Origin of the sequence: Microbacterium sp. Beta, from assembly GCF_005502545.1 — a bacterium.
GTDB classification, from domain to species: Bacteria; Actinomycetota; Actinomycetes; order Actinomycetales; family Microbacteriaceae; genus Microbacterium; species Microbacterium oxydans.
Genome location: NZ_SCOG01000004.1, coordinates 109449 through 165493 on the forward strand (window position 1 = coordinate 109449; position 56045 = coordinate 165493).

Sequence of the window (56045 nt, forward strand, 5' to 3'; positions counted from 1 at the left end):
GGCCGGCGATCGGCGCGACGATGCTCGGTTCGCTCCTGCTCGGACTGCTCGCGATGGCATGCGCGTACGTCGGCGCAGCCACAGGACTCTCCACCGCGATGATCTCGCGCGCCGTGTTCGGCCGGGTGGGCGGAGCGATCCTCGCCCTGGCGATCGCCGTCAGCCTCGTCGGCTGGTACGCCGTGCAGGCGGGCTTCTTCGGTGCCAACGCGCAGATCGCCTTCGCCGAGTTCACCGGCATCGATGTGCCGGTGCAGGTGTTCACGGCGATCGGCGGCGTGCTGATGGCCATCACCGCGTTCTGGGGCTACCGCTCGATCAACCGCCTCAGCACCCTCGCCGTGCCGCTGCTGCTCCTGCTCCTCATCGTCGGCGTCATCGTCGCATTCACCGTGAACGGTGCGGCGGGGCTCGATGCTCCGGTCGAGGCGACGTTCACGTTCGGCGGTGCGGTCTCGCTCGTCATGGGCATCTTCATCCTGGGCGTCGTGCTCGCCCCCGACATGGCGCGCTGGGCCAAGACCCCGAGACAGGCCATGATCGCCGGCTTCGTCGGCTTCTTCTTCGGCAACTCGATCATCCTGGTCGTCGCGATCCTGCTCGCTCGCATCATGGACGGCACCGAGCTGATGGCGATCTTCTTCGCGCTCGGCCTCGGTGGCGTCGCGGTGATCGTGCTGATCCTGGCGCAGTGGACCACGAACACGACCAACCTCTACTCGGCGGGTCTCTCGTTCGCGTCGATCAGCGAGCGGCTGAGCCGACGCACCGTGACCGTCGTGCTCGGCGTGATCGGCATCGTCGTCGGTGTGATCGGGGCCGCCGACTACTTCGTGCAGTTCATCCTCGTCATCGGCACCATCATCGCCCCCTACGGCGGCGTGTACCTGGCATCGTTCTTCACTGGTCGCAAGACGGTGCGCTGGGCCCATGGCGCCACCGTTCCGATGGTCGACGGCTGGTCGATCGCCGCCTGGGTGGTCGGCATCTTCGTGGCGGTCGCGACCACGAACCCGGCGGACGGACCCGGCTTCGGATGGTTCACCCTCACGTCGATCTCGGCCCTCGACGGACTGCTCGTCGGCTTCGTCGCGTACCTCGTGCTGCTTCCGCTTCGCCGCCGCGTCGCTCCCGATGCGCCGGCTCCGGCCACGGACGAGGTGATCGCATGAGCGCTGTCGTCACGACGCCCATGATCACCGAGGCCGACATCGACGAGATCGCGCTCGGTGCCGCCGTGCTCGGCACCGGTGGTGGAGGAGACCCGCACGTGGGATCGCTCATGGCCAAGCGGTTGATCCGCCTGCACGGATCCGTACGACTGCTCGCGCTCGATGAGCTGACCGACGACGACTTCGTCATCCCGATCGGAGGCATCGGCGCGCCATCGGTGAGCGTGGAGCGCATCCAGGCCGAGTCCGAGCTCAGGGCGGCGCTGGACGCCATCGAACGCGCGGTCGGTCGCACGCCCACGGCCGTGATGCCCATCGAGGTCGGCGGAGGCAACTCGATGATCCCGATCGCCGCGGCCGCCCTCGCCGGGCTGCCGGTGGTTGACGGCGACGCCATGGGTCGTGCCTTCCCCGAGGCGCAGATGGTCACCTTCCACCTGGCCGGCTATGGACCAGGAACGACAGTGCTCGTCGACCATCACGGCAACGAAGTGGTCAGCCGTCCTGTCGACGGTGCATGGTCGGAGCGCATCGCGCGGTCCGTCACCGTCGAGATGGGCGGAGGGGCGACCATGATCGACTACGCGTACGGCGGCGACGTGGTGCGCGAGTGCGCGATCCCTGGCACGCTCGGGCTGGCCCAGCGCATCGGTCGTATCCTGCGCGGACGGGATGCGGCCGGCAGGGAGCTGCGCGACGACGAGCGCATCGACGCCCTGTGTGCCGACCTCGACGCCGTGCGGCTGTTCGACGGGAAGGTCGCCGACCTGCAGCGCGCCGTCGACGGCGGCTTCACCCGCGGTGCGGCTGAGCTCGTCGGTGTCGGCGACGACCGGGGGAGCGCGTTCCGGCTCGACTTCCAGAACGAGATGCTGCTCGGACGGAGGGACGGTGTGCTGGCTGCCGTCACTCCCGACCTGATCGCGGTGCTCGACCTGGCCACGGGCATGCCGATCACGACCGAGTCCCTGCGCTACGGCGCTCGGGTCGCGGTCATCGCGATCCCCAGCCACGAGAAGTGGCGCACGCCGATCGGTCTGGAGACAGCGGGACCCGCTCACTTCGGCTACGACGTGCAGTGGATTCCGGTGGAGGACATCGCACAGCGGTCCGCTGCGCGCACGACGGACGGGGAGGTCGCGTGATGGCCGGCAGGTATCGCATCGGCATCGACGTCGGTGGCACGAACACCGACGCCGTGATCCTCGACGAGCGTCTAGAGGTGGTGGCCTCGGTCAAGCGTCCGACCACGGCCGATACGGGCGATGGCGTGGCTGCTGCGATCGACGCCGTGCTGGCGGCCTCGGGTGTCGACGCCGCGCTCATCGGCCATGCGATGCTCGGGACGACGCACTGCACCAACGCGATCGTCGAACGGCGCGGTCTCGGCCGCGTCGGCATCCTCCGCCTCGGGGCACCGGCCACCACGGCTGTCCCTCCCCTGGAGGGGTGGCCGGACGATCTGCGGGCGGCGATCGGCGAGCACGTCCACCTGCTGGCCGGCGGATTCGAGGTCGACGGCCGCGTGCTCTCCCCTGTCGACGAGGAGGCGGTGCGCGCAGCCTGTCGGAAGATGCGCGGCGAGGTCGACGCGGTCGCCGTCGTCGGCGTGTTCTCCCCCATCGATGAGAGCCAAGAGGAACGCGTCGCCACGGTCGTGGTCGAGGAGCTCGGCGTCCCGGTCTCGCGGTCGGCACGGATCGGCTCGCTCGGGTTGCTCGAGCGCGAGAACGCGACCGTGCTGAATGCCGCGCTGATGCAGACGCTCCGGCAGATGGCCGCGGGCTTCGTCGCGGCTCTGCGGGACCGGGGCATCCCTGCCACGCCGTACTTCGGCCAGAACGACGGCACTCTCATGCAGCTCGAGTACGCGCTCGAGTTCCCCGTGCTCACCATCGGCTGCGGGCCCACGAACTCCATCCGCGGAGCCGCGCACCTCTCGGGCGCCACCGACGCCCTCGTGGTGGACATCGGCGGTACGACGACCGACATCGGCGTTCTCGTCGACGGGTTCCCCCGCCAGTCGGCGCACGCGGTCGAGATCGGCGGCATCCGCACGAACTTCCGCATGCCGGATGTGCTCTCGGTCGGCCTCGGCGGCGGCACGATCATCCGTGAGACCCCGGCGGGTGCCACGGTCGGTCCGGACAGCGTCGGCTATCGGCTCCCGCAGGAGGGACTCGCCTTCGGTGGCTCCACGCTCACGGCGACTGACGTCGCCCTGGCGGTCGGCGGGGCTGCGATCGACGGCATCGACGCGCCCGTCGTCCCCGCAACGGTAGGAGCGGCGGCCTGGAGCGCGATGCGGGCGATCCTGGAGGACTCGATCGACCGGATGAAGCCGAATGCCGCCCCCGTCCCGGTGATCCTGGTCGGCGGTGGGGGAATCATCGCCCCGACCGTGCTCGATGGCGTCGCCGAGCTGATCCGTCCCGACCACTTCGGGGCTGCCAACGCGGTCGGCGCCGCCCTCGGCGAGGTCGCCGGACAGATCGAGAAGATCTACCGCGTGGACTCCGCCGACCAGCGCGCCTCTCGGGCGGATGCTGCGGCGGAGGCGACAGAGCGTGCCCGACTCGCCGGTGCCGACCCGGCGACGATCGAGGTCGTCGCGGTGGAGGAGCTGCCCGTCGCGTACTCCGACGGTACGGCCGTGCTGATCCGCGCTCGAGCGGTGGGGCGCCTGGCCGCCTGACGTCCCCGCCGCACGCCTCGGACGGGTGGGGTTCCGCCCGTCCGAGGCGCGTGCTTGCATGGGCGCATGGAGCACGACGCGAAGCTGCGCGGCGAGACGAGGGCGATCTGGGCGACCGCGCTCTGCTTCGTGGTCGGTGCCGTCGCGGGCATGCTCGTGCTGGGCGGTGACGCGCGCCCGCTCACGGGGGAAGGTGCGCTCGCGATGCCGGCGGCGGTGGTCGCCGGGGTCATCGCGGCGGGGGCGTTCCTCACGAGCACCCTGGTGCACCGCCGCGGCGAGACCGCCTCGATGCCGCGGTGGCAGGCGGTGGTGTCCGATGTCTCGACCGGAGCCCTGACCATCGCGTTCGGGGCCGTCACCGTGATGGGGGTGCTGCTCGCCGCAGAGGTGCTGGCGGCCGGCCTCCAGGGCTTGCAGCTCGCGGCGGTCGGTGGCGGGGTCCTGACCGGCGTGGCCGCGGCGGTCGGCGGGCGCTTCGCGTTCGGGGCCGGCATCGACCTGCGCACGTCCGACCTCGCTGCGCTCCTGTTCGGCTTCCTCGTGATCGGCACGCTTTTCGCGATGGTCACCGCCGCCGATCCGCGTTGGTGGGAGCAGAACTTCTCCCAGCTCGGCGTCGGATGGGCGTTCAACGGCACCCTCGTGGTCGCCGGTCTGCTCGTCGCGACCGTCGGCTCGTACATCGGCCGCGACCTGCACCGGATGCTCGGCGACGCCGTGCTCTCCCGCATCGCCCTCGTCGTGGCGCTGTGGGCGGCGTCCGGGATCGCGCTCGCCGCCGTAGGGCTGCTGCCGCTGCACCGCGTGCCGGTTCCGCACGACATCGCGGCTCTCGGCGCGCTCGTGCTGTTCGCCGCGGCGGCCGCCACCACGGTCGCGAGGGTCCCTGGACATCCTCGAGCGCTGTCGATCACCTCGATCGGTGTGGGTCTGCTGGTCGTGATCGCGCTGGTCCTGTGGGTGCCCTTCGGCGTGTACTCCACCACTGCGGTCGAGGCGATCGTCGTCGGACTCGGGTTGCTGTGGATGGCGACACTCGTGCGTGTGCTCGCGATCCTGGTGCCGGCCGGGTCTCGACCATCCGGGCGTCTGCGGCTGATGCGGGCCGGCGCGGGGCCGGGCGAAAGATAGGGCATCTGTCCGATGTACCGGGGGTACCTCAGAGCGGAGTGTAGGGATACAGCGAACCGTCGAGGAGAACCCCATGTTCGAGCACCCCTATCTCCACCAGCAGCTCACCAGGCATGACCAGGAGCAGATGGAGCGCGCCGCTGCGAGGCGCCTCTCCCTGATCGAGCACGCCGACCAGATCGTGCCGCGGCCGGAAGGAGCGATCCGGCGGATGCTCCGCCACGCGTTCGGTCGCTCGGCGGGCGACTCGGCAGCGACGGCGCCGGGGAAGGCGCGGGTCACGGCCGCGTGCGACACGGCAGCGGCGGCGCACGCGCAGTGAGCAGAACCATCGCGCACAGCGCACATCCGACGGACCCGAATGTCGGTCGGGGGTGGGACGATGAGTCCATGCCCCCTTTCGCGTCGAGCGCTGCGATGGTCGGCCGTGAGGCCGAGCTGGCAGAGGTGCGTCGATCGTTCGCGGGGGTGCGCGACGGCATCCCCGCAGCCTTGCTCGTCGAGGGCGAGGCGGGTATCGGCAAGTCACGGCTGCTGCGGGAGTTCGCCACCGAGATCGCACCGACCGCCGACGTGCACGTGGGGTGGTGCCTCGACCTCGGCGCTTCGCGCACGCCGTACGGCCCCCTCACCGGAATCCTCCGCTCGATCGTGCTGCGCATGGGTGTCGACCGGGTGCGAGAGTCGGTGGGTGTGGGTGTCGAGGCTCTCGGCATGCTGCTCCCCGAGCTCGTCGATTCCCCGACCGACCGCGATCGCACCAGCCCCGAGCGTCTGCGCGACGCCATCGCCTCACTCATCGAGGCGGCTGCCGAACGTGCCCCTCAGGTGCTCGTGGTCGAAGACCTGCACTGGGCGGACGAGTCCACTCTCGCCATCCTCTCCTTCCTGCTGCGGGCCCTCAGCCGCGGCCGCATCCTGCTGCTTCTCACCTGCCGCACCGACGACGTGCGTCGTGGCGATGCCGTGAGCCGCTTCATCGGCGAGGCCACCAGAGCCCGGCTGCTCGAGCGCCTCACTCTGGGCCGCCTCGACGAGACCGCCGTGCGGGAGCTGGCCGAGCAGATCACCGGCCGTGCGCTCACCGCGAGTGCGCTCGACCGCATGCAGGAGCGGGCCGAGGGAGTGCCCTTCTTCATCGAGGAGATCGCCGGATGTTCGAACGGCCCGCTCCCCGATGGCCTTCGTGATCTGCTGCTGGCTCGTTTCGATCGCCTCGGCGACGACGCGCGCCACGTCGTGCAGGTCGTCTCCGGTGCGGAACGCCCGCTCTCGCATCCGCTCATCACGAGCCTGGTCGAACTGCCGGAGCAGCGGCTCGACGAAGCGATCCGCGAGGCGACCCGCAGCGGCATCCTCGTTGTCGGCGACGACGACTACCGTTTCCGGCACGCTCTGCTGCGCGAAGCCGTGCACGACGACCTGCTCCCCGGCGAGCGGGCGCGACTGCACCGCGCATACGCCGAGGCGCTCGAAGCGCAGTGCGCCGGGTCCGATTCCAGCGATGCCGCCGCGCTCGCGTACCACTGGCAGCTGGCGCAGGACGATCGGAAGGCCCTGGTCGCCGCCGCCGACGCGATGCGTCACGCGAAGGGACAGTACGCGTTCGCGAGTGCCGCCCGTTTCGGCGAGCTGGCCCTGGAGCTCTGGCCGCTCGTGCCCGACGCCGCAGACGCGGCCCGCATCGAGCGTCTCGACCTGCTGCTGGTGCTCGGCTCCATCCTGCGCAATGCGGGTGATGGTGAACGGGCGCTCGCCGTGGCCAACGTCGCGCTCGCCGAAGTCGACCCGGAGACGGTCGATCCGCGGCTGCACGCTCGCCTCCTCCGCAACAAGGCGCTGTATCTCGTCAACCTCGGGCGCCTCGGAGCCATCCCGCTGCTGCAGCAGGCTCTCGCGATCGCCGACGAGCGGATCGGCGATGAGGTGTTCCGGGCGGAGCTGCTCAACCAGCTGGCGAGCCGCCGGATGATCGCGGGCGATCGTGAGGAGGCGATCCGGCTCGCTGACGAAGCCGAGCGCGGGGCGGCCGGAGCCGAATCCACGGATCAGCTGTCGATCGCCGCGAACGTGCGCGGAGGTTCGCTGGCGCACCTGGGCCGCATCGACGAAGGCGTGCGCGAGTACGAGCGTGCGCGTGAGCTCGCGACGGGTTCCAACGCCGAGATGCGCTATCGGGTGAACTACTCCGACCTGCTCACGCTGTTGGGGCGCTACCGAGAGGCCGTCGAGGTCGCAGAGGAGGGGCTGCGGCGCGCTCGCGAACTCAGGGTCGAACGCACCTCGGGGTCGATCATGGCGCAGAACATGGTCGTCCCCCTGCTCGAGCTCGGCGAGATCGACCGGGTCGAGGAGATGCTGTCGCGGGACTTCGTGCAGGGGACTCTGCGCGTGTTCCGCATGTACATGAGCATGACGCGCGTGCGGGTGCTGGCGTGGCGCGGGCGGTCGGCGGAGGCCGCAGAGCTCCTGCAGGCCTGGCTTCCCGCGTTCGAGGAGACGGGCGTCTCCGAAAGGCAGATCTGGTACGACCGCGTGATGATGATCGTCGCCGTCGCCGAGAGTCGAGGAGACCTTCGCGGGGCGCTCGACACCATCCTCGAGATGCTGGAGAACGATGAGCCGGCGCTGCTGCACCAGCGTCGTCTGCTGCTGGAGGGAGGCGCGATCATCGCCGAGCTGCGGGCGGCAGGAGTCGACGTCTCGGGGGCGTCCACCGCGATCCGTGCCGCGTGGTCCAGCCAACCGGCGCAGCTGCAGCACGACGCATGGGAGACGATCCTCGACGCCCTCCTCGACCCGCACCCTGACGCTCTCGCCGAGGCGCTGCGGTGCGCGGAGGGGGAGGACGTGCCGGTGATCTTCCGCGCCGTCCTCCGTCTGGAGCAGGCGCGCGTGCTGGTTCGCGATGGAGACCGGGTCGCTGCGGGCGCTGTGCTCGCCGAGGCTGAAGCCCTCGCGGAGTCTCTCGGCAACGCTCAGCTCCAGTCCGCCGTCTCCCGGTTCGCCACAGACGCGGGGTTGAGGGGAGACGCGGTGTCAGCGTCGAGCACCGACCCGCTCACCGTGAGGGAGCGGCAGGTGCTCGAGCTCATCGCCGAAGGCCTGAGCAACCGCCAGATCGGTGAGCGCCTGTTCATCAGCGTGAAGACCGTGAGCGTGCATGTGTCCGCCGTGCTGCGCAAGCTCGGCGTGAGCACACGCACCGAAGCAGCTCTCCTGAAGAAGAATGACCAGCCCCGCACTGCGGCGGAGCCTGCCGTGGTAGCGTGACAGTGCGCGCGTCTCGGATGTTCCGGTTCGGCGTAGGCCGTGAAAACGGCTAAGTCAACAGAAAGTAGAAACACATGGCCACTGGCACTGTGAAATGGTTCAACGCGGAAAAGGGCTTCGGCTTCATCGCTCCCGATGACGGCTCGGACGACCTTTTCGCCCACTACTCGGCTATCGCCGGCTCCGGTTTCAAGGAGCTCCGCGAGAACCAGAAGGTCGAATTCGACGCTGAGCGTGGCCCCAAGGGCATGCAGGCGGCGAACATCCGCGCTCTCTGAGCGCGCGCTGACTTCCTGAAACCGGTCGGACCCTCACGGGTCCGGCCGGTTTTTTCGTGCGCTGCCGCCGTTCGAATCGCGCGAATGGTCCCATCCGGCGGCAGTTCACTCCCATTCGCGCGATTCGAACGGGGAATCTCAGGGTGAGGATCACCTAACCTCCGTGTTAGATTAGGCCAGGCTTACCAAAGGCTGGGCGCATCACCCGTGCCGCCCCCTCACCCCGAACCGAAGGAACGCCTGTGCGCACCTCTCGAATCCTCGCCATCGGCGCGGCCGCCGCGCTCGCCATCGGCCTCTCCGCCTGCGCATCCTCCGCGCCGGAGTCGACCTCGAGCGCCGGCGGCAACCCCGCCTCCGACGACGCCTTCCCCGTCACCGTCGAGCACGTCTACGGCGAGACCACGATCACCGAGAAGCCCGAGCGCGTCGCGACCGTGGCCTGGGCGAACCACGAGGTGCCGCTGGCACTGGGCATCGTTCCGGTCGGCATGAGCAAGGCCGCCTGGGGCGACGACGACAACGGTGTGCTGCCCTGGGTCGAGGAGAAGCTCGACGAGCTGGGTGCCGAGACGCCGGTGCTGTTCGACGAGACGGACGGCATCGACTACGAGGCCGTCGCCGACACCGAGCCCGACGTGATCCTCGCCGCCTACTCCGGTCTGACGCAGGAGGAGTACGACACCCTCTCCAAGATCGCCCCGGTCATCGCCTACCCGAAGGTCGCCTGGGGCACCTCGGTCGACGACATGATCGAGATGGACTCCAAGGCCCTCGGCCTCGAGAAGGAGGGCAAGGCCCTGATCGAGCAACTCGACGCCGACGCGCAGAAGGCCCTCGAAGCGAACAGCGTGCTCAAGGACAAGAAGGTCCTGTTCTCCTACATCGATCCGACCGATCTCAGCCAGATCGGCTACTACACCGCGATCGACACGCGTCCCGGCTACCTCCACGACCTCGGCCTGCCGTTCCCCTCGATCGTCGAGGAGAACAAGGACAGCGACCAGTTCTACCTGACCGTCAGCGCGGAAGAGGCGCAGAAGTTCGACGACGTCGACCTGTTCATCACCTATGGCGACGAGTCGATCATCCCGCTGCTGCAGGCCGACCCGCTGCTGTCGAAGATCCCGGCCATCGCCGAGGGACGCATCGCCGTCCTTCCCGACGCCACCCCGATCGCGGCCTCCGCGAACCCGTCGCCGCTGTCGATCCCGTGGGGACTCAGCGACTACCTCGCACTCCTGGCCGCGCCGCTGTCCAAGTAGCCGTTCCATCCGCAGCAGCGGAGTGAATGCTCAGTGACCTCAGCAACCGTCATCGCACCAGCACCGGGCGCCGCAGACCTGCGGCGCCCGGTGCTGGTGCGAACCATCTGGCTCCTCGTCGGGCTGGTGGTGCTCGTCGTCCTCAGCGTCCTGTCGATCTCCTTCGGCGTGCGCGCGGTCTCGTTCGACGACATCGTCGCCGCGCTCACGGGCCACACCGACACGATCGCCGAGGCCGCGATCGTGAAGCGCATACCGCGCACCGTGCTCGCCCTCCTCGTCGGCGCTGCGCTCGCCCTCTCCGGAGCGACCATGCAGGCGGTCACTCGGAACCCGATCGCCGACCCCGGCATCCTCGGCGTCTCGAACGGCGCCTCCCTGGCTGTGGTCTGCGGCATCGCCTTCTTCGGACTCGCCGACCCCTACGGGCAGATGGCCTTCGCGATCGTGGGCGCCGGCGTCGCCGCCGTCTTCGTCTACACGGTCGGCTCGCTCGGGCGCGGGGGAGCGACCCCTCTCAAGCTCGCACTCGCGGGGGCGGCGACATCGGCCGCCTTCGCCTCGCTCATCAGCGCCGTGATGCTGCCCCGCGTCGACCTGCTGCAGACGTTCCAGTCCTGGCAGATCGGCGGCGTCGGCGGAGCGGAGTGGCCGCGCATCGCCCTGACCGCGCCGGTGCTCGCCGTCGGCGCCCTCATCTGCTTCCTGTGCTCGCGGGGCATGAACTCCCTCGCCCTCGGCGACGAGATGGCCAAGGGTCTCGGCGAGAACGTGTTCCGCACCCGCATGATCTCGGCACTCGGCGCCGTGATCCTCGCCGGGGCCGCGACCGCGATCGCCGGACCCATCGGATTCGTCGGGCTGATCATCCCGCACGTGTGCCGCATGCTGGTGGGGACCGACCACCGCTGGCTGCTTCCGTTCTCGGCCATCGCCGGCGCCGCCCTGCTGACGGCGAGCGACATCGTGGGCCGCGTGATCGCGCCGTCGTCCGAGGAGATCCAGGTCGGCATCATCACCGCCATCATCGGAGCGCCGTTCTTCATCTGGATCGTCCGTCGGCAGAAGGTGCGTGAGCTGTGAGCACGACCGAGCACACCGAGCACACCCTCGAACGCGGCGAGGAGTCCGCCGCCGCCCGCATCACGCGGATCGTCGCGGGCCGACGCTCGCGCCACGATCGTCACGCGATCGCCACGATCGTGCTCGGCGTCCTGGTCCTCGCCCTCTTCGCGGTCGCTCTCATGGCGGGGAACACGTTCTACACACCGGACGAGGTGATCCGCGTGATCCTCGGCGAGACCGTGCCGGGGGCGTCGTTCACGGTGGGCGACCTGCGGCTGCCGCGCGCGGTGCTCGCCGTCCTCACCGGCATCGCCTTCGGCATGGCGGGCGTCTGCTTCCAGACGATGCTGCGAAACCCCCTCGCCTCGCCCGACATCATCGGCATCTCCAACGGCGCCGGAGCTGCAGCCGTGTTCGGCATCATCGTGCTCTCCGTCAACGGGCCGGTCGTGTCGCTGCTCGCGCTCGTCGGTGCCGTGGTCACGGCCTTCGTGATCTACCTCCTCTCGATCAAGGGCGGCTTCGCCGGCACGCGGCTCATCCTGATCGGGATCGGCATCGCGGCGATGCTGCAGAGCGTCATCTCCTACCTGCTGTCGCGCGCGGCGAACTGGGACATCCAGACCGCGATGCAGTGGCTCACCGGAAGCCTCAACAACGCATCGTGGGAGCGGGTGCTGCCGATGGCGATCGCCGCGCTGATCATCGTGCCGCTGATGCTGTCGCAGGGCCGCGCACTCGGAGCGCTCCAGCTGGGAGACGATTCGGCGGCGGGGCTCGGCATCCGCGTCAACGCCACACGTCTGCTGCTCATCCTCGGTGCGGTCGCGCTGCTCGCATTCGCGACGGCCGCCACCGGGCCCATCGCCTTCGTCGCGTTCATGGCGGGGCCCATCGCCGCGCGCATCACGGGTCCAGGCGCGAACCTGCTCCTGCCGTCGGCATTCGTCGGGGCTCTGCTCGTGCTCGCCGGCGACCTCATCGGCCAGTTCGCCTTCGGAACCCGCTACCCCGTCGGAGTCATCACCGGCGTCGTCGGTGCGCCGTACCTGATCTATCTCCTCATCCGCACCAACCGCTCCGGGGGTTCGCTTTGACCGTCTCGCACAGCCTGTCCGCCGAGGGCGTCACGCTCGCCTACGGCGACCGCACCATCATCGACGGTCTCGACCTGCAGATCGCCCCCGGCCGCATCACGACCATCGTGGGAGCGAACGGATGCGGCAAGTCGACGCTGCTGCGTTCGCTCGCCCGTCTGCTGTCGCCGAGCGACGGGCAGATCGTGCTCGACGGCAAGTCGGTGCACGCACGCCCGACCAAGGAGGTCGCGCGCATCCTCGGGCTGCTTCCGCAGTCGCCCGTCGCGCCGGAGGGCATCGCGGTCGCCGATCTGGTCGGCCGCGGACGGCACCCGCATCAGAAGATGCTCGCCCGCTGGAGCACGCATGACTACGAGGTGGTGGCAGACGCCCTCGACGCGACCGGCATCTCCGACCTCGCCGACCGCAGCGTCGACGAGCTCTCCGGTGGCCAGCGGCAGCGCGTGTGGATCGCGATGGCCCTCGCGCAGGAGACCGACATCCTGCTGCTGGACGAGCCGACCACCTTCCTCGACGTCGCGCACCAGGTCGAGGTGCTCGACCTGCTCACCGACCTGAGCGTCTCACGCGGCACCACGATCGTCATGGTGCTGCACGACCTGAACCTCGCCGCCCGTTACGCCGACGAGCTGGTCGCGATGAAGGACGGGCGCGTGCATGCGACGGGCGCACCCCAGGACATCGTCACCGCCGAGCTCGTCGAAGAGGTCTTCGGCCTCGCCAATCAGATCACCATCGATCCGGTCTCCGGCAAGCCGATGGTCACACCCATCGGGAGGCACCATGTCCGCTGAGACGACCACGACCGAGCGCCCGACCTACATCCTCACCCGCGCCGAGGTGCGGGCCGTCGCGCGTGTCTCGCCCTCCTTCGTGCGGGTGACCTTCGGTGGAGACGAGTTGAGCGAGTTCGGCACACCGGGTGAGGTGTTCGACAGCCGCATCAAGCTGGTCTTCCCACCCGCGTCCGGAGTGCTGCCCGACCTCGACAGGGCATCGGACAACTGGTGGCAGGCCTTCCTCGCCGTGCCGGAGGAGGAGCGCGGATCCATGCGCACCTACTCCGTGCGCGAGCTGCGGGTCGATCCCGAGACCGGCACCGAGGTGGACGTCGACTTCGTGCTGCACCTCGAGCCGGGTCTGACCGGGCCGGCCTCCCTGTGGGCGAGCCAGGCCGCGGTCGGGCAGGAGCTCTACCTGGTCGGACCCCGCCGCGGGGTGGACGTGGATGCGCACGGAGGGGCCGAATTCGCCCCCGGTACCGCGGCATCGGTCGTGCTCGCGGGCGACGAGACGGCTGCTCCGGCGATCGCCCGCATCCTGGAGGACGCGCCGCGCGACCTGCGCGGTGTCGCCTTCATCGAGGTGCCCTCGCCTGCCGACATCCTGCGCATCGACGTGCCCTCAGGGGTCGAGGTGCACTGGCTTCCCCGTGATGCCGGCGAGCCGCACGGGCTGCGACTGATCCCCGCCGTGCTCGGCTACCTCGGAGACGCCGACGCTGCGGACGAGATCCGGGTGAAGGACATCGACGGCGAGGACCTGCTGTGGGAGACGCCGGAGTACTCCGGTCTCGGCGAGGACATCGCCACGGCCGACGCTCCGGCCGAACGTTACTTCTGGATCGCGGGGGAGAGCGGCGTGGTCACCACGCTGCGTCGCCACCTGGTCAAGGACCTCGGCATCGACCGCAGCCAGGTGGCCTTCATGGGCTACTGGCGCCGCGGTGTCGCCATGCGCGGCTGACCCCCCTCCTCCCTCTTCCTAGCCTTCCTCCTTCCTGCCAAAACGGAGACGACCCGAGCATCCGCCGGCGTGTCTTGTGTGGACGCGCCGCCCGGATGCCGGGTCGTCTCCGTTTCGGCCTGCCTGCCCCGGAGAACGGACGGCTGGCAGGGGAGGGGTTACTTCGCGAGGAAGGTCTTCAGCGCGGCGTTGACCTCGTCGGCGTGGGTCCAGAGCAGGCCGTGCGGGGCGCCCTCGACCTCGACGTAGTCGGCCTCCGGGACCGCCTGGTGGAAGCGGCGCGCGGTGGCATCGATCGGGAGGATGTTGTCCTTCGTGCCGTGCAGGATGAGCGTGGGCTTCGCGGCCGCTGCCACAGCCTCGACGTCGGCGCGGAAGTCCTCGATCCAGGCGGGCACGACGGCGTAGGCAGCCACGGGCGCGCTGCCGATCGCGACGTTCCAGCTGCCGGTCACGGCCTGCTCGCTGATGCGCGAGCCGAGGTTCTCGTCGAGGTTGTAGAAGTTCTTGTAGAAGTCGGTGAACCACGCGAAGCGGTCGCCCTTCGCCGCGGCCTCGATGCCGTCGAACACCTCCTGCGGCACGCCCTCGGGGTTGTCGTCGCGCTGCACGAGGAACGGTTCGAGCGAGGCGAGGAAGGCGAGCTTGGCGACGCGGTCGTGCCCGTAGCGGGCGACGTAGCGGGCGAGCTCGCCGGTACCCATCGAGAAGCCGACGAGCACCACGTCGCGCAGGTCGAGGGTCTCGAGCACGGTGTTCAGGTCGGCGGCGAACGTGTCGTAGTCGTAGCCGGAGTTCACCTTTGAGGACTGGCCGAATCCGCGGCGGTCGTAGGTGATGACGCGGTAGCCCTGGGCGAGGAGTTCGCGGGTCTGGCGCTCCCAGCTGTGCCCGTCGAGCGGGTAGCCGTGGATCAGGACGACGGGCTGACCGGCTCCCTGGTCTTCGTAGTAGAGCTCGATCGCGGTGCTGTTCTCGTTTCCGACGGTGATGTAGCCCATGGTCCTGATCCTTTCGGTTCCGGTGAGAACGGTCGTTCTCGCTCGATGTCCTCAATCTAGAGAACGTTCGTTCTCGTGTCAAGTAGACTTCTGGACATGACCGAAGACGAGGCTCGCGAGCGCATCCTGTCCGCCGCGGAGGAGCTCTACTACCGCAAGGGCTACGCCGCTGTGGGCATGGACGAGCTGCGCTCGGCCGCCGGCGTGTCGCTGCGCCGCCTCTACGCGCTCTTCCCTGCCAAGAGCGACATCGTCGCGGCCGTGCTGGCGCGCAAGCACGCGGAGTGGGAGTCCGGCCTCTCGGGGGCGGTGTCGGATGCGGGGGATGACCCCCGTGCGCGCATCCTGGCCGTCTACGGGTACCTCGAGAACTGGTTCTGCGCCGACGACTTCCGTGGCTGCGCCTTCATCAATGCGTTCGGCGAACTCGGTGGCACCAATGTGGAGGTCGCGGAGATCGTGCGGGCGCACAAGGCGTCATTCCAGGAGTACATGGCCGGCCTCGTCGCCGACACCGGAGCTCCGCCCGCGCTCGCCGCGCAGTTGTCGATCCTCGCCGAAGGAGCGCAGAGCACCGCGGCGATCTCGGCCGATCCAGCCGTCGCCGCACAGGCGCGGGGTGCGGCCGAGGTGCTGATCGACGCGGCTTTCGCCCGCGCCTGAACTCTCGCCCGGCGCATCATCCGTATTTTGGCTAACTTGGTTAGCGAAACGGCGCACCTCTGTCAAGGCCGGTGCGACCGAGGAAGGACAGCCGTAGCCTTCGGGGCATGGAATCACGCACGAAGGGCATCGGTCGTCAGGCGCTGATCATCGCGGCGGCGACATTCATGGTGATCGCGGCCGCTGTCGGGGCCGGAGCATTCGGCGGCGCGTCCGTCGACGATCTGCAGGACGGGGCGCTCTCGGCTCAGGGCTCGTACCTCGCGCCGGCGGGGCCCGCATTCTCGATCTGGTCGCTGATCTACCTCGGGCTGATCGCCTACACGGTGTGGCAGGCGCTCCCCGCTCAGCGGCAGGATCCGCGTCAGCAGGCCGTGGGCGGGTGGATCGCCGCCTCGATGGTGCTGAACGGGCTGTGGCTGGTGACCGCACGGTTCCTGACGCTGTGGCTCACGGTCGTCGTGATCGCGGCGCTCCTGGCCGTGCTCGCGCGGGTGATCGTGCTGCTCGGCCGCTTTCCCTCCCGGAACCTCGCCGACCGCATCCTCACTGACGGCGCGAACGGCCTGCACTTCGGTTGGGTCACCATCGCGACGGTGGCGAACACGGCCGCGTGGTTCACGCAGATCGCTCCGAAGAGCTGGGCGCAGGCAGCGGATGCCTGGGCCATCGCCGTGCTCATCGTGGTCCTGGTGATCGGGGCTGCCGCGGCGTGGGCCACCGGACGCATCGCTCCTGCCCTCGCGACGGCCTGGGGTCTCGCCTGGCTCGCGGTCGGTCGCCTCACGGGAGAGCCCGAGAGCACCGCGACGGCGATCGCCGCGATCATCGTGGCCGTGCTGCTCGTGCTCACCGGGGTCGCGGCGGTCGTGCGCCGGTCGCGCACCCGGAGCGCTGGGGCTCAGAGCACGAGCCGGTAGCCCATGCCCGATTCGGTGAGCAGATGCACCGGAGCACCCGGCTCCTGCTCCAGCTTCTTGCGCAGCTGCGACATGTACAGGCGCAGGTAGCCGGAGTCGGACACCTGCTCACTGCCCCAGATCTCCTTGAGCAGATCCTGGCGGGTGACGAGTGCGCCCGGGTGCCGGGACAGGTGCTCCAGCATGCGCCACTCGGTCGGCGTGAGGTGCACCCTCGTGCCGCCGCGGGTGACGGTCTTGGTCGAGAGGTCGACCACCACATCGCCGAAAGCCACCGTGGACTCGCCGCCCGCCGGAGCAGACCGTCGTGACAGCGCCCGCAGACGTGCCAGCAGCTCGTCCACCTGGAACGGCTTGGTCACGAAGTCGTCGGCCCCGGCGTCGAGTGCCTCGACCTTGTCGGCGGACCCCGTGCGTCCCGACACCACGATGATGGGCACGTTGGTCCATCCGCGAAGCGCCTGGATGACCTCGATGCCGTCGAGGCGGGGCATGCCCAGATCGAGCATGATGAGGTCCGGATGCGTCTGCGCGGCTGCGGCGATCGCGGCCGCGCCGTCGGGGGCGACCACCACGTCATAGCCGTGGGCGGCGAGGGTGATCCGCAGGGCGCGGACCATCTGCGGATCGTCGTCGGCGATGAGGAGCTTCACTCCGTGCCTTCCATGTCGCGGGATCCTGCGGCCAGCGGCAGGGAGATGACCATCGTGAGGCCGCCGCCGGGGGTGTCCTCGGGTGTCAGGGTACCGCCCATGCCCTCGGTGAACCCGCGCGACAGGGCGAGTCCCAGACCGAGTCCCGTGGTGTTGTCGGTGTCGCCGAAGCGTTGGAACGGCTGGAAGATGCGGTCGCGACGCTCGGGCGAGACGCCTTCCCCACGGTCGATGATCCGGATCTCGGCGCGGTCGCCGAGAGCGCTCGTGGAGACGATGATGCGTGAGTCGTCGGGGGCGTGCCGGTGGGCGTTGGCGATCACGTTGACCAGCACGCGAAGCAGCAGCACGGGGTCGGCGTACAGCGGGGGCAGATCGGGGTCGAGGGCCAGCTCGACGTCGGACGGACCGAGACCCAGCTCGTCGACGGCTGCGAGCACGATGCCGGCAGCGTCCATCCGGGACGACGAGACCGCCAGCACTCCGGCCTGCACGCGGCTCACGTCGAGCAGATCCGTGACGAGCGTCGACAGCGTCGCGAGGCTCTCGTCGGCGGTCGCGAGCAACTCGGCGCGGTCGGACTCCGAGAGTCCGTGGGCACCGCGAAGGCCACCGATCGCGGCGACCGCGGAGGCGAGCGGACGCCGCAGATCGTGGCTCACGGCCGACAGCAGAGCGCTGCGCACCTGATCGGTCTCGGCCAGAGCCTCGGCCTCCCTGGCGGTGGCCCGCAGATCGGTGTGCTCGATCGCGGCGGCGAGCTGGGCGACGATCGCATCCAGCAGCCGGCGCTCGGGACCGGCGAGCGGCTCTCCGTTCAGCTCCAGCACCGCACGGGGACCCCCGCCGGTGACCACTCCGACCGGGATGGTCGTGGCGCGTCCGTCGGCCAGGGGCTCGCCGTCGCTCGCCAGCACCTCGCCATCCGGTGCGAGCAGGCGCACGCCGCTCAGGCCGAACGCCTCTCGGGTGCGGCTGACCAGGGCGAGCACCGCGTTGTCACCGCGCAGCACGTTGCCGGCGACGGCGGCGAGCAGCTCGGCTTCGGCGGCCGCACGTTGGGCGGTGCGGGCTCGACGGGCAGCCTGGTCGACGATGATGCTGACCAGGATCGCGATCACGACGTAGAGCGCGAGAGCCAGCACGTGCAGCGGGTGCGCGATCGTGATCGTGAAGAGCGGCGCGACGAAGAGGAAGTCGAGGGTGATGCCCGAGAGCACGGCGGCGAACACCGCGGGACGGATGCCGCCGATGAGGGCGACCACGACCACGAGCAGCTGGTAGGCGAGCACTTCGGCGGTGATCGACTCGGGACTGCGATACGTGTACATGATCCACGACAGGATCGGGCCGAAGACCAGGGCGACGCCGAAGCCGAGCAGTTGCCGCCGCCAGCCCAGCGCTCCCCCCTTGATGCGCGGGAGCACCATCCGCCCGCCCGCCGCGGCATGGGTGACGATGTGCACGTCGATGTCGCCGGAGCGCCGGATGACCTCCGAGCCGATGCCGGGACCGGTGAGAGCGGCGGCCAGTCGGCTGCGTCTGCTGACGCCGATCACGAGCTGAGTGGCGTCGGCGCCCTGTGCGAACTCGACGAGTGTGGCGGGGATGTCGTCGCCGACGACCTGGTGATAGGTGCCGCCGAGCGATTCCACGAGGGTGCGCTGTGCGGCGAGGGCACCGGGCGTCTCGTCGCGCAGACCGTCCTGCGCGGAGATGTGCACGGCGAGCAGTTCCCCACCGGCGGAGCGGGCCGCGATCCTGGCTCCACGGCGGAGGAGGGTCTCGCCCTCTGGCCCTCCGGTCAGGGCGACGACCACGCGCTCCCTGGCCTGCCATGTGCCCTCGATGCCCTGCTCGGCACGGTAGCTGCGCAGCGCGCTGTCGACCTCGTCGGCGAGCCAGAGCAGGGCCAGCTCGCGCAGTGCGGTGAGGTTGCCGAGGCGGAAGTAGTTCGACAGGGCGGCGTCAATCCGCTCGGCGGGATACACGAGTCCTGCCGACAGGCGATCACGCAGGGTCTGCGGGGCCAGATCGACGACCTCGATCTCGTCGGCGGCACGGACCACGGCGTCCGGAATCGTCTCCTGCTGTGCGATGCCGGTGATCTTCTCGACCACGGCGTTGAGCGACTCGATGTGCTGCACGTTGACCGTGGTCACCACGTCGATGCCGGCGTCCAGCAGCTCGTCCACGTCCTGCCAGCGCTTCGCGTTGCGGGAGCCGGGGGCGTTCGTGTGCGCCAGCTCGTCCACGAGGGCGATCTCGGGCGCGCGGTCGAGCACGGCGTCCACGTCGAGCTCGGTCAGCGTGACTCCGCGGTGCAGGTCGACTCGCCGTGGAACCTCGGGGAGCCCTGCAGTCTGCGCCTGTGTCGCGGCGCGCTCGTGCGTCTCCACGATCGCGATCACGACGTCGTGGCCCTCGTCGAGCATCCGCCGTCCCTCGGCGAGCATCTCGTAGGTCTTGCCGACGCCGGGGGCGGCCCCGAGCAGGACTCGGAGCCGCCCCCGGCGCTGGTGGCCCTGGGCTCGACGAAGAGGTGCTGCGGTCATTCGCCCTCCCGGTCATCGAGCGCGAGGTTGAGTTCGGCGACGTTGATGCGCTCCTCGCCGAGGAATCCCAGATCCCGCCCTTGAATCCTAGACTCCACGAGGTCGCGCACCTCCTGCGTGGACAGCCCGCGGGCCTCGGCCACCCGCGGCACCTGCAGCAGCGCATACGCCACGCTGATGTGCGGATCGAGACCCGAGCCCGAGGAGGTGACCGCGTCGGCCGGCACCTCCGACGGGTCGACGCCCTCGCGTTCCGCGATCGCGGCCTTGCGCTCGGCGATCGCGGCGACCAGGTCGGCGTTCTCGGGTCCGAGGTTGCTGCCGCTGGAGCCGGCGCCGTCGTACCCATCACCTGCGGCGGAGGGGCGCGACTGGAAGTACTTCGGCAGCGCCTCCCCGTCGGCATCCGTGAAGGACTGGCCGATCAGCGCGCTTCCTCTGTCGTCGGGGAGGGGCGAGCCGTTCGCCTGCCACGGGAGCAGGAGCTGGCCGATGCCGGTGACCAGGAGTGTGTAACCGACGCCGAGCAGGAGCGTGAGCACGAGCATCGCGCGGACGGCGACACCGGTGGTGCGGAGAGCGGTGCGAGTGGATGACATGTTCTGGATTCCGTTTCAGAGCCGGGGTCAGAAGCCCGGGATGAGGCTGATCACGAGGTCGATGAGCTTGATGCCGATGAACGGGGCGATCACACCGCCGAGACCGTAGATCAGCAGGTTGCGCTGCAGGATCTGCGAGGCGCTCGCCGGGCGGTACTTCACCCCTCGCAGAGCCAGCGGGATCAGGAACACGATCACGATCGCGTTGAAGATGATCGCACTGGTGACAGCGGACGCCGGCGAGTGCAGCTGCATGATGTTCAGGGCCGCGAGTCCGGGGAAGACCCCCATGAACATCGCCGGGATGATCGCGAAGTACTTGGCGATGTCGTTCGCGAGCGAGAACGTGGTGAGCGCTCCGCGCGTGATGAGCAGCTGCTTCCCGATGCGCACGATGTCGATGAGCTTGGTGGGGTCGGAATCGAGGTCGACCATGTTGCCCGCCTCTTTCGCCGCCGAGGTGCCGGTGTTCATCGCGACGCCGACATCGGCCTGCGCGAGGGCGGGGGCGTCGTTCGTGCCGTCACCGGTCATCGCGACCAGGCGTCCTCCTTCCTGCTCCCGCCGGATGAGCTCGAGCTTGTCTTCGGGGGTGGCCTCGGCGAGGAAGTCGTCGACACCGGCCTCCTTCGCGATGGCGGCGGCCGTGAGCGGGTTGTCGCCCGTGATCATGACGGTGCGGATGCCCATCGCCCGCAGCTCGTCGAAGCGCTCGCGCAGGCCGTCCTTCACGATGTCCTTGAGGTGCACGACGCCGAGGATGCGGGCGTCCGCGCCAGGGCCTTTCACCGCGACGACGAGAGGAGTGCCGCCGCTCTCGGCCACGGCGTCGGTGCGACTCGTGAGTTCGAGGTCGTCGCCGTCGAGTCCGAGCCAGGCGCGGACAGCGGAGCCGGCACCCTTGCGGATCTGCGTGCCGTCGGCCAGGTCGAGGCCCGACATACGGGTCTGTGCCGTGAACGGAACGACAACGGCGTCATCGGGGGCGATCACCCGGATGCCCTGCGCGGCCGCGAGTTCGACGATCGAGGCACCCTCTGGGGTGGGGTCCGCAAGAGACGACAGCGCCGCGACGCGCAGCAGCTCGTCTGCATCGACACCCGGAAGAGCCAGCACCTCGTGCGCCCGGCGGTTGCCGTACGTGATGGTGCCCGTCTTGTCGAGCAGCAGGGTGGTGACATCTCCCGCGGCCTCGACCGCACGACCGGACATCGCGAGCACGTTGCGCTGCACGAGCCGGTCCATGCCGGCGATGCCGATGGCCGAGAGCAGCGCCCCGATGGTGGTCGGGATCAGGCAGACGAGCAGGGCGATGAGCACCGGGATGCTGACGGGGGAGGCGGCGTACGACGCGATCGGGTTCAGGGCCAGCACCACGACCACGAAGATGATCGACAGGCTCGCGAGCAGGATGTTCAGCGCGATCTCATTGGGAGTGCGCTGACGGCTGGCACCTTCGACGAGCGCGATCATGCGGTCGACGAAGGTCTCGCCCGGCTTCGAGGTGATGCGCACCACGATCCGGTCCGACAGCACCCGGGTGCCACCGGTCACCGCACTGCGGTCGCCACCGGACTCTCGGATCACCGGAGCGCTCTCGCCCGTGATCGCCGACTCGTCGACGGTGGCGATGCCCGAGACGATGTCGCCGTCGCCGGGGATCAGCTCGCCCGCCGTGACGATCACGATGTCGTCGCGCTGCAGCTCGGCCGACGAGACCTGGGCGGTCGCTGCGTGCTCGGCCGCGGCATCCGCCGTGCCGTCGTAGCCGACCACGCGCCGGGCCATCGTGCTGGTGCGGGTCTTGCGCAGGCTCGCGGCCTGCGCCTTGCCGCGGCCCTCGGCGACAGACTCGGCGACGTTCGCGAACAGCACCGTCAGCCACAGCCAGATGGCGATTCCCCAGGTGAAGGGCGCGGGCACCGGGGTGCCGCCGGAGTCCGCCGGGCCGCCCACGAACGGCTCGGCGATCGCGAGCACCGTCGTGAACGCGGCGCCGACCCAGACCAGGAGCATGACCGGGTTGCGGACCAAGGCCGTCGGGTTGAGCTTGCGCACGGCGCCGGGAAGGGCCTGCACGAGCTGCGACCAGCCGAAGGAGCGCGGTGCGGTGGGGGCGGATGCCGCAGCATCCTGTTGTTCGGAGGAGGATTCCGCGGGGGTGGTGATGAGGGTCATGGTCAGACGAGTCCTTCAGCGAGCGGGCCCAGTGCGAGCACAGGGAAGTAGGTGAGCGCGGTGACGACGACCGTCACGGTGAGGAGCAGACCGACGAACTGGGGTCGGTGCGTCGGCAGGGTGCCGGAGGTGGCGGGGATGCGCTCCTGCGCCGCGAACGAACCGGCGAGGGCCAGCACGAGCACGATTGGCAGGAACCGGCCGAGCAGCATCGCGATGCCGAGGGCGGTGTTGAACCACGGGGTGTTCGCGGTGAGTCCGGCGAAAGCGGAGCCGTTGTTGTTCGACGCCGAGGTGAAGGCGTAGAGCACCTCGCTCATGCCGTGCACCCCGGGGTTCAGGATGCTGGTGGACTCCACGTCCTCCCTGATACCGGGAATCGCGAAGCTCATCGCGGTGCCGACCAGCACCAGGGTCGGCGTCACCAGGATGTACAGGCTCGCGAGCTTGATCTCCCGCGGCCCGATCCGCTTGCCGAGATACTCCGGGGTGCGCCCGACCAGCAGTCCGCCGACGAACACCGCGATGATCGCGAGCACGAGCATGCCGTACAGGCCCGAGCCGACGCCACCGGGAGCGATCTCGCCGAGCATCATGTTCAGCATCGGCATCATGCCGCCGAGCGCCGTGTACGAGTCGTGCATCGAGTTGACGGCGCCCGTCGAGGTGAGGGTGCTCGCGCTGCCGAACAGGGTCGAACCCAGGATGCCGAAGCGCACCTCCTTGCCCTCCATCGCCGCCCCGGCGAGCTCGGGCGCCGTACCGCGGCCCGCGAGCTCGAGCGCCGAGAGGGCGAAGGTCGAGACGAGGAAGATCGTGCCCATGACCGCGGCGATCGCGTAGCCCTGACGATGATCGCCGATCATGCGGCCGAACGTGCGGGGCAGTGCGAACGGGATCACGAGGATCAGCAGCACCTGCAGCAGGTTCGTGAAGCCGGTCGGGTTCTCGAACGGGTGCGCGGAGTTGGCGTTGAAGAAGCCGCCGCCGTTGGTGCCGAGCAGCTTGATGGCCTCCTGCGAGGCGACAGGGCCGCCGGGGATGGTCTGCGTGCCGCCCGACACCGTGGTGACGTCGGTGAAACCGGCGAAGTTCTGGATCACGCCGCCCGCGAGCAGGGCCACGGCGCCGATCAGGGCGATCGGGAGGAGGATGCGGCCGAGACCGCGGATCAGATCGACCCAGAAGTTGCCGATCGTGGTCGAACCCCGGCGGGCGAGGCCGCGGATGAGGGCGATCGCGATGGTGAGACCGACCGCCGCCGAGACGAAGTTCTGCACCGTGAGACCCGCGAGCTGCACGGTGTAGCCCATGGTCTGCTCGGGCGAGTACGACTGCCAGTTGGTGTTGGCCACGAACGAGGCGGCGGTGTTGAAGGAGAGCCCCTCGGGTACGGCCGGGAGCCCGAGCGACTGGGGGAGGAAGGCCTGCAGGCGCTGGAGACCGTAGACGAGGAGAACCCCGACCACGGAGAAGGCGAGCACGCTGCGGGCATACGCGCGCCACGTCTGCTCCGATGAGGAGTCGACCCCGATCAGCCGGTAGACGCCGCGCTCGACCCGCATGTCGCGTGCCGAGGTGTAGACGTGGGCGATGTAGTCGCCGAGGGGGCGGTAGAGGAGCACGAGCACGACCACGACGGCCGCGACCTGCAGGATGCCGAACCAGATCGTCGCGTCCATCAGAACCTCTCCGGGGCGACGAGCGCCACCACGAGGTAGACGACGGCGGCGACCGCGAGGGCGGCCGCGAGGATCTCGAAGACGATCACAGTCGCTCCACCCCCTTGGCCGCCAGGGAGACGAGGGCGAACAGCGCGAGAGTCAGCGCGATGTAGATGATGTCGAGCACGGATCCGATACAACTCCCGCACGGCCCCCATCGCCGCGATCCTCACGCTTCCCCTACGCCCTCCGCCCCGATGCATGCGGGTTGCTCACGGTTGGGCCCTATGCTCACGAGGTGGGAATCAGAAGGATGCGCATCGGGACCGGGACGTGGATCGTCGCCGCCCTCGTGGTCGCGGCGCTCGTGTGCGTGCTCACGGGGTTCGTGCCGCGGGCCGATGCCGGTGCGCTCGGCGAACGGATCGCACCCGTGCTGGGGTTCGTCGTCGCGATCACGATCGTCGCCGAGCTCGCCCGCGACGCGGCGGTGTTCGACGTCGTCTCCCAGCGTCTCGCACGCTGGGGCCGGGGCCGCGTCGCGGTGCTGTGGGCGCTGGTGGTCGTGCTCGCCGTGGTGAGCACCGTGTTCCTCTCGCTCGACACCACTGCCGTGATCGTCACCCCGGTGGTCGTCGTGCTGGCGCAGAGCATCGGCGTCTCCCCGTTGCCGTTCGCCCTGGCCACCGTCTGGCTCGCCAACACGGCATCTCTCGCGCTGCCGGTCTCGAACCTCACGAACCTGCTCGCCGCGCCCGCCATGGGGGAAGGGCCAGGGGCGTTCATCGCGCTTAGCTGGGCGCCCACGCTCGTGGGGATCCTGGTGCCGGTCGCGATCCTCACCGTCCTGCATCGGCGCACGGTCTTCGGTGCGTATGAGACGCCCGTGCCGCGGCGGCCGGCCGATCCGACGCTGTTCTGGAGCGCCACCGGCATCCTCCTCGTGCTGATGCCGCTGCTCGCGCTCACCCACGACGTGTGGATCCCGGCCACGGTCGCGGCTCTCGCGTTGATCGTGCTCTTCGCCGTCCGTCGACGCCGCGCCCTGCGGCTCTCGCTCGTCCCGTGGCAGGCGATCGCGCTCGCCGCGTCGCTGTTCGTGCTGGTCGAGGCCGCGCACGCGCAGGGGCTGCTCGACTTCCTGACCTCGCCCACCGCGAGCGGCGACTCTCCCGGCGACCTGTTCCGGCTGGCCGCGCTCGGGGCCGTGAGCGCCAACGCGATCAACAACCTCCCGGCGTACCTCGTGCTCGAGCCTGCCGCCGGTGATCCCGTCGCCCTGATGGCCCTGCTGATCGGCGTGAACATCGGCCCGCTCATCACCCCGTGGGCATCGCTCGCGACGCTGCTCTGGCACAACCGGATCGTCGCGCTGGGCGTGACGATCCGGTGGAGCCGCTTCATGCTGTGGGGCGTGGTGGCCGCCGTCCCGACCGTGCTCGCCGCGGTGCTCGTGCTGATGCTGGTCGCGGGCTAGCCCGCTCACCTGCCGCGTCAGGCTCAGGGTCGACATCGTGCCACCGGCTGGGGTGACTAGTGTCACGACCCGGTCAGCGGGGAGCCTCGCCGACCCGACGCATCTCGGCTGCGAGGGCCGCGTTGGTCTCGGTGAACTGCGCGGTGATGCGCTCTCGCACCTCAGGTGACTTGTTCTGGCTGAGTTTGGCGCGGGCGTCGAACCGGGCGACGCGCATCCGCAGACCGACCGTCCCCTTCGCCGCTCGTCGTGTGCCCTCCTCGTCTTCCGACAGGTGGCGGCCGTGCGCCCGGTGGTCCTCGAAGTGGTCGGTCAGCCGCGTGAGCATGGCGTAGTTCTCCTCCTCGCTGAGGATCTCGGGGATGCCGTAGAGGTGCGCGGTGACGTGGTTCCAGGTCGGCACCAGGTCGCCGGGCGCGTAGAGGCTCGGCGACACGTAGTCATGCGGTCCCTGGATGATCACGAGTATCTCGTGCCGACCGAGTTCGTGGAGTTGCTCATCCGGCCGTCCGAAGTGGCTCGCTATCACGATGTCGTCCTCGTCCTCGACCAGCAGCGCGGGGTAGTGCGAGGCGATGAGTCCCGTGGTCGTCGGGGAGACGAACGTCGCCCAGGGGTTGCCGCGGATCAGGCGCTTCACCTCGACGGGGTCGGTCATCAGGTAGCGGGGTGTGTGACGCATCAGGACTCCTTCGTGTGGGGCGTGGGTGTGCGGCGGGTGGTTGTCGGGCGGCTGGTTGTCCGGTGGTTGGCCAGGCGGGTGCGCACCGCGAGCGCGGCGCACGCGATCACGGTGAATCCGCCGACCGCGGTGGCCCAGCCGATCGGCTCGTGCAGCAGGAGTGCAGCCCAGGCGATGCTCATCACGGGTTGGACGAGCTGGATCTGGCTCACCTGTGCCATCGGCCCGATCGCGAGACCGCGATACCAGGCGAAGAAGCCGAGGAACATGCTCACCGCAGCGAGGTACGTGAACGCCAGCCACTGCACGGGGGTCGCTGCAGGAGGCTGCTGGACCGCTGCCACCACGGTCAGCACGGCCATCAGCGGAGCAGCGACGATCAACGCCCAGGAGATGGTCTGCCAGGAGCCGAGCTCGCGGGCGAGCAGTCCTCCCTCCGCGTATCCGATCGCCGCGGCGACGACGGCACCGAACAGCAGCAGGTCTGCTCCGGTGAGGGAGCCGAGCCCGCCGTTCTGCAGTGCGGCGAAGGCGACCGCGGCGACGGCGCCGAGGAGCGCGAACACCCAGAAGGACCGGGCGGGGCGTTCCCCGGTGCGGAGCACCACGGCGACCGCGGTCGCGGCGGGAAGCAGACCGATCACGACGGCGCCGTGGCTGGCGGGGGTCGTGGTCATCGCGAAGGAGGTGAGCAGGGGGAACCCGGCCACCACTCCGCCGGCGACGATCGCGAGGCGTGCCCATTGCCGTCCGGTCGGTGTCCGCTGGCGGGTCGCGGCCAGGGCGATCCCGGCGAGGAGGGCGGCGATGACCGCGCGGCCGGATCCGATGAAGAGCGGCGTGAGCCCGCCGATCGCGATGCGCGTGAACGGGAGGGTGAAGGAGAAGGCGAGAACGCCCAGGAGCCCCCACCACAGGCCGGCGCGCGTCGATAGCACTGTCGATCGCGAGGTGATAACGCTACTGTCTACTTTCATGAGTCAGGATAGCAGTGACCGCATCGTCGCCGGCGTGCGCGCGTGGATCGCCTCGGCGTCGCCCGGTGCACGGGTGCCATCGAACCGGGCCCTCATGGCCGAGTACGGGGCGAGCCCGGTGACGGTGCAGAAGGCGATGCAGCAGCTCGTCCGACTCGGCCTGGTCGAGTCGCGACCCGGAGCGGGGACGTTCGTTCGTGCCGTGCCGCGTGCCCGCTCGGTCGACTACGGCTGGCAGACGGCTGCCCTCGGCACGGCGCCCACGGGCCTCATCGGCCTGTCGTCGACGCAGCGCACTGTCGCCCCCGACGCGATCGGTATGCACTCGGGCTATCCCGCGGTCGACCTGTTGCCGGAGCGGCTCGTGCGGCAGGCGCTCGTGCGCGCGGCTCGCTCGGACGCGGCACTGACCCGTTCCCCCGCTGCGGGTCTTCCGGAGCTGCAGGCCTGGTTCGCCGGCGAGCTCGCATCCGCCGCTCCCGTCGGCATCACCCCGGCCTCCGCGCGGGACGCGCTCATCATCTCGGGAAGCCAGAGCGGGCTCAGCTCGATCTTCCGCGCGGTCGTGGGCGTCGGGCAACCGCTGCTGATCGAGTCGCCGACGTACTGGGGCGCGCTGCTCGCCGCGGCGCAGGCCGGTGTGACGCTGGTGCCGATCCCCTCCGGCGCGCACGGCCCCGATCCCGACGACATCGAGCGGGCGTTCGCGCAGACCGGGGCTCGGGCGTTCTACGCGCAGCCGACGTTCGCGAATCCGACCGGGGCGCAGTGGCCGCTTGCCACGCGGGAGGCCGTGCTCGAGACGGTCCGCCGCCACGGAGCCTTCCTGATCGAAGACGACTGGGCGCACGACCTGGGGATCGATGCCGACCCGCGTCCGATCGCCGCGTCCGACGACGACGGCCACGTGGTCTACCTGCGCTCGCTCACCAAGAGCGCCTCGCCCGCCCTGCGCGTCGCCGCCGTGATCGCGCGCGGCCCGGCACGGGATCGCATCCTCGCCGATCGGGCGGCCGAGTCCATGTACGTGAGCGGGTTGCTGCAGGCCGCCGCGCTCGACGTGGTCACCCAGCCCGCGTGGCGCACGCACCTCCGCGGATTCCGGGAGCACCTGCGCGCGCGCCGCGACCTGCTGCTCGCGAGCCTGGCGACGCACGCACCCTCCGCGCACGTCGAGGGCGTTCCGGCGGGCGGCCTCAACCTGTGGGTACGGCTGCCCGACGGGACGGACGTCGTGCAGGTCGTGCGCGAGTGCGAGGTGCGCGGGCTCATCATCGCGCCGGGGTCGGAGTGGTTCCCGGCCGAACCGTCCGGTTCCTACGTGCGACTCAACTACGCCAACGCCGACCCTGCCCGCTTCTCCGAGGCCGCCGTCATCCTGGGTGCCGTGCTCGACGGAGCCTGAGGGCGTTCAGCGCTGTTCGGGCTTCGCGCCGAGGTCGGCCCAGAGCCAGGTGAGATCCACCGAGGTCGTCTTCGGCAGCGAAACGGAGGCGGGGTCGAGGGCCGGGTGGAAGATCGCGTCGTCGAGAGTGCTCATACTCTGTATTGCGCGATCCGCCCCGAAGAGTTCACGCTTCGGGCACGCCGTCCTGGGGCGGACCAGCGGGACGGTGCGCACGCCGACCGCTGACGACCACCGGGCGACCGCCCCGCTCCTGACCGGGCAGCGGACGGGAGCGGCGACCGTAGATGAGCTCCGACGAGTCGAGCAGCCACGGGACCAGCGTGATCGACACCCCGTGCACGAGCATGAGCTGGTTGGCGAGCCGGCGGGCGCGACGGTTGTGCAGGAACGACTCCCACCAGTGGCCCACGATGTACTGCGGCAGGTACACGGTCACGACGGACGAGCCGTGCTTCTCGCGGTACTGCTTGATGAACTGCGTCACCGGCTGCGCGAACGAGCGATACGGCGACTCGACGATCACGAGCGGGATCGGCACCAGATGGTCGGCCCAGTCCTTCTGCAGTTGCGCCGCGTCGTCGGAGGCCACGGCCACGTGCACCGCGAGGGTCTTGCCGTGCTTCGCCGCGATCGCGTAGTCGATGGCCTTCACGACGGGCTTCTGCAGACGGTTGACGAGCACGATCGCCAGGTCGCCGGTCGCGCCGAACTTCGTGGTGTCGTCGATCGCGATCTCGTGTTCGACATCGCGGTAGTACCGCTTCACGCCCAGCATCAGGAAGGCGAGGATCGGGATCGCGAAGAAGACCAGATACGCACCGTGCGTGAACTTGGTGATCGTCACGATGACGAGCACCAGCACGGTCATCACGGCACCGGTGGAGTTGATGATGAGCCCGACCTTCGCCGAGCGGCGGTCCGCGGCCGATGCGCCGTCGATCCCCGGGCCGGCCTTGTCCTCCGTCGGCCCGCGCAGCACGCGTCGCCAGTGCCGCACCATGCCGATCTGGCCGAGCGAGAACGACACGAACACCCCGATGATGTACAGCTGGATCAGCGTGGTCAGCTTCGCCTGGAACACCAGGAGCACCACGATGGCGCCGATGCCGAGCAGGATCATGCCGTTCGAGAACACCAGGCGGTCGCCGCGGGTGTTGAGCGACTTGGGCGCGTAGCCGTCACGCGCGAGCACGGCCCCCAGCAGCGGGAAGCCGTTGAACGCGGTGTTCGCCGCGAGCAGCAGCACGCACGCGGTGGCGGCCTGGATGATGAAGAAGGGGATGCTGCCTCCGCCGAACGTCGCGGCGGCGATCTGCGCCATGAGGCTCGGCTGCGGGTTCGTGCAGTCGAAGCCGACCAGGTCGCACGGGTTCTCGGCGTAGTGCACGCCCGTGATGAGGGCGAGTGCGGTCAGACCCGCGAACAGGCACGCGGCGATGCTGCCCATCAGCACAAGGGTCGACTGGGCGTTGCGGATCTTCGGGGCGCGGAAGGCGGGCACCCCGTTCGAGACGGCCTCGACACCGGTGAGGGCCGAGCATCCGCTCGAGAACGCGCGCAGGATCAGCAGGATCACGGCCGCCTGGCCGAGGCTCTCCGCCTGCACGCTGAAATCGTGGCTCGAGGCCACGGGGGCATCGCCGAGGAAGGTGCGGATGAGTCCGGTGACGATCATGATGCCGACCGACCCGATGAACACGTACGTCGGGATCGCGAAGACCAGAGACGCCTCGCGCACGCCACGCAGGTTCACCACGATGATGAGGATCACGAAGCCGACGGCGAGTTCCACGCGGAACGGGTCGAGACCGGGCACCGCCGAGATGATGTTGTCGACACCGGAGGCGACCGACACGGCCACGGTCAGCACGTAGTCGACCAGGAGGGCCGCAGCAACGATCACGCCGGGGATCTCGCCGAGGTTCTTCGATGCGACCTCGTAGTCACCGCCGCCCGACGGATAGGCCTTGATGAGCTGGCGGTAGCTGAGCACGACCACGACCAGCAGCACCACGACGGCGCCCGCGACGAGCGGCGTGAACGACAGGAACGTGAGCCCGCCGATCAGCAGGATCATCACGAGCTCTTGCGGGGCGTATGCCACAGAGCTGAGGGCGTCGGACGCGAAGATCGGCAGAGCCATCCGCTTCGGGAGCAGCTGGTCGTCGACCTGCTGGCTCGTCAGCGGTTCGCCGATGAGGATGCGTTTGGCGCGCGGCGGTGCTTCCGCGCCCTCCCTGTTTTCGTCTGACACGTCCGGCGACACTACGCCTCCTGATGGCATCCTCACGCCATCCTCACGGAATCCGTACGGTGGGATGGCGCGGTCCTCACGGAATCCTTACGCGCAAAGCTACACTGGCACGCGGTGGAAGGTCAGGTGCTGCTCGGATTCATCGCGATCGCGATAGGGGTGGCTTTCGGCATCCTCCTGTTCGTGCCCTTCGTGGCCATCAGCTACCGCCGCCGCGGACGTCTCGGCCTCGGTCGCACCGTGCTGTGGCTCGCCGCGCTGATCTACTTCTGGGCCATCTGGACCTACACCCTGCTCCCGCTGCCCGACCCCGACACGATCCGCTGCGTCGGGGCGATCACCGATCCGATGTCGGTCGTGCGGGATGTGCAGAAGGCCTTCGCGGCGCCGGGCAACCCCCTGCGTCAACCGGCACTGCTGCAGCTGGTGTTCAACGTGCTGCTGTTCGTCCCGCTCGGGTTCTTCGTCCGGGTGCTCGCCGGCCGTGGGGTGCTTACGGCGCTCGCCGCCGGTTTCGGCCTGTCGCTGCTGGTCGAGACGACGCAGTTGACCGGGGTGTGGGGCGTCTACCCGTGCGCGTATCGCTTCTTCGATGTGGGCGACCTCATGACGAATACCCTGGGTGCGGTCATCGGCTGCATCGTGGCGATCCTCGTCCCGCGGTCGCTGCGCGGTGCGAAGGCGAGCCCGGACGCCGATCTTCCCCGTCCGGTCACCCGCGGGCGTCGCCTGCTCGTGATGCTGTGCGACTTCCTCGCCTACGGGTTCCTGAGCATGGCGGCCGGTGTGACCGTGCAGGTGTGGCTGGAGTTCGTCGTGGACGATCGCGCTGCGGTGCTCGACGGCACCCTCGCATCCGCCGCCGCCACCATCGCCCCTTCGGCTCTGTTCCTGGCGCTGATCCTGATCAGCGGGCGCTCGGTCGGCGACATCGCGGTGCAGCTCCGATACGCGGGATCGCGCCTGCCCGCACCGTTCGCGCGGCTCCTGCGCTGGGCGGGCGGCATCGGCGGAATCAGCGCGCTGCAGCTGCCCGGCGGGTTCTTCGGTTTCGCGGCGGCCGTACTGTTCCTCGCCGCGATCGTGCTGCCGTTCACGACGCGCGACGGTCGCGGGCTTCCCGGCATCGCCTCCGGACAGCACCTCGTCGACGCGCGAGCGGATGCCGCGGGCTCTGCGCCGATCGCGCCCGCCTCCGCTTCCCCGTCGCGCGACGCATGACGCACCGGTGGTTCGGCGTGCGCGCGCTCAACTCTCTGCGTGGGGGCGTGGCATGTACCACTCGGTGAACTCGGTCGCACGCCCGTCGGGTGCGAGCCGGATGATCCAGAGGTTGAGGTAGTCGCGTTCGGCCGGGTATTCCGTGCGCCCCTGGACGACCACGAAGCCGTCGACCTCGTGGAGGACCTCCCACTCGAACGTCCAGGACCCCGGTTCATCGCCGTCTTCGATCCACCCCGACACGATCGCCTCGCGCCCGACGCGCGGCTCCGAATCGGGACTCGTGAGGTATCGGGCGTCATGCGTGAAGAGTGCCCCGATCCGTTCCGGATCGTTCGACTTCCACGCCTCGATGTAGGCCCTGGTCCAGTCCTCGCCTGCTGTCGTCATGTGCTCCGTTCTAGGCCGTGGTCGAGGCCGCGTCAACCCGTTTGAGAACCGTAGGGACATCGGGGATCCACAGCGGTTTCCGATCACGAAGCCGTAACGTCGAGCACATGACGACCGTTCACGTCACCGAGGACACGATCAACCAGGCCCGCGAGCTGCGCGACGAGCTGCAGCGGTTCCTGCGCGAGTACGAGTTCGGGATGCGCGAGGTCGAGACGAAGATCTCGATCCTGCGAGACGAGTTCACGCACGACCACGCGTACAACCCCATCGAGCACGTGAAGAGCCGTCTGAAGTCGCCCGACAGCATCGTCGAGAAGCTTGCAAGGAAGGGCATCGACGAGCCCGACTTCGACCGTATCCGCGCCGACATCACCGACATCGCCGGCGTGCGCGTGACCTGCAGCTTCGTCGCCGACGTGTACCGGCTGTTCGACCTGCTCACCGCGCAGGACGATGTCACCGTGCGCACGGTCAAGGACTACATCGCCCACCCGAAGGCCAACGGCTACAAGAGCCTGCACGCGATCATCGAGGTGCCCGTCTTCCTGTCGACAGGTGCGCTCTCGGTGCCGGTCGAGGTGCAGTTCCGCACGATAGCCATGGACTTCTGGGCGAGCCTCGAGCACAAGATCTATTACAAGTTCTCCAACCAGGTGCCCTCGCACCTGGTGGACAGCCTCTCTGATGCGGCGGAAGCGGCGTCGGAGCTGGACAGCCGCATGGAGCGCCTGCACCGTGAGGCGCACGGGGTGCCGCAGCGCCAGCTCGCGCCCCCGCCGCCTCCGGCTCCGAAGTCCACCCCGGACGCACCCTCCAGCCCCCGCGTCGTCGGAGTCTGACCGGGGCGCGCCCGTGCGTGACGCTGTTGCGCCCACGGGGCGGCCCTGGGAGCATCGGCAGGTGGTGAGAACGCAGGAAGCCTTGTCCGTCAAAGCCGATCGCGCCGTCGACGAGCGACTCGACGTCGACGACCTCCCCGGCATCGATCGTGGGTCGCAGCGATGCGAGTGCGACCACGGCGACGACGACGGCTACCAGCCGTGCGGACGCAAGGCCAAGTGGCGCGTCACCGTGGACTGCGTGTGCGGCGAGGGCCACCCGCGTCGCGTCGAGATCCTGTGCTCGAGGTGCATGCGCACCCTGCGCCAGTTCCAGGGACGCGAGGCCATCACCGTGCGTCGTCTCTGACCGGCGGACACCGACTCCTGATCGGTCACATCCGATCTCGCCGTCGCTCCGAACAAGCGGGGAGCACATCGGAGACGGTGGAACAGGAGACGATCATGGCGCAACGCCGCAGTGGCAAGAGGTTCCTCGTCTGGGCGGCCCTGGCCGGTGTGATCGGCGGCGGGGTGTTCCTCGCCACGGCCGAGCTGTTCGCGCTGCTCTTCGCGCGTGCCGCCAGCCCGATCCTCGCGGTCGGCGGGTTCGTGATCGACATCGTGCCGCAGCCCTTCAAGGAGTTCGCGATCGCCACCTTCGGCGAGTACGACAAGATCGCTCTGCTGGCTGGACTCGGGCTCGCTGTGCTCATCGCCTCGGCGATCGCCGGCATCCTGCAGTTCGTGCGCCCGCCGCTCGGCGTGATCGCACTCGTCGTCGCCGGGGTGCTCTCCACCGCCGCCATCGTGACCAGGGCGGCCGTGTCGCCCCTGGCCTTCCTGCCTCCGGTGCTCGGAACCGTCGCCGGGTCGATCATCCTCGTGCTCCTCAGCCGCCGTCTGCGCGGGTGGAGGGACGCCCGCACTGCCGTCGGGGAAGCCGGCCGAACCGCCGGGGCGGAAGCCGGCAGCACCGCCGGGGCGCGAGCCGCCGGTGCCCATGACTCCGGCGCGGTAATCGCCGAGCCGGAGGACGGCGGTGTCGGGCCGGCGGATGTCGAGCCCGCTCGACCCGGCATCGACCGACGCCGATTCTTCGTCCTCGCCGCGCTCGCCGGAGCATCCGCGCTGGTCGTGGGGATCACGGCACGGACGGTGAGCATGGCCGTGTCGTCGGTCGAGGCGATCCGTAGCGCGCTCAAGCTCCCCACCCCGAAGACCACGGTCACGGTGCCGCAGGGTGCCGAGCTCGACATTCCGGGCCTCAGCAAGCTCTTCACCCCCAACAAGGACTTCTACCGCGTCGACACCGCGCTCACGGTCCCCTCGATCGACCCGGACACCTGGCGACTCGTGATCGACGGTATGGTCGACCAGCGCGTGGAGATGAGCTTCCAGGATCTCCTCGACATGGGCCTCGACGAGTACGCGATCACGCTCACCTGCGTGTCGAACGAGGTCGGCGGCGAGCTCGTCGGCAACGCGAAGTGGCTCGGAGTGCCGTTGCGCGACGTGTTGAAGAAGGCGGGCGTGAAATCAGGGGCCGACATGGTGCTCTCGCGCAGCGTCGACGGCTATACCGCGAGCACGCCGCTCTCGGCGCTCACCGACGACAACCTCGATGCGATCCTGGCGGTCGGCATGAACGGAGAGCCGCTGCCCCTCGAGCACGGCTTCCCGGTGCGGATGGTGGTGCCAGGGCTCTACGGCTACGTGTCGGCGACCAAGTGGCTCACCGAGCTGAAGGTCACGACCTTCGACAAGGACGAGGCGTATTGGACGCCCCGCGGGTACAGCGCAGAGGCCCCGATCAAGTTCGCCTCGCGCGTCGACACTCCCAAGATCGGGGAGGCGGTCGCGGCGGGGAAGATCCCGATCGCCGGTGTCGCCTGGGCCCAGTCGGTCGGGATCGAACGCGTCGAGGTCAGTATCGACAACGGTGACTGGATGCCGGCGACGCTGTCGGCTCCGATCAACGACGACACGTGGGTGCAGTGGTTCATGGAGTGGGATGCCACCCCCGGCACGCACTACGTCGCCGTGCGCGCGGTCAACAAGAACGGCGATCTGCAGATCGAGGAGCGGGCCCCCATCGCCCCGAACGGGTCTTCGGGATGGCAGCGTTCGCTCATCCGGGTCAACTGAGTCCGGTGCACAGCCGACCTCGCGGGCCTAGGGTGGGAGCCATGGGCCCGCTCCCCGCACTCGTGATCACGGTCTCCGACCGATCCTTCTCGGGAGAGCGTGAGGATCGGGGAGGCCCGATCGCGGTGGGGCTGCTGCGTGACGCGGGATGGCACTGCCCCGACGCCGAGATCGTGGCGGACGGGATCGATTCGGTGGCGGACGCCCTGCGCAGAGCCGTCGCCCGTGGCATCCGCCTGGTCGTGACCACCGGCGGTACCGGTGTCGGGCCGCGTGATCTGACGCCGGAGGGCACCCGGCGCGTGATCACCAGGGAGATCCCGGGGATCGCGGAGGAGCTGCGTCGCAGCGGACTCGCCGACACCCCGCTCTCGATCTTGTCGCGCGGTCTCGCCGGCATCGTCGATCCCGCGGGGATGCTCGTGGTGAACCTGCCCGGATCCACGCGAGCCGTGGCCTCCGGCGTACCCGTGGTGCTCGGCGTCGCCGGGCACATCCTGGACCAGGTGGAGGGCGGAGACCACTCATGAACGACGTACGAATCGCTGCGGTGACGGAGGAGCGCCTCGACCTCGACGCGCACCTCGCCGCGGTCGAAGACCCTCGACTCGGCGCGGTGACCACCTTCGTCGGCCGGGTGCGCGACAACGACCCGGATGCCGAGACGCCGGTCGTCGGGCTGGAGTACAGCGCCCATCCCGATGCCGAAGCCGCGCTGCGAAGCATCGCCGCCGAAGCGGGGGCCGGATCCGAAGCCCCTGCCGTGGTGGCGGTGAGTCATCGCATCGGGCGGCTCGATGTGGGCGATGCGGCTGTCGTGATCGCGGTCGCCTCCGAACACCGCGCCGAGGCGTTCGAGGTGTGCCGAGCGGTCATCGAGGCGATCAAGAGCGACCTGCCCGTGTGGAAGCGTCAGCTCGAGGTCGACGGGACCTCGTCGTGGAAGGGCATCGGCGGCTGACTCCGTCGCGTCACTTGCATGAGCTTTTGACGTCTGCCGGAGGAAACGCCGCCCAGCGATCATGCAGGTGTCCCCCGGTCATGCATGTGACCAGCAGACGCGGCAGGTCGCGTGCGGTCAGCCGCCAGCGAAGGGCGGGAGAACGTCGATGAGCTCGGCGTCGTCGAGGGCGAGGTCGTCGTCGCTGCGCACTCCATCGACCATGACGGCGCAGCGCGGAAGGATGTCGGCCAGCGCCGGATGCTCGGCGACCACGGCGGTGCGCAGCGCGACGAGTGTCGTCTCGGCGCGCTCCTCGGAGTCGACACCGGCAGCCTCCGCGGCCGCGGCGAAGTAGCGCACCCGAGTCATCGGGCGTCTCCATCGGCGTGGGTCTCTCCGGGAGATGCTTCGCCGGGACGCACCCAGTCGCCGGAGCGCCCACCCGACTTCGCCACGATGCGCACGTCCTCGATCACCACGGCGCGGTCCATGCCCTTGATCATGTCGACGACCGCCAGAGCGGTGACCGACACGGCGGTGAGCGCCTCCATCTCCACACCGGTGCGATCGGCGGTGCCCACCGTGGCCTCGATGCGCACGCCGTCGTCGACGATCTCGAGGTCGACGCTCGCCCGGTGCACCCCGATCACGTGTGCCAGCGGCAGCAGCGCAGGGGTGGACTTGGCCGCCTGGATACCCGCGATGCGTGCCACGGCGAGCACGTCGCCCTTCGGCATCGTCCCGTCGCGCAGGGCGGCGATCACATCGGTGCTGCAGCGCACGAAGCCGCGGGCGGTGGCGGTGCGGACGGTCGGCTGCTTCGCGGTCACGTCGACCATGTGCGCGCGGCCGGCCGCGTCGAGGTGAGGGAAACTCATCCGACCAGCATGACATCGATCACGTCGCCGACGGCGACCGTCTCGACCTCGGCCGGCACGATCGCGAACGCGTGCGCGCGAGCGAGGCCTCCGGCGAGGTGGGATCCCGATCCGCCCGCGGTCGCCGGACGCACGGTGCGCGCGGCGAGGTCGACGACGGCGGGAAGATACTGGCGGCGGCCAGGGGGAGGCGTCCACGAGGCATCCGCGGTGAACGGCGCATGCGGGCGGTGGATCTCGCTCCGTCCCTGCATCGCGAGCAGCGCGGGTCGCACGAACACCTCGAACGACACGGCGACGCTGACGGGGTTGCCCGGCAGGCCGAACACCAGGCACCCACCCTCGATCACCCCGAAGGCCTGAGGCTTGCCCGGCTGCATCGCGACCGCGCTGAACTCGACCTGTCCGCCGCCGTCGAAGGCCCCGCGCACGGGCTCGTAGGCGCCTGCGCTCACGCCGCCGGTGAAGACGATCACGTCCGCGCCGAGGGTCATGGCTTCGGCGGTGACGGCTCCGACGGCCTCGGGCTCGTCGGGAACGCGCGCGACCAGAACGACCTCGGCGTCGGCGTCGGCGACCAGCTGCTGGAGCAGGGGGCCGTTCGAGTCGGGGATGCGCCCGCGCACCGGTGCGTCTCCCGGTCCGAGCAGTTCGCTTCCGGTCGACACCACGGCCACGCGAGGCGCACGGGTGACCGAGACCGCCTCGACGCCCGCGGCGACCGCTGCGGCGAGCTGGAAGGGCCCGAGGCGTTCACCCGCGTGCACGACCTCATCGCCTGCGTGCAGGTCGGCGCCGCGCCGGCGTACGAACACGCCGGGCCTGGCGGGGGCGCGCAGCACCGTCACCTCTCCGAGGGAGTCGGCGAGGCCACCGGCCGTGTCCTCGAAAGGCACGATCACGTCGGCATCGGTGGGCGTGGGAGAACCGGTCATGATGCGGGCGGCTTCGCCAGGGCCGAGCGCCGGGTCGAGGGCGACGCCGGCAGGGAGGTCGGCGACCACACGCAGCGTCACCGGGTTCTGCTCGGAGGCCGACGCGACGTCCGCACCGCGCACCGCGAACCCGTCCATCGCGGAGTTGTCGAACAGGGGGATGTCGTGGGCGGCCGCGGCGGGTACGGCGAGTGTGCGTCCTGCGGCATCCGCCACCGGGAGCGTGACCTGCTCGACGACGCGAACCGCGTCGAGCACGCGGGAGAGCTGCTCCTCGACCGTGCGGCGGCCGCTCATGCCGACACCCCCGATGCTGTGGATGCCGGGCGGATCGAGATCTCGTGCTGCCGGGAGGTCAGCGCATCGATCATCGCGAGCCGCCCGAGCAGCGGTTCACCGGCGCCGGTGACGAGCTTGATCACCTCGCCGGCCAACATCCCGCCCACCTGCACGCACAGCGCCCCGAGCACCCCGACCTGGGCACAGCTGGGTGGCTCGCCCTCGGTGCCCAGCGGGAAGAGGTCCGCGAGCACCACCGACTCTCCCTCCGGCGGGGTCGACCAGAAGACAGTGACCTGCGCGTGCCACTCCTGCACGGCACCCCACACGAGCGGGAGTCCGAGCTCCTCGGCCGCAGCGGCCACATCCCGGCGGGTCGCGAACGAGTCGCTCGTGTCGACCACGAGATCGGCGCCCGCGAGGAGCCGCTCGGCGTTGGCGCTGTCGAGGCGTTCGAACACCGGGTGCACGACGGTCTGCGGGGCGAGAGACGCGATCGCGCGCGCGGCGGATGCGGTCTTCGCGACACCGATGTCCTCCACCCGATGGGCGAGCTGACGCTGCAGGTTGGTGAGCTCCACCACGTCGTCGTCGATCACGGTGAGCGTGCCGACCCCCGCGGCGGCGAGGGCGAGCAGCACGGGGGAGCCGAGCCCGCCCGCGCCGACGACGGTGACACGAGCCGCGCTCAGGCGGCGCTGGCCTTCCTCGCCGATGCCGGTGAGGACCGCATGCCGCGCAGTGCGGACGAGTTCTTCCGGCGCCAGCGCGGCGGCAGGGGCGACGAGAGGCTGCATGGGTTCAGCGTATGCCCGCTCCGCCGACTGTGTCTTCAGCCCTCGGTCTCCGTCATCGCACCGAGCTCGGAGGAATGCGTCAGCCGCCACCACTCCGTCGGCTGGTCGATGGTGCCCGAGATCGTGACTGCAGCGGTGACGGTGTTCGGGCCGGCGGTCCAGGTGACGGTTCCCACCTCCGTGCCGTCGCGATAGGTCGGCGGGGTCTTGATGTCCATCGTCACGACGACCGGTGTGTCCGACCAGGTGAAGATCGTCGCGTCCTCGTCGATGAGCAGCCGGGCACTGTCTCCCCAGGGTGTCGTGATCGTGCCCACCTCCTGCCCTGCCGACGCGACCGGCATCTGGTGGAACCCGGCGCGGATGCTGTCGAGCACCGCGAGCACACCGGCGTTGACCGACTCGCGCGACGCTCCCCCGAGTACGACCCCGGTCACTGCGAGCGGCTCGGCCGTGCCGACGGCGAGACTCGCGGTGTACAGCAGGCTGTAGGTGCCCTCGCCCAACGTGCCCGTCTTCAATCCCGTGATCCCCGTCGTCCCGAGGAGGCCGTTGGTGTTGTGGAGCAGGCCGGCGCCGGGAAGCGTGATCGACGGAGTCGCCACGATCTGGGCGATGACGGGGTTCGCCGCGGCGAGTTTGCCGATCGCGAGGAGATCGGTGGGTGTGCTGGTGTTGCGGGGACTGATGCCCGTGGGCTCGGTGATCGTCGTGCCGGTCAGTCCGTGGGCGGCGAGCCAGTTTCGCGTGGCGCCGAGGAACGCGTTCTGCGACCCGAAGATCCGGGAGGACAGTGCATCGGCGTAGTTGCTGGCCGAGGGGATGAGCATGGCGGCCAGGGCATCGCGCAGCGACATCGAGGTGCCGGTGGGCATGGGTGCGATCGTCGCCCCGAGGACGTAGTAACGGTCGTAGAGGTCGTGATCGGCCTTGCTGAAAGTGACGGTGGGACCCGGGTCGTCGGCGGAGGCGAGCGGGGAGGCATCGAGGATGACCAGGGCGGTGATGAGCTTGGTGATGCTCGCGATGGGCAGGGGCTCGCCCGTGCCGCTCGACGACCAGACGCCGTTCGCCGTTTCGCCGAGATAGACGTCAGCGCCCGCCACGCTGAGCGCCGAGGCATCCGCCGGGGGCGTGGTGATCGATGCCGGAGCGGCTGCCGGGACCTGCGGCATCTGCGTCGACACCGCCGGCGGACTCACGGGAGCGGTGAGTGCCCACCCGACGTAGCCGCCCGCCGCGGCAAGCAGCAGCACGACGACGATGGCGGTGGCGACGAGGCCGCGGCGCCGTCGCCGTCTGCGTACCTCCGGGGGGATCCGGTCAGGGGTGGAGAACTCCTGTTCGCGGGCCATCAGCTCCGCGAAGTCGGACAGCCCGTCCTGTGGTTGATTCGGCGCCGTCATCGAGAGCCATCATGGCGGAGAACCCGCCCGCGCGGTATCGGCCATTCGGGGGACACGACGGAGTGTCGCAGAATCGGAACTATCGACCTGATCTCTCCGCTCGTGCGGTAGATTCCTGTCATGCAGACCTATCGGATCGCCCGGGCCGCGCAACTGCTCGGCGTCAGCGACGACACCGTCCGTCGCTGGATCGAGCAGGGCTTGCTGCCGGTCACCGATGCGGCGCCGGCGGAGATCCCCGGTGACGCGCTCGCGGCACGGGCCGAGGCGCTCGCCGCGGAGGAGACGGATGCCGGGAGCGTGCTCTCCAGCGCCCGCAATCGCTTCCTCGGCATCGTGACGCGCGTGCAGATCGACGGGCTGATGGCGCAGGTCGACATCCAGTCAGGGCCGCATCGCGTCGTTTCGCTCATGTCCGCCGAGGCGGCCCGCGATCTGCAGCTCGAGGTGGGCTCACTCGCCACCGCATCCGTCAAGGCGACGCAGGTCGTCGTCGAGGTCCCGAAAGACTGACATGAACCGCACGCTCCGCCGCTCCACCGTCCTCGTCCTCGCCGCCGCCGTCCTTGCCCTGGGCGGCTGTGCGAGCACGGCAGGGAGCACGCCGTCGCCATCGGCCACCACCGAGCAGAGCAGCCTGAGTGGAGACCTCACGGTCTACGCCGCCGCATCGCTCAGCGGCGCCTTCGATGCCATCGGTGAGGCGTTCGTCGCCGAGAATCCGGAGGTGCGGTTCAGCCCGGTGTACGACGGCTCATCCACACTGGTCACGCAGATCCTCGAAGGCGCACCGGCCGATGTGTTCGCCTCGGCCGACGAGGCGAACATGGGCAAGGCCGCCGACGTCACCGCGGATCCGACGCTGTTCGCCTCCAACACCCTCGTCATCGCGGTGCCTTCCGGGAACCCGGGCGGCGTCGAGACGCTCGCCGATCTGGCCGACGTGACCACGGTGCTGTGTGCACCGGAGGTGCCGTGCGGTGCCGCTTCCGCGAAGCTGCTCGCCGCCGCGGATGTGACGGTCGATGCGTCCAGCCTCGAGCAGAACGTGACGGCGGTGCTCACGAAGGTCGCCGCGTCCGAGGCCGATGCCGGACTCGTGTACGCCACTGACGTGATCGGGCGTTCCGATGTCGAGGCAGTCGTGCCCGATGGTGCGGACGAAGTCGTCAACCATTACCCGATCGCCGCGCTCTCGGACGCGCCGAACGCCGAGGCGGCTGATGCGTTCGTGGCGTTCGTGCTGTCGGACGCCGGACAGAAGATCCTGGCGGACTTCGGCTTCGGAGCCCCATGAGTGCAGCAGGGGGTCGAGGGTACGCTCCGCGGGCGCTCGCCATCCCCGCTGCGATCGGTCTGGCCTTCCTGATCCTGCCGTTGATCGCTCTCGTCGCGCGTGTGCAGTGGTCGACGTTCCTGGCCGATGTGACGTCGCAGGCAGCCCTCTCTGCTCTCCTCCTCTCGCTCGGCACCGGTCTCGTCGCCACGCTGCTCTGCATCGTCGTCGGCGTTCCGCTCGCGCTGTACATCGCCCGTTCCGGCCCCCGGCTCGCCGCCGTGCTCCGCGCCGTCGTCACGGTGCCGCTGGTGCTGCCGCCGATGGTGGGCGGCGTCGCGCTGCTGTATCTGTTCGGACGTGCGGGGTGGTTCGGCGGGCTCGGCCTCTCCTTCAGCACGCCCGCCGTGGTGCTGGCGCAGACCTTCGTCGCGCTGCCCTTCCTGGTCCTGGCCGTCGAGGGTGCCGTGCGCACGTCGGGCGTGGACCACGAGCGCACGGCCGCGGCCCTCGGAGCCGGACGGTGGACGATCCTGCGCCGCATCACCCTGCCGCTCGCGGCACCGGGGATCGTGGCAGGCGTCGTGCTGTGCTTCGCGCGGGCGATCGGGGAATTCGGTGCGACGGCGCTGTTCGCAGGCAATCGACCGGGAGTCACCCAGACGATGCCGCTCGCGATCTACACCGCGTTCAACGGTGCGGGAGTCTCGCAGGGCGCGGCGGTCGCGCTCGCCCTGCTGCTGCTCGCGACCGCCATCGTCGTGCTGCTTCTCGTGCGCGGCTGGCGACCGGGGGCCGCACGATGACGGGAATGGAGACCCGGGCCGAGGCACCGGGGCTGCGCGCACACATCGTGGTCGATCGCGAGCACTTCGCCGTCGACGTCGCTCTGCAGGTGGGGGTGGGGGAGACCATGGCCATCATGGGGCCCAGCGGCGCGGGCAAATCGACCCTGCTGCAGGCGCTCGCGGGCCTCGAGCCGCTGAGCGCGGGAGAGATCGAGGTCGCCGGCCGGGTCGTCGACCGCGTCGCCCCACCACGGGTGCGGACGCCGCCGATGAACCGCGGCGTGGTGCTGCTCGGCCAGGATGCGCGTCTGTTCCCGCACCTGTCCGTCCGCGAGAACGTCGCCTTCGGCCCTCGGGCGGCAGGCACGGACGCCCGTGCCGCGCGAGACTCTGCCGATGAGTGGCTCGCACGCGTCGGGCTCGCCGGATCCGGGGACCGGATGCCGCGTGAGCTCTCGGGTGGTGAAGGGCAGCGCGTGGCCGTCGCCAGGGCGCTCGCCGCCTCTCCGCGCGCGGTGCTGCTCGACGAACCGCTGGTGGCGCTCGACCCGGTGACGGCGGGCGAGATCCGACAGATGCTGCGCGACCAGCTTGCCGGGGTCACCACGATCGCGGTCACCCACGATGCCGCTGATGCGGTCGCGTTGGCCGAACGCCTCCTGGTCGTCGAGTCGGGGCGGGTCACGCAGAGCGGGCCGGTCCGCGACGTGCTGTCGGCACCCGCGTCGGGCTTCGTCGCCTCGATCGCCGGCGTCAATCGCCTGGTCGGCGTCGCGAGTGGGGGCGCGTGGCGGGGCGGTGAGGTGCGGCTGACCAGCGCGGATCCCGCTTCGCGCGCGCTCGCCGAGGACGATGGAACGCCGCTGATCGCCGTGTTCCGCCCCGAGCACGTGCGGTTGGTCGACGGCTCGGACGGCGGTGGATGGATCGCCGAGGTCGACCGGCTCGAACCCACGGTCACCGGCGTCCGGCTGCAGACCGGGTCGTGCGTCGTCGACCTCTCTGTCGCCGATGCCGCCGGACTGCTCGTTGGCGAGACCGTCCAGCTGCGGATCGAGCCCGAGCATGTGCGGTTCGTTCCCCTGCGCTGAGTCGTCGCCCCGGGCGGTCGTGGGCGGAACACTGACAATGTGCCGGTCGTCGCCGCCGAGCCGCCCCCGCGCGCTGCTCCGGGGGTTAGTCTCGGAACATGACGGGGAGCGGGGGAGTACCGTGACGGCCGTGCCGGTGGTCATCGGCATGCGCGCGCCGCGCACCGAGCCCGCATCTCATGCCGCCGGCCTCACGGGAGGTCTCGTCGACACGCATGGCCGTGTGCATCGCGATCTGCGCATCTCCCTCACCGACCGCTGTTCGCTGCGCTGCACGTACTGCATGCCTGAGCAGGGCAACGAGTGGCTCGCCCGCACGAGCATCCTCTCCACCGACGAGATCGTCGAGGTGGCGGAGGTCGCCGCAGCTCTCGGCATCCGCACCTTCCGTCTCACCGGCGGCGAACCGCTGCTGCGCACCGACATCGTCGACGTCGTGCGGCGCATCGCGCGCATCGAGGGGGAGGAGGGTCCTGTCGAGGTGGCGATGACCACCAACGGCATCAGCCTCGCCCAGAAGCTCCCGGCCCTGATCGATGCCGGGCTCACACGCCTCAACATCAGCATCGACACGGTCGACCGCCAGCGCTTCGCCGACCTCACCCGCCGCGACCGCCTCGACGACGTGTTCGCGGGTATCGAGGCGGCTGCGGCCTCGTCCCTCCGTCCCCTCAAGCTGAACGCGGTCGCCATGCGCGGCGTGAACGACGACGAGCTGGTCGATCTCGTGGAGTTCGCGATGGGCGTGGGCGCTCAGCTCCGATTCATCGAGCAGATGCCGCTGGACGCCGGGCACACCTGGGACCGCGCCTCGATGGTCACGCGCGAGGAGATCCTCGCCTCGCTGGGAGAACGCTGGCACCTCGAGCCGGTCGAGGGCCGCGGTGGCGCTCCCGCCGAGAAGTGGCGGATCGACGGCGGGCCGCACGAGGTCGGCGTGATCGCCTCGGTCACCGCCCCATTCTGCGGCGCCTGCGATCGTCTGCGGCTGACCGCCGACGGGCAACTGCGCAACTGCCTGTTCTCGCTCGCCGAGTACGACCTGACCGGGCTGCTGCGCGGAGAGTCGGCCTCCGCGCCGGGGCAACGCGCGGACGAGATCGCCGCACTGCTGCGTTCGTGCGTGCATGGCAAGCTGCCGGGGCACGCGATCGACGACCCCTCGTTCCTGCAGCCCGCGCGCGGCATGAACGCGATCGGCGGCTGAGCGAAGAAGAGCGAGCTGAAGACGCTCTCTCGATATGTAGGGGTGAACGGATGTGGGAGACGATCCGGCCGGGGACCGACGGGTACCGGTTGACGATCCGGGCGACACGAGTCTCCATGATCCAGCTCGTCGCGATCATCGTCGGCTGCATCATCGTGGGAGGAGGCGGTGCCGCGGCGGCGTTGATCGCCATCTCGCTGGAGACCGACGTCATGTTCGGCCGATCCGGTGTCGTCCTGGTCGCCGGCGGCCTGGGGATCGTCATCGTGCTCGCCCTGCTGTGGATCTTCGCCTGGCGGAGGAAGCGCTACGTCATCGAGTGGGATGACGAGGGGCTACGAATCGTCGGAGCCGGGTCGGAGCGATCGTTCCCCTGGGAGTCGATCTCTCGAGTACTGATCCGCCTCGACACCGACTACGCGCGGATCGAGGTGAGGGACACGGACGACGGGTCCATGACGCTGTTGGCCGGCTTCGGCTCGCAAGACGTCAAGCGGACCAACGCGATGGACCCGATTCCCGTCGGTGTGACAAACCTCCTGCGACGTCATCTCCTTGTCGAGCAGCGGAGCAAGCGAAACGCACTCGGCCTGCACGTCTTCGTGCGGGAGCGGCGAGCAGTCGCGTGAACCAGATCGTTCCGATCCTTAGGCGAGGAACTCCCGGGCCGCGGCCGACAGAGCGGTGACGCCGACCTCGATCGTCGGGTGGATCTCCGGTGCGAAGAACGGCGAGTGATTCGTCGGGATGTCCTCACCCAGGCGTCCCGCAGCGACGGCCTCGGCGAACCGGGCGGGGTCGATACCGCCCCAGAACCAGAACACGAGGGGTGCTCCGGCATCGCGGGCGAACCATGACACGTCCTCGCTGCCGGTGAACATCCCGGGATCGATCACGGCTGCCTCGCCCAGGGCGCGCTGCAGGGCTGCGGAGACGCGCGCGGTGGCTTCTTCGTCGTTGATGGTGGCCGGCAGCGTGTGGTCGGTGCGGATCTCGGGCTCGCGCTCGGCCCCGGAGGCTGTGGCCTCGGCCCGCACGATGCGCTCGACGCTCGCGAGCACCTTGTCGCGCGTCCCCTCGTCTGGGTAGCGCAGGCTGAGCTCGAGCTTCGCCTCGGCCGGGATGATGTTGTTCTTGAGGCCCGCGTGGATCGATCCCACGGTCACGACAGCGACCCCCTGCGGATCGATCTCCCGCGACGCGATGGTCTGCAGGCGCATCACGGTGGCCGCCGCCATCACGACGGGATCGATCGTCGCGTGCGGGCGCGAGCCGTGGCCGCCGCGGCCGTGCAGGGTGACGGTGAGTCCGTCGGAGGCGGCCATCTGCGTACCGCTGCGCACGCCGATCACGCCCGCGGGGAGCGGCGTGACGTGCTGGCCGAGCACGACATCGGGCTTCGGGTAGCGGTCGAGGATCCCGTCGTCGAGCATCGCGCGCGCCCCGGCGCCGTACTCCTCGGCGGGCTGGATCAGCACGACGAGGGTTCCCGACCAGTCGGACCGCTCGGCGACGAGCTTCTCGACCGCGCCGATCATGGCGGTGACGTGCATGTCGTGGCCGCAGGCGTGCATCACGGGAACGGTCGTCCCCGCGGGGTCGACGCCCTTCGCGGTGCTGGCGTACGACAGGCCGGTCTGCTCCTCGACGGGGAGCGCGTCCATGTCGGCGCGCACCCACACCACCGGACCTTCGCCGTTGCGGAGCACGCCGACGACGCCGGTGACGCCGACCCCCTCTTCGACCTCGAGGCCGAGGTCGCGCAGGTGCTGGGCGGCGATGCCGGCGGTGCGCGTCTCCTGGAACGAGAGCTCGGGGTGCTGGTGCAGGTCGATGTAGAGCGCTTCGAGGTCGATCGTCATGGCCCGAGCCTAGCCGGGCAGCCCCGCCTTGCCGAGACCCATGGTCGCCGCCCAGACCCACTGTCACAAGCGTCTGGCTCGATGGGTCTCGGCGCGGCGCATGGGTCTCGGCGCCGCGGGTGGCGGCGGATCAGGCGGGGGATGTGTAGGTCGTGAGCTCAGGGCCGGGGTGCAGCACGGCGTTCACGATCGCCCGGATCGCGAACTCGCTGGTCGCGCCCAGTTCGATCGCCCCGGGGTGCAGGAGCCACTGCAGCTGCAGCCCGTCCATCACGGCGAGGATCGCGGCGGAGGCCGCGGAGATCGAGTCGGGGTCGCGCACGCCCTCCTGGGCGCACAGCTCGTGGAACGCGGCCGTGACCTCGCGGCGAAGTGTCGTGTACCTCTCCTCGAAGAACGGGCGCGAGGGATGCTCGTCGGTGACCGACTCCGCCGAGAGCACCGTGTAGGCCTGCACGATGCCCGGCCGCTTCTCGTTCGTGAAGGCGGTGCCCACGAGGTGCAGGAACAGTTCCGGTCCCCCGGGGATGTGCTTCTGGGCGAGGCCGGCGACATCGTCCCTGTCTCGGTAAGCGAGCACCTCGAGTAGGAGCTTCTGCTTCGAGCCGAAGTGGTGGAGCACGCCGGCGTGCGTGATGCCGACCTGCTCGGCGACGTCCGCCAGGGTCCCGTTGGTCGAGCCCTTGTTGCCGAAGATCTCGATCGCGGCCTTGAGGATCTGCTCGCGTTTCTCGAGCGTCGCCGGGCGCACGCGCACTGTCTGGTCGCTGTCTGCCACCGCGGCCTCCTCTCCATCGTCGGACTGTGCTTGCGGTCAAACTTACTACTCGGTAACCTCACGGAAGCTTACTTTCTCGACAGTAAGCAAATCACGACGGCCGGCGGACCCCCGTTCGCCGGCGACACAGCACAAAGACCCGTGCCTAGGAGAAGCAATGAAGCTCAGAAAGTCTCTGATCGCCGTGACCGCGATCACCGCGCTCGGTGTGTCGGCCCTCGCCGGCTGCTCGGCCGGCGGTGGATCCGGCGACGGCGCCGGATCCGCATCCCTCACCATCGCGAAGCCCGACGGTGCGATCACCACCGAGTCGAACAACCCGTTCGTCGGCGACTCCGCCGCGTCGAAGTACGGCTACGCCAAGGTCGTGTTCGAGACCCTGGCCCTGGTGAACCAGACGGGAGATCGCGGTACCACGCCATGGCTCGCCGAGAGCCTCGAGTGGAACGACGACTACACGCAGCTCACGGTCGTCCCGCGCGCGGACGTCACCTGGAGCGACGGCGAGCCGTTCACGGCCGACGACATCGTTTTCTCGTTCGAGACCGCCTCGATCCCCGCCCTCGACACCGCCGGCCTCAAGTACGAGGGCGCCGAGGTCGACGGCGACAAGGTCGTGCTGAGCTTCGGCGACTCCAAGTACGTCAACCAGGCCCGCGTGCTGCACGTGCCGATCGTCCCGAAGCACATCTGGGAGAACTTCGACGACCCGGCCACCGACCCCGTCAAGGGTGACGACCTCGTCGGCACCGGCCCCTACGCGATGGCGAACTGGTCGACCGAGTCGGTCACGCTCGACGCGCGCGACGACTACTGGGGTGGCGACCTCGCCGTGCCCGAGCTGCACTACGTCTCGTACGGTGACAACACCGCCCTCACCACGGCCCTCGCGAACGGCGACGCCGACTGGGCGCAGGCGTTCATCCCGCAGATCGAAGAGCAGTTCCTCTCGGTCGACCCCGAGCACAACAAGTTCCTCGCCTCCCCGACCACCGGCTCGGCCACGCTGTTCATGAACCTGCAGCAGAAGCCGTTCGACGACCCCGCCTTCCGTCAGGCGCTCGCCTGGGTGATCGACCGCGACGCCTACGTCGACATCGCGCGCGAGGGTGCCAGCGAGCCGGTCTGGTCCGTCACGGGACTGTCGTCGATCCTCGAAGACGAGATCCAGCCGGAGTTCGAGGGAGTCGACTACAAGGTCGACGCCGAGAAGGCGCGTGACCTGCTGGAGACCGCCGGATACACCTGGAAGGACGACGCCCTGATCGACCCCGACGGCACGCCCGTCTCGTTCACGCTCTCCGTCCCGTCCGGCTGGAGCGACTGGAACACGGCGCAGGAGCTCATCGCCGAGGACGTGAAGGACAGCATCGGCGCCGAGGTCAAGATCGACATGCCCGACTGGGGCGGCTGGGCCGATCCCCGCGACAACGGCACGTTCTCTGCGATCATCCACTGGCTGGAGGACAGCGGCACGGCGTACGGCCTCTACACCTCGACCATGGATCCGCGGTGGATCTCCCCCGAGGGCAAGGCCGGCTTCAACTTCGGTCGCTTCGACGACCCGGAGGCGACCGCCGCGCTGAACACCTACGCGAACGCCTCGTCCGACGAGGAGCGCACCACCGCCATCGACACGCTGCAGACGATCTTCTCCGAGCAGGTGCTGGCCATCCCGCTGGGCGCCCACCCGCTGCTGGGTGAGTTCAACACGCGCAACTACGTCGGCTGGCCGTCGGAGGACGACACCTACGCGTCCGCCGACCCGACGCAGCCGAACATCGTGCAGATCCTCACGAAGCTGAAGCCCGCCGAGTAGGACCTCGACAGGCTCAGCCACCCACAGCCGGGACTTCGACAGGCTCAGCCACCCATCTGGGTCCCTGAGCCTGTCGAAGGGCCCGCCCCCACGAAGGACACCCCATGCCAGACCCCCTGCTCACCGTGCGCGACTTCTCCGTCGTGTACGACGTCGACCCGCCCGTCGAGGCGGTGAAGAACGTGACCCTCGAACTGCAGCGCGGCGAGATCCTGGGCCTCGCGGGGGAGAGCGGATGCGGCAAGACCACGCTCGCCTACGGGGTGCAGCGCCTGCTGCGCGCTCCGGCCGTCATCACCGGCGGCAGCGTGACCTTCCACGACGCGACGGGCATCGACATCGACATCAACGCCCTGGACGTCGACGCGATGCAGCGATTCCGCTGGGACAAGGTGTCGATGGTGTTCCAGGGCGCGATGAACGCCCTCAACCCCGTCGCGACGATCGGCTCGCAGCTGGAGGACGTGTTCGAGATCCACCGCCCCGACATGAACCGCAAGCAGCGGCGTGCCGAGGCCGAGGAACTGCTCGAGATCGTCAAGGTCGGCCGTCAGCGTGTGCGCTCCTTCCCGCACGAGCTCTCCGGCGGCATGCGCCAGCGCGTCATGATCGCCATGGCCCTGGTGCTCCGTCCGCAGCTGATGGTCATGGACGAGCCGACGACCGCGCTCGACGTGCTGGTGCAGCGGGAGATCCTCAAGCAGATCTCTCAGCTGCGGCACGAGTTCGGCTTCTCGGTGATCTTCATCACCCACGACCTTCCGCTTCTGCTGGAGATCAGCGACCGGATCGCGATCATGCGCGAAGGAGAGATCATCGAGCTCGATACGGCAGAGCGCATCTGGACGCAGCCGGAGCACGAATACACGAAGACCCTGCTGTCGTCGTTCCCCCGGCTCACCGGGGAGAGAGGGGTGCTGGTGCGATGACCACCCTCGAGTTCCGCAATGTCACGAAGGCGTACAACGTCCGAGGCGCCGGGCAGATCAAAGCCCTCGACGACGTGAGCTTCACCCTGACGTCCGGCCAGACGATCGGCCTGGTCGGCCAGTCCGGCAGCGGCAAGTCCACGATCGCGAAGATCCTCACCCAGCTCGAGACCCCGACCAGCGGCGAGGTGCTGCTCGACGGCAAGCCCATCCCGCGCCGCGGCAGGGGCCTGCGGAAGTACCGCCAGCAGTTGCGCATGGTGTTCCAGGACCCGTTCGCCTCGCTCAACCCGTACCACTCGATCCGCTACCACCTGGAGCGTCCGATCCGCCTCGACGACGTGGTGCCGAAGAAGGAGACCGAGAACGAGGTGCGTCGGCTCCTCGACCGGGTGCGCCTCGATGCGGACGCGGTGATCGACCGCCGCCCCCACGAGCTGTCGGGCGGCCAACGGCAACGCGTTGCCATCGCCCGTGCCCTGGCCTCGCGTCCCTCGCTCCTCGTCGCCGATGAGCCGGTGTCGATGCTCGACGTCTCCATCCGGCTCGGCGTGCTGAACCTGCTCGCCGATCTGCAGCGCGAAGAGGGACTCGGTGTGCTCTACATCACGCACGACCTGGCGACCGCCCGGCACTTCAGCGACGAGATCATGGTCCTCAACCAGGGGCGCGTGGTCGAGTACGGAACCGCCGACGATGTGATCCTCAACCCGCAGGATCCGTACACCCGCGAGCTGCGCGCGGCCTCTCCCGATCCGGAGAAGCACTTCGCTGCAGCGGCATCGAACGGAGGCGCGCTGTGAGCTCCGCTCTCCCCCAGCTCGACGACAACGACCTCGTCGCCCGCGATGCCCTCGAGGTCGGCACCACGGCGACCACGGCAGAGCGCACCAGGCGGCCGGTGCCGTGGCGCTTCTTCGCCGGTCGCGCGGCGTTCTACCTGTTCACACTGTGGGCGGCGATCACGATCAACTTCTTCCTGCCCCGCCTCATGAAGGGCGACGCGGTCAGCTCGTACCTCGCGCGCAACCGCAACGTGAGCCCCGAGGCGGCAGACGCGCTGCGCGTGCTGCTCGGCATCGACACCGACAAGTCCATCTGGCAGCAGTACCTCGAGTACTGGGGGATGCTGCTGCGCGGCGACCTCGGCATCTCGACCCTGCACGGCCTGCGGCCGGTCGCCGAGGTGCTCGCCGCCGCCCTGCCCTGGACGCTCGGGCTGGTCGGCATCGCGACCATCATCTCCTTCGCGATCGGCACGCTGCTCGGAGCCGTCGTCGGATGGAAGCGGGGCAGCAGGCTCGACGCGATCATCCCGGTGACCACGTTCTTCAACACGATCCCGTACTTCTGGCTCGGACTCATCGCGATCGCGATCTTCTCCTCGACCCTGAAGTGGTTCCCGTCATCGCATGCCTACGACAAGGGGCAGTCGCCGGAATGGAGTCTCGACTTCATCGGCCAGGTGATCATGCACGGCACGCTTCCGGCGCTGACCATCGTGGTCGCCTCGCTCGGCGGATGGGTGCTCGGCATGCGCAACATGATGCTGACGGTGCTCGACGACGACTACATCACGGTCGCGCAGGCGAAGGGCATGCCCAACAAGCGGGTGCTCTGGGGCTATGCCGCTCGCAACGCGGTGCTGCCGCAGATCCAGAGCTTCGCGCTGTCGATCGGCTTCATCGTGGGCGGCACGATCGTGATGGAGATGGTGTTCAGCTATCCGGGTGTCGGCAAGCTGCTGCTCGACGCGACCAACGCCAAGGACTTCGCCCTCATGCAGGGCGTGTTCCTCGTGATCACGCTGTCTGTGCTCGTGGCCAACATCCTCGCCGATGTCGTCTACGCCTACCTCGACCCGCGCACGCGCCAGATGGAGTCCTGACATGACCGTTCCCACCACTGCAGCGACCACAGCGCCCGACGGATCGGCCGTCGTCTCCGGCATGCCCGAGACCGCTACGCTGCGCACCCCGTCGACGGGAGCGCCGCCGCGCAAGACGTTCTGGTCGCAGCTCGCGCAGGCGTTCGCGATGTTCCGCAACCCCAAGTCGATCGCCGGGCTCATCATCCTCGGGGTGTTCGTGCTCATCGCGATCCTCGCTCCGTGGATCGCCCCGTACGGGCCGACCCAGAAGGACCGCACGGCGCTGCGTCAGCCGCCCTCCTGGGAGCACTGGCTGGGCACGACGCACATGGGCGAAGACGTGCTGAGCCAGATCATCTACGGCACCCGCGGTGTGATCGTCGTCGGATTCCTCGCGGCCTTCATCGCCACGATCATCGCGATCACGATCGGTGTGATCGCCGGCTACGTGCGCGGCTGGAAGAGCGAGTCGTTGTCGGCGCTGACCAACGTGTTCCTGGTGATCCCCGGCATCCCGTTGATCATCATCATCGCCTCGCAGTTCGAGAACCCGCCGCTGATCGTGATCGCCGCGGTGCTGGGGATAACCGGGTGGGCGTGGGGCGCCCGCGTGCTGCGCGCGCAGACCATGTCGCTGCGCAACCGCGACTTCATCCAGGCCGCGCGCGCGAACGGCGAGCCGCTGCGCCGCATCATCACGGTCGAGATGCTCCCGAACCTCATGGCGCTTATCGCCTCGAGCTTCGTCGGGACCGTGACGGCGGCCATCCTCGGTCTCACGACGCTGGCCTTCATCGGGGTGATCCCGGTGAGCAACCTCAACTGGGGGACCATCCTGTTCTGGGCGCAGCAGAACGGTGCGTTCCCGCGACTGTGGTGGTGGTACGTGCCGGCCGGGCTCTGCATCGCGATCATCGGCGTCGCGCTCTCGCTCATCAACTTCGGCATCGACGAGTACGTCAACCCGCGACTGCGCTCGGCGGGCGAGCGGGCCAGGGCGATGAAGAAGAAGGGGCTGAACGTGAACGACGCCGTCACCGCCGTCCGCAGCGTGCCCCTGCCGAAGAAGGCTCCCGATCCCGTAACGTCGGCGACCTCGCCCGACCCCTCCGGGCCCGGCGACGCCGCGACGAGCCCGACACCGAACACCAACCAGAACACGAAGTGATGACCTCTCAGACTCTGACCACGCAGCTCCCGTACCAGGACCCCGCTCTCCCGATCCCCGAGCGCGTGGCCGACCTCCTCAGCCGCATGACGCTGGAGGAGAAGGTCGGGCAGATGCTTCAGCTCGACGCTCGCGACGACATCGACGACCACATCGCGCGGCGCCATGCGGGCTCGATCCTGCACACCTCGCCCGAGCGCATCCTGCGAGCGAACGAGCTCACGGCGCAGACCCGGCTCCGCATCCCGCTCCTGGTGGGGGAGGACTGCATCCACGGGCACTCGTTCTGGCCGGGGGCGACGATCTACCCGACGCAGCTCGGCATGGCCGCGTCGTGGGACTCCGCGCTCGTCGAACGCGTCGCCCGTGCGACGGCCGAGGAGGTCGCGGTCACCGGCATCCACTGGACGTTCTCGCCCGTGCTGTGCATCGCCCGCGATCTGCGCTGGGGTCGCATCGACGAGACCTTCGGTGAAGACCCGTTCCTGATCGGCGAACTGGCTTCGGCCATGGTGCGCGGCTATCAGGGTGACGGACTCGACGACCCCACGGCCATCCTCGCGACCGCCAAGCACTTCGCCGGGTACTCCGAGACCCAGGGCGGGCGCGACGCGAGCGAGGCCGACATCTCCCGCCGCAAGCTGCGCTCGTGGTTCCTGCCGCCGTTCGAGCGCGTCGCCCGCGAGGGCTGCCGCACGTTCATGCTCGGCTACCAGACCACCGACGGCGTGCCGATCACCACCAATGACTGGCTGCTCAGCGACGTGCTGCGCGGCGAGTGGGGCTACACCGGCACGCTCATCACCGACTGGGACAACGTCGGTCGCATGGTGTGGGAGCAGCGGATCCAGCCCGACATCACGCACGCGGCCGCGGCTGCCGTGCGGGCTGGGAACGACATGATCATGACCACGCCCGGCTTCTTCGAGGGAGCGCTGGACGCCGTGGCGAAGGGGATGCTCGCCGAGGACGCCTTCGACGCCGCCGCCGCCCGCATCCTGACGCTTAAGTTCGAGCTGGGGCTCTTCGAGAACCCGCGCCTTCCTAGCACCGCGCTCGACACCGTGGTGGGCAGCGTGGAGCACGCGGAGCTGAACCTCGAGGTCGCCCGCCGCTCGCTCGTGCTGCTCGAGAACGACGGCGTGCTGCCGCTAGACCCCACGTCCGCGCTGAAGGTCGCGGTCACCGGCCCTCTCGCCGACGACGCGCAGACGCAGCTCGGCGACTGGGCCGGCGGCTCAGGTCAGGCGGGATGGCTCGACGGTCAGCCTCGCGAGATGATCACGACCGTGCTCGACGGCCTGCAGACGATCGACGGCTGGAGCGTCACCCACGCCCGCGGTGCCGACATCCTCACGCTCGAGGAAGACCCGCAGGGTCCGTTCTTCCCCGACAAGCAGCCGCGTCCGCCGGTGGTGAGGGCCTGCGAGCCCGACGCCGCTCTGATCGCGGAGGCCGTCGCCGCGGCCTCCGACTCCGATGTCGTGGTGGCGGTCGTCGGCGACCGGATCGAACTGGTCGGCGAAGGGCGCTCCACCGCGACGCTCGAGCTCATCGGCGGGCAGAACGCCCTGATCGATGCGCTCATCGCGACCGGGAAGCCCGTCGTGATCGTGCTGCTCGCGTCGAAGCCCCTCGTGCTCCCGGCATCCGCGTCGAAGGCTGCTGCCGTCATCTGGGCGGCGAACCCCGGTATGCAAGGCGGGCGTGCACTGGCCGACATCATCTCGGGAGCTGCCGAACCGTCAGGGCGCCTGCCGATCTCGTTCGCGCGCCACGTGGGTCAGCAGCCGACGTACTACAACCAGATCCGCGGCCAGCACGGCGATCGCTACGCCGATCTCACGCGGTCGCCCGCCTGGGCGTTCGGCGAGGGCTTGTCGTACACGACCGTGGAGTACTCCGACCTCGTGCTGGAGGAGACCTCGCTGGCGGAGTCCGGCACGATCGTCGGGCACGTCACGGTGTCGAACACGGGGGAACGGCCTGCACGCGAGACGGTGCAGGTCTACGTGCGCGACTCGGTGACGAGCGTGAGCTGGACCGACAAGGAGCTCAAGACCTTCCGTCAGGTCGACGTCGCCCCGGGGGAGTCCGTACGGGTGCGCCTGGAGCTGCCGGTGTCCGACTGCACGATCGTCGACGCCGCGGGCACGCGTCTGGTCGAGGCCGGCACGTTCGAGCTGCTGGTGGGCCCGAGCTCCCGCGACGAGGTGCTCCTCTCCGCGGACTTCGAGGTGCGCTGAGCCGCTCCCTGTCGAGACCCACTCTCCTCGCCCAGACCCACTCCCGCCGGCGCATGCGGCGATGGGTCTCGGCGGCGGGAGTGGGTCTCGCGGCGTTCGCAGGCGAGTGGGTCAGTCCTGCAGGCGGTGGGGGCCGGCGCCCTGCGTGCCAAGCGCGTCGTCAGGGTTGAGCAGGCCGCAGGCCTTCATCGACAGGCAGCCGCAGCCGATGCATCCGGTGAGTTCGCGTTCGAGCCGTTCGATGCCTTCGCGGCGTTTCTCCAGCTCGCGCTTCCAGCGTCGGGAGGCCCGCTGCCAGTCCTCGTGGCTCGGGGTCTCGGTCAGTGGCACGTCGGCGAAGGCCGTCTGCACGTCGGAGAGCGGGATGCCGAGGCGCTTCGCGACCGTGATGAGCGAGACGCGGCGCAGCATGTGCCGTGCATAGCGGCGCTGGT

Annotated in this window: 54 protein-coding genes (2 of these 54 cut by a window edge); 34 read left to right on the top strand and 20 right to left on the bottom strand. The window is 69.6% G+C overall.

Features of this window, described 5'->3' with window-relative positions:
- The 12 genes from FFS56_RS06105 to FFS56_RS06160 form a co-directional block, all read left to right on the top strand.
- A protein-coding gene (locus FFS56_RS06105) for a cytosine permease (RefSeq protein ID WP_231589645.1) crosses the window boundary here: on the top strand, positions 1-1172 show its 3' portion. Its footprint begins 145 nt before the window's first position; only the last 1172 of its 1317 coding nucleotides appear in the window; its start codon lies off the left edge, out of view; it ends in the stop codon at positions 1170-1172.
- The gene (locus FFS56_RS06110) at positions 1169-2317 is read left to right on the top strand and encodes a DUF917 domain-containing protein (RefSeq protein ID WP_127011656.1); all 1149 of its coding nucleotides are present in this window, start codon (positions 1169-1171) and stop codon (positions 2315-2317) included. The genes FFS56_RS06105 and FFS56_RS06110 overlap by 4 nt, the downstream gene beginning before the upstream one ends.
- On the top strand, positions 2317-3867 hold the full coding sequence (locus FFS56_RS06115; RefSeq protein WP_058632022.1) for a hydantoinase/oxoprolinase family protein: 1551 nt from the start codon (positions 2317-2319) through the stop codon (positions 3865-3867). Before FFS56_RS06110 ends, FFS56_RS06115 begins: the two co-directional genes overlap by 1 nt.
- Before the next feature lie 66 nt (positions 3868-3933).
- Positions 3934-5001 (top strand): DUF998 domain-containing protein, encoded by a 1068-nt coding sequence (locus FFS56_RS06120; RefSeq protein ID WP_082108552.1) that lies wholly within the window; start codon positions 3934-3936, stop codon positions 4999-5001.
- A 73-nt stretch (positions 5002-5074) separates the two neighbouring features.
- Positions 5075-5323: a hypothetical protein gene (locus FFS56_RS06125; RefSeq protein WP_127011657.1), complete on the top strand. Its 249-nt coding sequence runs from the start codon at positions 5075-5077 to the stop codon at positions 5321-5323.
- Positions 5324-5391: 68 nt separating this feature from the next.
- Complete coding sequence (locus FFS56_RS06130; RefSeq protein WP_046746878.1) at positions 5392-8274, top strand: AAA family ATPase; 2883 nt, start codon at positions 5392-5394, stop codon at positions 8272-8274.
- Between the two features lie 74 nt (positions 8275-8348).
- Positions 8349-8552: a cold-shock protein gene (locus FFS56_RS06135; RefSeq protein WP_017831237.1), complete on the top strand. Its 204-nt coding sequence runs from the start codon at positions 8349-8351 to the stop codon at positions 8550-8552.
- A 242-nt stretch (positions 8553-8794) separates the two neighbouring features.
- Complete coding sequence (locus tag FFS56_RS06140; RefSeq protein ID WP_137771799.1) at positions 8795-9817, top strand: iron-siderophore ABC transporter substrate-binding protein; 1023 nt, start codon at positions 8795-8797, stop codon at positions 9815-9817.
- A gap of 33 nt (positions 9818-9850) precedes the next feature.
- Complete coding sequence (locus FFS56_RS06145) at positions 9851-10900, top strand: iron ABC transporter permease (protein ID WP_061016191.1); 1050 nt, start codon at positions 9851-9853, stop codon at positions 10898-10900.
- Positions 10897-11979, top strand: coding sequence for an iron chelate uptake ABC transporter family permease subunit (locus FFS56_RS06150; RefSeq protein ID WP_137771798.1), 1083 nt, complete (start codon positions 10897-10899; stop codon positions 11977-11979). Before FFS56_RS06145 ends, FFS56_RS06150 begins: the two co-directional genes overlap by 4 nt.
- Positions 11976-12776, top strand: coding sequence for an ABC transporter ATP-binding protein (locus FFS56_RS06155; protein ID WP_045262087.1), 801 nt, complete (start codon positions 11976-11978; stop codon positions 12774-12776). Before FFS56_RS06150 ends, FFS56_RS06155 begins: the two co-directional genes overlap by 4 nt.
- Entirely contained in the window at positions 12766-13728 is a 963-nt protein-coding gene (locus FFS56_RS06160; protein ID WP_046746354.1) for a siderophore-interacting protein, read from the top strand. Before FFS56_RS06155 ends, FFS56_RS06160 begins: the two co-directional genes overlap by 11 nt.
- 158 nt (positions 13729-13886) lie before the next feature.
- Here FFS56_RS06160 and FFS56_RS06165 read toward each other — a convergent pair whose 3' ends face one another.
- A complete protein-coding gene (locus tag FFS56_RS06165) occupies positions 13887-14729 on the bottom strand; it encodes an alpha/beta hydrolase (RefSeq protein WP_127011658.1) in 843 nt (280 codons plus the stop codon).
- A gap of 96 nt (positions 14730-14825) precedes the next feature.
- On the opposite strand from FFS56_RS06165, the gene FFS56_RS06170 reads away from it, so the two are divergent.
- Together FFS56_RS06170 and FFS56_RS06175 are read left to right on the top strand one after the other, a co-directional pair.
- Positions 14826-15392: a TetR/AcrR family transcriptional regulator gene (locus FFS56_RS06170; RefSeq protein ID WP_046746352.1), complete on the top strand. Its 567-nt coding sequence runs from the start codon at positions 14826-14828 to the stop codon at positions 15390-15392.
- Positions 15393-15499: 107 nt separating this feature from the next.
- Entirely contained in the window at positions 15500-16312 is an 813-nt protein-coding gene (locus FFS56_RS06175) for a tryptophan-rich sensory protein (RefSeq protein WP_127011659.1), read from the top strand.
- Here FFS56_RS06175 and FFS56_RS06180 read toward each other — a convergent pair.
- The 6 genes from FFS56_RS06180 to FFS56_RS06205 are packed head-to-tail and all read right to left on the bottom strand — an operon-like array spanning position 16294 to position 24068.
- Positions 16294-16965, bottom strand: a complete 672-nt coding sequence (locus tag FFS56_RS06180) for a response regulator transcription factor (RefSeq protein WP_046746772.1) — start codon at positions 16963-16965, stop codon at positions 16294-16296. The two genes, FFS56_RS06175 and FFS56_RS06180, sit on opposite strands and share 19 nt — an antisense overlap.
- Positions 16962-19520 (bottom strand): ATP-binding protein, encoded by a 2559-nt coding sequence (locus FFS56_RS06185; protein ID WP_127011660.1) that lies wholly within the window; start codon positions 19518-19520, stop codon positions 16962-16964. Before FFS56_RS06185 ends, FFS56_RS06180 begins: the two co-directional genes overlap by 4 nt.
- Positions 19517-20119 (bottom strand): K(+)-transporting ATPase subunit C, encoded by a 603-nt coding sequence (kdpC, locus tag FFS56_RS06190; RefSeq protein ID WP_046746774.1) that lies wholly within the window; start codon positions 20117-20119, stop codon positions 19517-19519. The genes FFS56_RS06185 and kdpC overlap by 4 nt, the downstream gene beginning before the upstream one ends.
- A gap of 27 nt (positions 20120-20146) precedes the next feature.
- Positions 20147-22297, bottom strand: coding sequence for a potassium-transporting ATPase subunit KdpB (kdpB, locus tag FFS56_RS06195; protein WP_046746775.1), 2151 nt, complete (start codon positions 22295-22297; stop codon positions 20147-20149).
- A 2-nt stretch (positions 22298-22299) separates the two neighbouring features.
- A complete protein-coding gene (gene kdpA, locus FFS56_RS06200; RefSeq protein ID WP_127011661.1) occupies positions 22300-23979 on the bottom strand; it encodes a potassium-transporting ATPase subunit KdpA in 1680 nt (559 codons plus the stop codon).
- The gene (locus FFS56_RS06205) at positions 23979-24068 is read right to left on the bottom strand and encodes a potassium-transporting ATPase subunit F (RefSeq protein ID WP_017201862.1); all 90 of its coding nucleotides are present in this window, start codon (positions 24066-24068) and stop codon (positions 23979-23981) included. The genes kdpA and FFS56_RS06205 overlap by 1 nt, the downstream gene beginning before the upstream one ends.
- A 206-nt stretch (positions 24069-24274) precedes the next feature.
- Between FFS56_RS06205 and FFS56_RS06210 the strand changes: the two genes are divergently transcribed.
- Positions 24275-25438: an SLC13 family permease gene (locus FFS56_RS06210; RefSeq protein ID WP_127012920.1), complete on the top strand. Its 1164-nt coding sequence runs from the start codon at positions 24275-24277 to the stop codon at positions 25436-25438.
- A 73-nt stretch (positions 25439-25511) separates the two neighbouring features.
- Here FFS56_RS06210 and FFS56_RS06215 read toward each other — a convergent pair whose 3' ends face one another.
- Complete coding sequence (locus tag FFS56_RS06215; RefSeq protein ID WP_046746778.1) at positions 25512-26120, bottom strand: FMN-binding negative transcriptional regulator; 609 nt, start codon at positions 26118-26120, stop codon at positions 25512-25514.
- A complete protein-coding gene (locus FFS56_RS06220; protein WP_127011662.1) occupies positions 26120-27097 on the bottom strand; it encodes a DMT family transporter in 978 nt (325 codons plus the stop codon). Before FFS56_RS06220 ends, FFS56_RS06215 begins: the two co-directional genes overlap by 1 nt.
- On the opposite strand from FFS56_RS06220, the gene FFS56_RS06225 reads away from it, so the two are divergent.
- Positions 27096-28502: a PLP-dependent aminotransferase family protein gene (locus tag FFS56_RS06225; RefSeq protein ID WP_127011663.1), complete on the top strand. Its 1407-nt coding sequence runs from the start codon at positions 27096-27098 to the stop codon at positions 28500-28502. The two genes, FFS56_RS06220 and FFS56_RS06225, sit on opposite strands and share 2 nt — an antisense overlap.
- 6 nt (positions 28503-28508) lie before the next feature.
- Here the strand turns inward: FFS56_RS06225 and FFS56_RS20925 are convergent, their stop codons facing one another.
- A complete protein-coding gene (locus tag FFS56_RS20925; RefSeq protein ID WP_267901544.1) occupies positions 28509-28637 on the bottom strand; it encodes a hypothetical protein in 129 nt (42 codons plus the stop codon).
- Positions 28638-28668: 31 nt separating this feature from the next.
- On the bottom strand, positions 28669-30789 hold the full coding sequence (locus tag FFS56_RS06230) for an APC family permease (protein WP_218867851.1): 2121 nt from the start codon (positions 30787-30789) through the stop codon (positions 28669-28671).
- A gap of 84 nt (positions 30790-30873) precedes the next feature.
- Between FFS56_RS06230 and FFS56_RS06235 the strand changes: the two genes are divergently transcribed.
- Positions 30874-31980: a VanZ family protein gene (locus FFS56_RS06235; protein ID WP_127011664.1), complete on the top strand. Its 1107-nt coding sequence runs from the start codon at positions 30874-30876 to the stop codon at positions 31978-31980.
- 27 nt (positions 31981-32007) lie between these two features.
- Here FFS56_RS06235 and FFS56_RS06240 read toward each other — a convergent pair whose 3' ends face one another.
- Complete coding sequence (locus FFS56_RS06240) at positions 32008-32370, bottom strand: nuclear transport factor 2 family protein (RefSeq protein WP_127011665.1); 363 nt, start codon at positions 32368-32370, stop codon at positions 32008-32010.
- Between the two features lie 107 nt (positions 32371-32477).
- Here FFS56_RS06240 and FFS56_RS06245 point away from each other — a divergent pair, with 107 nt between their 5' ends.
- The 5 genes from FFS56_RS06245 (at position 32478) to FFS56_RS06265 (ending at position 36300) form a co-directional block, all read left to right on the top strand.
- Entirely contained in the window at positions 32478-33212 is a 735-nt protein-coding gene (locus FFS56_RS06245) for a GTP pyrophosphokinase family protein (RefSeq protein ID WP_127011666.1), read from the top strand.
- A 61-nt stretch (positions 33213-33273) separates the two neighbouring features.
- Positions 33274-33561: a hypothetical protein gene (locus FFS56_RS06250; RefSeq protein WP_127011667.1), complete on the top strand. Its 288-nt coding sequence runs from the start codon at positions 33274-33276 to the stop codon at positions 33559-33561.
- 95 nt (positions 33562-33656) lie between these two features.
- On the top strand, positions 33657-35339 hold the full coding sequence (locus FFS56_RS06255) for a molybdopterin-dependent oxidoreductase (protein WP_127011668.1): 1683 nt from the start codon (positions 33657-33659) through the stop codon (positions 35337-35339).
- Positions 35340-35380: 41 nt separating this feature from the next.
- Positions 35381-35869 carry a MogA/MoaB family molybdenum cofactor biosynthesis protein gene (locus FFS56_RS06260; protein ID WP_046746786.1) on the top strand — a complete coding sequence of 163 codons (489 nt, stop codon included), beginning with the start codon at positions 35381-35383 and terminating at the stop codon, positions 35867-35869.
- Entirely contained in the window at positions 35866-36300 is a 435-nt protein-coding gene (locus FFS56_RS06265) for a molybdenum cofactor biosynthesis protein MoaE (RefSeq protein WP_046746787.1), read from the top strand. Before FFS56_RS06260 ends, FFS56_RS06265 begins: the two co-directional genes overlap by 4 nt.
- A gap of 117 nt (positions 36301-36417) precedes the next feature.
- On the opposite strand, the gene FFS56_RS06270 is transcribed toward FFS56_RS06265, so the two are convergent.
- The 5 genes from FFS56_RS06270 to FFS56_RS06290 are packed head-to-tail and all read right to left on the bottom strand — an operon-like array spanning position 36418 to position 40577.
- Positions 36418-36651: a MoaD/ThiS family protein gene (locus tag FFS56_RS06270; RefSeq protein WP_046746788.1), complete on the bottom strand. Its 234-nt coding sequence runs from the start codon at positions 36649-36651 to the stop codon at positions 36418-36420.
- Complete coding sequence (gene moaC, locus FFS56_RS06275; protein ID WP_046746789.1) at positions 36648-37160, bottom strand: cyclic pyranopterin monophosphate synthase MoaC; 513 nt, start codon at positions 37158-37160, stop codon at positions 36648-36650. Before moaC ends, FFS56_RS06270 begins: the two co-directional genes overlap by 4 nt.
- A complete protein-coding gene (glp, locus tag FFS56_RS06280) occupies positions 37157-38392 on the bottom strand; it encodes a gephyrin-like molybdotransferase Glp (protein WP_127011669.1) in 1236 nt (411 codons plus the stop codon). The genes moaC and glp overlap by 4 nt, the downstream gene beginning before the upstream one ends.
- The gene (locus tag FFS56_RS06285; protein WP_058632001.1) at positions 38389-39171 is read right to left on the bottom strand and encodes a HesA/MoeB/ThiF family protein; all 783 of its coding nucleotides are present in this window, start codon (positions 39169-39171) and stop codon (positions 38389-38391) included. Before FFS56_RS06285 ends, glp begins: the two co-directional genes overlap by 4 nt.
- A 35-nt stretch (positions 39172-39206) precedes the next feature.
- The gene (locus tag FFS56_RS06290) at positions 39207-40577 is read right to left on the bottom strand and encodes a D-alanyl-D-alanine carboxypeptidase (protein WP_127011670.1); all 1371 of its coding nucleotides are present in this window, start codon (positions 40575-40577) and stop codon (positions 39207-39209) included.
- Positions 40578-40697: 120 nt separating this feature from the next.
- On the opposite strand from FFS56_RS06290, the gene FFS56_RS06295 reads away from it, so the two are divergent.
- From FFS56_RS06295 to FFS56_RS06320, 6 genes are all read left to right on the top strand, one after another.
- On the top strand, positions 40698-41090 hold the full coding sequence (locus FFS56_RS06295) for a TOBE domain-containing protein (protein WP_127011671.1): 393 nt from the start codon (positions 40698-40700) through the stop codon (positions 41088-41090).
- 1 nt (position 41091) lies between these two features.
- The gene (gene modA / locus FFS56_RS06300) at positions 41092-41874 is read left to right on the top strand and encodes a molybdate ABC transporter substrate-binding protein (RefSeq protein ID WP_046746794.1); all 783 of its coding nucleotides are present in this window, start codon (positions 41092-41094) and stop codon (positions 41872-41874) included.
- Positions 41871-42659, top strand: a complete 789-nt coding sequence (gene modB, locus FFS56_RS06305) for a molybdate ABC transporter permease subunit (RefSeq protein WP_127011672.1) — start codon at positions 41871-41873, stop codon at positions 42657-42659. Before modA ends, modB begins: the two co-directional genes overlap by 4 nt.
- Before the next feature lie 5 nt (positions 42660-42664).
- Positions 42665-43732, top strand: a complete 1068-nt coding sequence (locus FFS56_RS06310) for an ABC transporter ATP-binding protein (protein ID WP_233437371.1) — start codon at positions 42665-42667, stop codon at positions 43730-43732.
- A gap of 148 nt (positions 43733-43880) precedes the next feature.
- Positions 43881-44939 carry a GTP 3',8-cyclase MoaA gene (gene moaA / locus FFS56_RS06315; RefSeq protein WP_046746866.1) on the top strand — a complete coding sequence of 353 codons (1059 nt, stop codon included), beginning with the start codon at positions 43881-43883 and terminating at the stop codon, positions 44937-44939.
- Between the two features lie 50 nt (positions 44940-44989).
- Positions 44990-45568 carry a hypothetical protein gene (locus FFS56_RS06320; RefSeq protein ID WP_127011674.1) on the top strand — a complete coding sequence of 193 codons (579 nt, stop codon included), beginning with the start codon at positions 44990-44992 and terminating at the stop codon, positions 45566-45568.
- An 18-nt stretch (positions 45569-45586) separates the two neighbouring features.
- Here the strand turns inward: FFS56_RS06320 and FFS56_RS06325 are convergent, their stop codons facing one another.
- Both FFS56_RS06325 and FFS56_RS06330 read right to left on the bottom strand, forming a co-directional pair.
- Positions 45587-46801: an amidohydrolase gene (locus FFS56_RS06325; RefSeq protein ID WP_046746798.1), complete on the bottom strand. Its 1215-nt coding sequence runs from the start codon at positions 46799-46801 to the stop codon at positions 45587-45589.
- Positions 46802-46931: 130 nt separating this feature from the next.
- Entirely contained in the window at positions 46932-47579 is a 648-nt protein-coding gene (locus FFS56_RS06330; protein WP_127011675.1) for a TetR/AcrR family transcriptional regulator, read from the bottom strand.
- Between the two features lie 157 nt (positions 47580-47736).
- On the opposite strand from FFS56_RS06330, the gene FFS56_RS06335 reads away from it, so the two are divergent.
- From FFS56_RS06335 to FFS56_RS06360, 6 genes are all read left to right on the top strand, one after another.
- On the top strand, positions 47737-49398 hold the full coding sequence (locus FFS56_RS06335; protein ID WP_127011676.1) for an ABC transporter substrate-binding protein: 1662 nt from the start codon (positions 47737-47739) through the stop codon (positions 49396-49398).
- A 104-nt stretch (positions 49399-49502) separates the two neighbouring features.
- Positions 49503-50327 carry an ABC transporter ATP-binding protein gene (locus FFS56_RS06340; RefSeq protein WP_127011677.1) on the top strand — a complete coding sequence of 275 codons (825 nt, stop codon included), beginning with the start codon at positions 49503-49505 and terminating at the stop codon, positions 50325-50327.
- Positions 50324-51130, top strand: a complete 807-nt coding sequence (locus tag FFS56_RS06345; RefSeq protein ID WP_046746802.1) for an ATP-binding cassette domain-containing protein — start codon at positions 50324-50326, stop codon at positions 51128-51130. Before FFS56_RS06340 ends, FFS56_RS06345 begins: the two co-directional genes overlap by 4 nt.
- Entirely contained in the window at positions 51127-52215 is a 1089-nt protein-coding gene (locus FFS56_RS06350; protein ID WP_046746803.1) for an ABC transporter permease, read from the top strand. Before FFS56_RS06345 ends, FFS56_RS06350 begins: the two co-directional genes overlap by 4 nt.
- A 1-nt stretch (position 52216) precedes the next feature.
- Positions 52217-53365, top strand: a complete 1149-nt coding sequence (locus FFS56_RS06355) for an ABC transporter permease (protein ID WP_127011679.1) — start codon at positions 52217-52219, stop codon at positions 53363-53365.
- Positions 53365-55611 (top strand): glycoside hydrolase family 3 N-terminal domain-containing protein, encoded by a 2247-nt coding sequence (locus FFS56_RS06360; RefSeq protein ID WP_127011680.1) that lies wholly within the window; start codon positions 53365-53367, stop codon positions 55609-55611. The genes FFS56_RS06355 and FFS56_RS06360 overlap by 1 nt, the downstream gene beginning before the upstream one ends.
- A 111-nt stretch (positions 55612-55722) precedes the next feature.
- Here the strand turns inward: FFS56_RS06360 and soxR are convergent, their stop codons facing one another.
- Positions 55723-56045, bottom strand: partial view of a redox-sensitive transcriptional activator SoxR gene (gene soxR, locus FFS56_RS06365; protein WP_082108542.1) — the 3' portion only. Its footprint extends 127 nt past the window's final position; only the last 323 of its 450 coding nucleotides appear in the window; its start codon lies off the right edge, out of view — the gene reads right to left on this strand; it ends in the stop codon at positions 55723-55725.

Bases quoted from the DNA above. Each gene is read 5' to 3' on its own strand.
- FFS56_RS06110 (WP_127011656.1), top strand. From the start codon at position 1,169: ATGAGCGCTGTCGTCACGACGCCCATGATCACCGAGGCCGACATCGAC.
- FFS56_RS06115 (WP_058632022.1), top strand. From the start codon at position 2,317: ATGGCCGGCAGGTATCGCATCGGCATCGACGTCGGTGGCACGAACACC.
- FFS56_RS06120 (WP_082108552.1), top strand. From the start codon at position 3,934: ATGGAGCACGACGCGAAGCTGCGCGGCGAGACGAGGGCGATCTGGGCG.
- FFS56_RS06125 (WP_127011657.1), top strand. From the start codon at position 5,075: ATGTTCGAGCACCCCTATCTCCACCAGCAGCTCACCAGGCATGACCAG.
- FFS56_RS06130 (WP_046746878.1), top strand. From the start codon at position 5,392: ATGCCCCCTTTCGCGTCGAGCGCTGCGATGGTCGGCCGTGAGGCCGAG.
- FFS56_RS06135 (WP_017831237.1), top strand. From the start codon at position 8,349: ATGGCCACTGGCACTGTGAAATGGTTCAACGCGGAAAAGGGCTTCGGC.
- FFS56_RS06160 (WP_046746354.1), top strand. From the start codon at position 12,766: ATGTCCGCTGAGACGACCACGACCGAGCGCCCGACCTACATCCTCACC.
- FFS56_RS06165 (WP_127011658.1), bottom strand. From the start codon at position 14,729: ATGGGCTACATCACCGTCGGAAACGAGAACAGCACCGCGATCGAGCTC.
- FFS56_RS06170 (WP_046746352.1), top strand. From the start codon at position 14,826: ATGACCGAAGACGAGGCTCGCGAGCGCATCCTGTCCGCCGCGGAGGAG.
- FFS56_RS06175 (WP_127011659.1), top strand. From the start codon at position 15,500: ATGGAATCACGCACGAAGGGCATCGGTCGTCAGGCGCTGATCATCGCG.
- FFS56_RS06185 (WP_127011660.1), bottom strand. From the start codon at position 19,520: ATGACCGCAGCACCTCTTCGTCGAGCCCAGGGCCACCAGCGCCGGGGG.
- kdpC (WP_046746774.1), bottom strand. From the start codon at position 20,119: ATGTCATCCACTCGCACCGCTCTCCGCACCACCGGTGTCGCCGTCCGC.
- kdpB (WP_046746775.1), bottom strand. From the start codon at position 22,297: ATGACCCTCATCACCACCCCCGCGGAATCCTCCTCCGAACAACAGGAT.
- kdpA (WP_127011661.1), bottom strand. From the start codon at position 23,979: ATGGACGCGACGATCTGGTTCGGCATCCTGCAGGTCGCGGCCGTCGTG.
- FFS56_RS06210 (WP_127012920.1), top strand. From the start codon at position 24,275: ATGCGCATCGGGACCGGGACGTGGATCGTCGCCGCCCTCGTGGTCGCG.
- FFS56_RS06215 (WP_046746778.1), bottom strand. From the start codon at position 26,120: ATGCGTCACACACCCCGCTACCTGATGACCGACCCCGTCGAGGTGAAG.
- FFS56_RS06225 (WP_127011663.1), top strand. From the start codon at position 27,096: ATGAGTCAGGATAGCAGTGACCGCATCGTCGCCGGCGTGCGCGCGTGG.
- FFS56_RS06220 (WP_127011662.1), bottom strand. From the start codon at position 27,097: ATGAAAGTAGACAGTAGCGTTATCACCTCGCGATCGACAGTGCTATCG.
- FFS56_RS20925 (WP_267901544.1), bottom strand. From the start codon at position 28,637: ATGAGCACTCTCGACGACGCGATCTTCCACCCGGCCCTCGACCCCGCC.
- FFS56_RS06230 (WP_218867851.1), bottom strand. From the start codon at position 30,789: ATGCCATCAGGAGGCGTAGTGTCGCCGGACGTGTCAGACGAAAACAGG.
- FFS56_RS06240 (WP_127011665.1), bottom strand. From the start codon at position 32,370: ATGACGACAGCAGGCGAGGACTGGACCAGGGCCTACATCGAGGCGTGG.
- FFS56_RS06245 (WP_127011666.1), top strand. From the start codon at position 32,478: ATGACGACCGTTCACGTCACCGAGGACACGATCAACCAGGCCCGCGAG.
- FFS56_RS06255 (WP_127011668.1), top strand. From the start codon at position 33,657: ATGGCGCAACGCCGCAGTGGCAAGAGGTTCCTCGTCTGGGCGGCCCTG.
- FFS56_RS06260 (WP_046746786.1), top strand. From the start codon at position 35,381: ATGGGCCCGCTCCCCGCACTCGTGATCACGGTCTCCGACCGATCCTTC.
- FFS56_RS06265 (WP_046746787.1), top strand. From the start codon at position 35,866: ATGAACGACGTACGAATCGCTGCGGTGACGGAGGAGCGCCTCGACCTC.
- FFS56_RS06270 (WP_046746788.1), bottom strand. From the start codon at position 36,651: ATGACTCGGGTGCGCTACTTCGCCGCGGCCGCGGAGGCTGCCGGTGTC.
- moaC (WP_046746789.1), bottom strand. From the start codon at position 37,160: ATGAGTTTCCCTCACCTCGACGCGGCCGGCCGCGCGCACATGGTCGAC.
- glp (WP_127011669.1), bottom strand. From the start codon at position 38,392: ATGAGCGGCCGCCGCACGGTCGAGGAGCAGCTCTCCCGCGTGCTCGAC.
- FFS56_RS06285 (WP_058632001.1), bottom strand. From the start codon at position 39,171: ATGCAGCCTCTCGTCGCCCCTGCCGCCGCGCTGGCGCCGGAAGAACTC.
- FFS56_RS06290 (WP_127011670.1), bottom strand. From the start codon at position 40,577: ATGACGGCGCCGAATCAACCACAGGACGGGCTGTCCGACTTCGCGGAG.
- FFS56_RS06295 (WP_127011671.1), top strand. From the start codon at position 40,698: ATGCAGACCTATCGGATCGCCCGGGCCGCGCAACTGCTCGGCGTCAGC.
- modA (WP_046746794.1), top strand. From the start codon at position 41,092: ATGAACCGCACGCTCCGCCGCTCCACCGTCCTCGTCCTCGCCGCCGCC.
- modB (WP_127011672.1), top strand. From the start codon at position 41,871: ATGAGTGCAGCAGGGGGTCGAGGGTACGCTCCGCGGGCGCTCGCCATC.
- FFS56_RS06310 (WP_233437371.1), top strand. From the start codon at position 42,665: ATGGAGACCCGGGCCGAGGCACCGGGGCTGCGCGCACACATCGTGGTC.
- moaA (WP_046746866.1), top strand. From the start codon at position 43,881: ATGCGCGCGCCGCGCACCGAGCCCGCATCTCATGCCGCCGGCCTCACG.
- FFS56_RS06320 (WP_127011674.1), top strand. From the start codon at position 44,990: ATGTGGGAGACGATCCGGCCGGGGACCGACGGGTACCGGTTGACGATC.
- FFS56_RS06325 (WP_046746798.1), bottom strand. From the start codon at position 46,801: ATGACGATCGACCTCGAAGCGCTCTACATCGACCTGCACCAGCACCCC.
- FFS56_RS06335 (WP_127011676.1), top strand. From the start codon at position 47,737: ATGAAGCTCAGAAAGTCTCTGATCGCCGTGACCGCGATCACCGCGCTC.
- FFS56_RS06340 (WP_127011677.1), top strand. From the start codon at position 49,503: ATGCCAGACCCCCTGCTCACCGTGCGCGACTTCTCCGTCGTGTACGAC.
- FFS56_RS06345 (WP_046746802.1), top strand. From the start codon at position 50,324: ATGACCACCCTCGAGTTCCGCAATGTCACGAAGGCGTACAACGTCCGA.
- FFS56_RS06355 (WP_127011679.1), top strand. From the start codon at position 52,217: ATGACCGTTCCCACCACTGCAGCGACCACAGCGCCCGACGGATCGGCC.
- FFS56_RS06360 (WP_127011680.1), top strand. From the start codon at position 53,365: ATGACCTCTCAGACTCTGACCACGCAGCTCCCGTACCAGGACCCCGCT.